The following is a 57,671-nucleotide window of genomic DNA, read 5'->3' on the forward strand; positions in this document are numbered from 1 at the left end:
TATGTTTCAAGCTTTGGGGCAGCAATAGGAGCAAGCATTATACTATCGATACTTAACATGGTGGTCAGGCCGATTCTGATCTTTTTTACTCTGCCGGTCACGATTCTTACATTGGGGCTTTTCATCCTTGTGATTAATGCGATTACGCTTATGATTACGGATGGACTGATGGGAGCTTCTTTCGAAATCGAAGGATTTGGAACAGCCTTTGTGGCGGCCCTGATCATGGCGCTGCTGAATATCGTCATCAATAAGATTGTCTACAGAGAAGATAAATAAGACCAGGAGGCCGATTCGATGAATCAGCCTCTGGTCTTAGAATTGATACGTTTGACGCAGTGCTTTGATGATTGCGCTGCTGCAGGCAGATTTAAAATGATCCGAGCGCAGCTCGATGATATCTTTTCTGCTCGTCATAAAGCCGCACTCGACCAGGATGGCGGTCATTTTTGTTTCACGGAGCACATGGAAATCTGCCGTCTTCACGCCGCGGTTTTTCAGCTTGGTGGCAGAGATTAAATTTTTCTGGACTGATTCTGCCAGCCGAAGTGCCTCTTTCGGCCGGGAAAGATAGACATACGTTTCGATGCCTTCAGCTTCCACCCACTCCTTCCCGTTTCCTGCTGCGTTCGCATGTATGGAAATGAAAACGTCTGCATGTATCGAATTGGCAAAATCGGTCCGCTGTTTTAGAGCGGCATCGTATAAATCTGAATGAGTCTCATAAACGCTTACAGAACGAAAATTGGAAAGGCTCTCCTTCATACAGCGGGCAACTGCTGAATTGAATTCATACTCCCTTAATCCACAGGGGCTTCTTTTACCCGGCGTTTGGAAGCCGTGCCCTGCATCCAGTACAATCTTCACGATTATCCCTCCTTATGGCTTTATCATTATTTATATAAAGTGTTTTGGGAAAAAAGAGGTGCTCAAACAAGTAAAAAGTTAGTTTCCTGATAAAAGATAGTTATAAAATAAGACCGCAGGCTATGCCTGCGGTCCTGGAAACGTTATAGACGGACGAGCTGCAGCGCATCCTGATCCGCTATCAATGTGACTTTTTGATGGTTTTTTAATGCTGAGGCAGGGAAGTCTTCGGATACGGATCCTTCCAGCAGCTCTTTAATTGCCTGCGCTTTTGTGTGGCCGGAAGCGAGAAGCAGAATTTCCCTGCTCTTCAGAATGCTTGCGATGCCCATGGTCAGGGCTTTTTCTGGAACTTCATCCATGCTCGGGAAATATCTCGCATTTGCTTCCCTTGTGTTCTGTGATAATTCGACAATATGGACATGAGAGCTGAAGGATGTACCAGGCTCATTAAAGCCGATATGGCCGTTCCGTCCGATTCCCAAAACCTGGAGGTCAGCACCATTAAAGCTTTCGATGAGCGCATCATATCTTTTGCATTCATCTTCCAGGTTTTCGGCGCTTCCATTCGGGATATTCGTATTTTCTGGTTTTATATTTATATGACTAAAGAGATTTTCCTTCATAAAGGATGCATAGCTATTGGAATTCTCTGCTGTCATGCCCACATATTCATCGAGGTTAATCGTGTGTATGCCCTCATAGCTTGTACCGTTTGCGCGGAAATCTTCTATTAATTCCCTGTAAAGTCCAATAGGTGTGCCTCCTGTCGCAAGCCCGAGTACAGCATCAGGCTTTGCCTTCACAAGCTGAATGACCTGTGCGGCAGCCAGCCTGCTCATTTCTTCATAATGATCTGCTTGGATTATTTTGATTTCCAGCTTCATCACCCTCAATCCATGGAATTAGTACGATAGTATTCCCTTTTTTCTCCTTATTTAACTGCGGAGCTGGAATCGTATGCGAGAGTCCCGCGGCAGAATGTCCTGAGAATCTGTAAATCGGATGTAACCAGGACAAAATCGGCATCCTTGCCCGGAGCTATGCTGCCTTTACGGTCAAATATTCCCAGCTGTTTTGCTGGATTGACAGAGGCAAGGTGGATAACATCCTCAAGGTTCATTGTTGTAAAATGGATCATGTTCCTGACGGAATCAGCCATCTTTAGTATGCTTCCGGCCAATGTTCCATCCTCCAGGAGGGCCTGCCCATTTTCAACCTTCACTTCCTGGCCACCAAGATCGTAGGTTCCAGGTTTTATGCACTTTGCCCGCATAGAATCCGTTATTAGAATCATACCCTCTCTGCCTTTGGAATTAACCGCAAGCTGGATCATTTCCGGCCTTACATGGATGCCGTCCGCAATAATTTCCGCCTTCAGTTCCTTGAATAATAGAGCGGCGCCGGCTGTTCCCGGTTCCCGGTGATGCAGGCCCCTCATGCCATTGAACAAATGGGTCACCTGCCTGGCGCCGGCAAGAACAGCCTTTTCCATCTGTTCGTATGTGGCATCTGTATGGCCCATGGAAGCTACTACGCCATTTTCGGCCAGGTATTGAATAAATTCATAGCCATTCGGCTGCTCTGGTGCCACGGTGACTAATTTGATGCAGTTTCCGGAGTCTTCCTGCCATTTCTTGAATTGTTCAATGTCAGGTTCAAGAATATGCTGCTCTGGCTGAGCCCCCTTCTTTGAGGGATTGATAAACGGACCCTCCAGGTGGATGCCGAGTATTTCAGCCCTTCCAGGTTGTGCAGGCTGAATTCTATATTGTTTGACATTCCGGACGGCCCTGTCAATCTGGCTTACAGATTGGGTGATGGTGGTTGCCAGAAAGCTGGTGGTTCCCTCTTCTGGAAGGATGGATGCCATGGCGGCCAGTGCTTCCTGAGTGGCGTCCATCGTATCAGCACCGGCTGCCCCGTGGATATGGACATCAATAAAGCCTGGGATGATTTTGGAGCCTGGTTCGGCTTCTATCACCTGAACACCGGAGGGGAGCTCAGCTGGTGATCCTTCCCCAATTTCGGTAAAGACTCCGTTCTCAACGAAAATATATCCATGAGACAGAATGGCTTTCTCTGTATAAATCTTGGCACCTTTTATGATAAATCGGCTGGACGGCATATAGTAACCTCCTAAACGCTTTTCCATTATTGTACATGAAAGAGGTCCCTGCAGGAAAACACGGCTCTGTAGTCTATCCGCTTATTTCGTACAAGAAATCTGGAGTTTACATTCAATCCCACGCAGTTTGATTCACACATAGGTTTTCAAAAGAAAAAATGCTACAATATAGTACAGTATTAAATTGTCTCCAAAAGGGAGGAATCATATTGGCAAAAGTGCGTACAAAAGACATCATAGAGAAATTCAATTTAGAGCTTATCAGCGGAGAAGAAGGCGTAAACAGACCGATTGTGACGAGTGATTTGTCCAGGCCGGGATTAGAGATGGCCGGTTTTTTTGATTACTATCCTGCAGAGCGGGTCCAGCTTCTTGGAATGACCGAAATGGACTTTTATAATAAGCTGAGCAGTGCCGAGCAGAGGCTGCGGATGGAGGCGTTATGCAGCGATCTTACTCCCTGCATCATCATTACAAGGGGCGAGGAAGTTCCGGTATACTTAATCGAGGCGTCTGAACGGGAGTCTGTGCCGGTTCTGCGGTCAGGTTCCAAGACTACCCGCCTTTTCAGCAGACTGACGAATTACCTGGAATTCAAGCTTGCTCCCACTACAGCTGTTCATGGAGTGCTTGTAGACATTTACGGAGTCGGCGTTCTCATTACCGGCAGCAGCGGAGTTGGTAAGAGTGAAACCGCACTGGAACTAGTGAAGCGCGGACACCGGCTTGTGGCGGATGACTGCGTGGAAATCCGCCAGGAAGACGAAGAGACGCTGGTGGGGAATTCACCTGAACTGCTGCAGAATTTATTAGAAATCCGCGGTCTTGGCATTATTAATGTTATGACTCTGTTTGGGGCAGGAGCTGTAAGGAACTATAAGCGGATCTCCCTGGTCATCAATCTGGAGACCTGGGAAAAGACCAAGCAGTATGACCGTCTGGGCCTTGACGAAGAAAAAATCAGAATATTGGATACAAATATCACAAAGCTTATTGTGCCTGTCCGTCCGGGACGTAACCTGGCCGTCATCATTGAGGTTGCTGCGATGAACTTCAGATTGAAAAAAATGGGATATAATGCTGCCCAGTCCTTCACAAGCAAATTGGCTGAAGTGATCATGGAAGGCGACCACAGCGACGAGGTATAAGACTGGAAACGAGGGTCTCTTCAGGGACCCTAAAGAGAGTTAGAAAAGAGAGGGAAATTGAGAATGGAGAATTCAATAGAGCCAATCAGCAAAGTGGCCTTTCATCTTGGCCCGATTGCGGTCCACTGGTATGGGATCATCATCGGGACCGGGCTTTTATTAGGTTTATTGATTGCAATGAGAGAGTCTGAGAAGCGCGGGCTTTCCAAGGACACGTTTCTCGATATGATTCTGTTTGCGGTTCCGGTGGCCATCATCTGTGCCCGCATCTATTATGTCCTTTTTGAATGGGGCTATTATTCCAAGCATCCCAATGAAATCATTCAAGTGTGGCAGGGTGGAATTGCGATACATGGAGCCCTCATCGGGTCCATTTTGACTGCCTATATTTTTACAAAGGTCAAAGGAATTTCGTTCTGGAAAATCTGTGACATCGCCGCTCCAAGCCTGATACTCGGCCAGGCGATCGGCCGGTGGGGAAACTTTATCAACCAGGAGGCGCACGGACGCGAAGTGGGCCGGAGCTTCCTGGAATCCCTGCATCTGCCTGATTTTATTGTGAATCAGATGTACATCAACGGTGCGTATTATCATCCTACTTTTTTATATGAATCTTTATGGGACTTTGTGGGCTTCATCATCCTGCTCTCTCTGAGAAGAGCAAATCTGCGGCGCGGGGAGCTGTTCCTGACCTATGTGATCTGGTATTCCATCGGACGTTACTTTATTGAAGGAATGCGGACCGACAGCCTGATGCTCACCCACAGTCTGCGGATGGCCCAGGTGCTGTCCCTTTCGCTGATTGTGATTGCCCTTGCCATCATTCTTTACAGACGCTTTACCAAGCAATCCGTCAAACGGTATTTAGACGCATAAATAAATTCGAACCTGGGGAGGAGAAGGATTTGTTTTTCGGTATGATCAAAAGGGGGCTGCTGTCAGGGCTTGGTACAGTTTGGACACTGGGGAAAGTTATTTTCCCTGTGACCTTGATCGTCTCCATTCTGCAGTATACTCCTGTACTTAACTGGATTGTTAAAGGAATTTCTCCTGCCATGAAAGTCCTTGGTCTTCCGGGAGAGGCGGCCATTCCGCTGGTTCTGGGAAACTTCCTCAATCTATATGCCGCCATCGGAGGGGTCCTGACGCTGCATTTGACTGTGAAAGAGGTCTTGATTTTAGCAGTGATGCTAAGCTTCTGCCATAATCTTTTAATCGAAACGAGTGTTGCTTTAAAAGTGGGCGTGAAGCTCTGGGTCATCCTGACCGTCCGGATCAGCCTGGCGCTGATCTCTGCAATTGTCATCAACCTCGTCTGGCATGGAGGAGGACAGTACGCCCAGTATGGGTCCTTCGATGGAAAGGATGGAGAAATTTCCGGTGCTGCCTCCATTGTTCTTCATGGGATTGAAAATGCCCTCCACGGAATCTGGAAGCTGGCCATTATCGTAATCCCGCTGATGGTCGTTATCCAAATCATGAAGGAATTAAAATGGATGGATAAGATCTCTTCAGGACTTGCTCCGTTAATGAAGATTCTGGGCATGCAGAAGAATGCCTCTATGACGATGGCAACAGGTCTTGTGCTTGGCCTTGCCTACGGTGCGGGGGTGATGATCCAGGCAGTCCAGGAGGATGGAGTGAGCAAAAAGGATGCGACTCTTGCCTTCATTTTTCTTGTGGCCTGTCATGCGGTCGTAGAGGATACTCTCATTTTTGTGCCGCTGGGAGTTCCGGTCTGGGCACTCTTTTTGATCCGTATTATCACAGCCTTTATTTTAACGATGGCAGTCTCATATTTTTGGAAGAGGGCTGAAACAGCAAAGCTGAGAAAGGAAACTATATATGAACACATCTAAGATTACTACCGTCCTGTTTGATTTGGATGGTACCCTGATTAATACCAATCATTTAATCATAGAATCTTTCATTCATACGCTTAATCTGTATTTTCCTGATAAGTATGGAAGGGAGGAAGTGCTCCCGTTTATGGGGCCGCCTCTCTACGACTCTTTCTATTCAGTCGACCCGGAAAGGGCATCTGAAATGGTCTCTGCATATAGAACATATAATATTGCGAACCATGACCGCCTGGTAGAGGAATTTGAAGGAGTTTATGAAGCGGTTGAGTCTTTACATGAAGCTGGCTATAAGCTCGCGATCGTTTCCACCAAGCTGCATGATACGATTTTGATGGGCTTGAAGCTTGCGAGGCTTGAGAAGTTTTTTGATGTAGTTATCGGCCTGGATGATGTAGAAAGAGCCAAGCCAGATCCAGAGCCTCTCAATAAGGCGCTTGGAATTCTGGGATCAAAGCCTGAAGAGGCGATTATGGTAGGCGATAACCACCATGATATCCTGGGAGGGAAAAATGCCGGTACCCTGACTGCTGGAGTGGCATGGACAGCAAAAGGAAGGGATCATCTAGTGCAGTATGAGCCTGATGTTATTCTCGAGCATATGGATGATCTATTGGAGATTTTAAAGGTACAGAAAAAGGAGAAGCAATGAGGCGCACCACCCGTTATCCCGTACAGGGGGCCAATTCTTTATGGCATGTTTACAAAACCGTGCCTTTTTGGAAGGTAGTGAAAAACTTCGTTGTGATCCAGACAGCCAGATATACACCTTTTTTAGCCATAAAGAACTGGCTGTATCGTGTATTTTTGCGGATGGATATCGGCGAACAGACTTCGTTTGCGCTGATGGTCATGCTCGATGTGATGTTCCCAGAGAAAATCTCGGTAGGACGCAATACGGTGATCGGCTATAATACCACTATCCTGGCCCATGAGTATCTCATTAAGGAATACCGCCTTGGGAAGGTTGAAATCGGAAGTGAAGTCATGATCGGAGCCAATACGACGATACTTCCGGGAGTCCGGATCGGGGACGGAGCCATCGTTTCTGCCGGCACCCTGGTCAATAAAGACGTGCCGGAGGGCTGTTTTGCCGGAGGAAATCCCGTGCGTATCATTTATACAAAGGAAGAGCTTCAAAAACGTATGCAAGCAGACGATCTATAAGGGACCTTCGGCAGGACTTCTGCCGGGTCCTTTTTTTATTTTGTTACTGCCTGCTTGCCCATAAGCGCGGCCAAATCCCCCTCAAGCCTCTTCATCATCTCCTGAAGAGTCATCTCCTCACTTGCTGAATCCTCATAAACATTTTTCAAAATAGAAGCAAAGTGCTCCTGCATCTGTTCAATACTCATTATCCAAATCTCCATAAAAATTTTTTTATACCCATTAGACGCCTAATACCCACAAAAAGTTACATATAAACCTGGGGAATTTTCGGGGAAAGTGGAATGACCCCATTTCCCCGGATAATAATCCTTGACTGTACCCCATGCTAAGAGTAAACTACATATAACTTTAATTTATTAGCACATTAGCATACTAAAGTATTTTGAAAATTTCTAATGTGTTTACAAGAGGATGTGTAAAGGTTGCAAAAGCTGTTCATGTTTGAAAAGCCTGTAGGGATGAGGGATACCCTCCCGTTATTATATGAACGAAAGAAAAGTGTCCGGAACCGCATTTCCGAGGAGTTTGAGGCATGGGGATATCAGTTTTTGGAAACCCCGGCACTGGAATACTTCGATACGATTGGAGAGGCGTCATCGATCCAAAATCAGCAGATGTTTAAACTGCTGGATCAGCAGGGACATACAGCGGTATTGAGGCCGGATATGACGGCACCGATTGCCAGGGTGGCAGCTTCACAATTGCTGAAGCAGCAGATGCCTGTCAGGATCGCCTATTCAGCCAGTGTCTACCGCGCCCAGCAGAAGGAGGGCGGCCGGGCGGCTGAATTCGAACAGATCGGGGTCGAATTGATCGGTGACTCTACCATCAGCGCGGATTCTGAATTGATCGCTCTGTTAATTTCTTCGCTGCAAAAAGCAGGTTTTCAAGAGTTCCAGATTGCCATCGGACATATCGGCTTTATTCAAACATTGATGCTGGATATTCTCGGCAGGGAGGAGCGGGTCCATGCGCTGCTTCGTTTCCTGAATGAACGGAATTATGTGGGATATATTGAACATGTGAATTCTTTGCAGCTTGCCAATATGGACAAGAAGCGGCTGCTTGATATTCTGGAGCTGAAAGGATCAGGAGAGGTTCTGGAAAAAGCCGCAGGGCTTTTGGAGAATGATCAGGGAACGGAAAAACTGAATGAGCTGGATGAACTGCTGCAGCAGTTAGCGGAATATGGCTCTGATCAATATGTGAGTCTCGATTTAACGTTAATGAATGATCTAAGCTATTATTCAGGGCTGTTATTTGAGGTCTACACTGCCGGGATCAACTTCCCTGTAGGAAATGGCGGCAGATACAATTCGCTTTTGAAAAAGTTCGGCAGCGACTCTCCTGCCACCGGGTTTGCTCTCAGACTCGACCGGCTGATCGAGGCGATGGGACCGGTACAGGAAAAGCTGCAGCTGGAATGCGCGCTCTTCACCCCGGAACGGAAGCAGGAGGCACTGGAATTTGTAAGAAACCGCCGGGCTGGCGGCAGACGGATTGCACTTCAGGACATCACTGGAGTTTCGGGTCTGGATGCGTATACGAAAAATTATACAGAAGTTCATTATTTTATTGGTGCTTCCGGAAAGGATGGAGGCCATGAATGATTTTTTAACGATGGCGATGCCGAAGGGAAGAATTTTTGAAGAAGCGCTGGAGCTGCTGCGAATGGCAGGATATTCGCTGCCTTCAGAGTTTGAAGAATCCAGAAAGCTGATCATTGACCTCGAGGAAGAGAAACTTCGCTTTATTTTGGCTAAGCCTATGGATGTGGCTGTATATGTAGAGCAGGGCGTTGCGGATATAGGGATCGCGGGCAAGGATGTGCTGCTTGAAGAAGAGCCGGATGTGTATGAGCTTCTGGACTTGAGGATCAGCCGCTGCCATCTTGCTGTCGCAGGGCTGCCTAATACGTCTGTTAATGAAGCTGCCCCAAAAATTGCATCGAAATATCCGACCGTCGCTTCCCATTATTTCAGGGAACAGGGCGAGCAGGTGGAAATTATCAAGCTGAACGGGTCGATCGAGCTGGCTCCGCTGATCGGACTGGCAGAACGGATTGTCGATATTGTATCGACAGGACAGACTCTCCATGAAAATGGGCTTGTAGAATATGAACGCATTTCGGAAATTACGTCAAGGCTGATTGCCAACCGCGCAAGCTATCGACTAAAGGAAGGCCGCATCACAGAGATGGTCCGCAGGCTCGCCTCGGTCATTCCGGCGCAGGCGTAGTCTCTAGATCATACATTTGGCAGGGGGGTACACAGTGAGAATTGAACGCTTAACAAAAGGCCTGTCTCTTAAACGTTCCGTAGACAGCGGTACAGACGAACAGAGGCAGATTGTAAAAGAGATCATTGCTGCTGTCAAAAGAGAGGGCGATTCCAAGCTGTTTGAGCTTACCAAAAAGTTTGACGGCGCCGGACTCAAGCAGTTGAAGGTAACGGAAGATGAGATAGAAGAGGCGATGAATTCTGTAACGCCCGAGCTGATTGATATTATAAGAGAAGCCGCAGCAAACATCCGGGATTTTCACAGCCGTCAGTTAAGGAATTCCTGGATGACAGTCGATGGTTCAGGAAGCATGCTGGGGCAGAAAGTCACTGCGCTGGATTCTGTCGGAGTCTATGTGCCGGGCGGTAAAGCTGCCTATCCATCATCAGTTCTCATGAACGTGATTCCTGCCGCGGTGGCTGGCGTCTCCCGCATCGTAATGGTTTCTCCTCCAGACAGGAGTGGAAAGCTTCCGGATGGCGTACTGGCAGCTGCAAAAATTGCAGGAGTCAGCGAGATTTATAAGGTCGGCGGCGCGCAGGCCGTGGCGGCTCTTGCCTATGGAACCGAAACGATCCAGGGAGTCGATAAGATCACGGGACCGGGGAATATCTTCGTCGCGCTGGCAAAGCGGGAAGTGTTCGGGGATGTGGATATCGATATGATTGCGGGGCCGAGCGAGATAGCGGTCCTCGCTGATCATACCGCCAGTGCGGAAGAAGTGGCTGCAGACCTGCTGTCACAGGCAGAGCATGACGAGCGGGCAAGCAGCGTGCTGATCACGACCTCGGGAGAACTTGCTGAGGACACTGCCCGGGAAGTAGAGCTTCAGCTTAAAGGCCTCCCGAAAGAAGCGATCGCAAGGGCTTCTGTCAGTGAATATGGGCGGATCTATGTGGCCGATACGTTAGAAGAGGCGATACAGGCAGTGAATGAAATCGCTCCTGAGCATCTTGAGATTATGACAGAGAATCCTATGGAGCTTCTTGGGAAGATCCGCCATGCAGGAGCGATCTTCCTTGGGCGCTGCAGCTCAGAGCCTGTGGGTGATTATTTTGCCGGGCCGAATCATGTGCTTCCTACCAATGGAACAGCAAGATTCTCAAGCCCGCTTAACGTAGAGGACTTTCAAAAAAAATCAAGCATCATCATGTACAGCCGTGAAGCCATAGAGAAAAATGGAGCTAAAATTGCTGCTTTTGCAAGGCTCGAGGGTCTCGAAGCCCACGCGAGAGCCGTGGAGACAAGGCTCGGGAAATAGGGGGCTGACTCCGCACGAACCCGCGCTGTAACTGCATTTCAATTTCAGGAAATGGGGTTAGACCCCGTAGAATAGGAGGTTTTTTAAATGGATAGAGAGCGTTCTGCACGTATTGAGCGGAAGACGGGTGAGACGGATATTAAGCTGGAGTTCGGTATGGATGGGGAGGGGCTTTCGTCGCTTGAGACGGGAGTTCCGTTTCTGACTCATATGCTGGATCTGTTTACGAAGCACGGGCAGTTTAATCTGATTGTGGATGCTAAGGGTGATATTGAAGTGGATGATCACCATACGACAGAGGATATCGCGATCTGTCTTGGACAGGCCATCGTGGAGGCACTTGGCGATAAGAAGGGAATCAAGCGCTATGGAAATGCGTTTGTGCCGATGGATGATGCGCTGGCCCAGGTGGTCATAGATTTAAGCAACCGCCCTCACCTTGAGCTGCGTGCAGAGCTTCCTTCCCAGAAGGTGGGCACATTCGATACAGAGCTCGTCCATGAATTTTTATGGAAGCTTGCACTTGAAACAAGAATGAATCTGCACGTGATTGTGCACTACGGGCAGAATACCCACCATATCATCGAAGCGATTTTCAAAGCTCTTGCACGGGCCCTGGATGAAGCGACTACTATTGACCCGAGAATCAAGGGTGTGCCTTCCACGAAAGGGATGTTATAACATGATCGGCATCGTCGACTATGGGATGGGCAATTTATTCAGTGTCAGCAAGGCCTTTGAAAGGCTCGGCGCTGAATACTTTATTTCCTCGGATCCTAAAAGGCTCGGAGAAGCAGCAGGGATCATCCTTCCGGGAGTCGGGGCGTTCAAGGATGCGATGGCCCAATTGAATGAGCTGGAGCTTACGGATTTTCTCAGTGCATACGCAGTAAGCGGCAAGCCGCTGCTCGGCATCTGCCTCGGCATGCAGCTTCTCTTTGAAGACAGCGAGGAATTTGGCCTGACAGAGGGATTGTCCTTGCTGCCGGGCTGCATCAGGAGATTCCCCGGAACAGACAGTGAAGGTGTTTCGTATAAAGTGCCTCATATGGGCTGGAATAAGCTGAATTATAATGTTCCTTCTCCACTTCTTGAAGGCATTGAGGAAAGCTATGTTTATTTTGTTCATTCTTTCTATGCAAAGACCCCAGTGGAAGTGGTCAATGCCTCCGCCAGCTACGGGGAAGAAGTGCCAGCTGTCGTTTCACGGAATAATATCATGGGCATGCAGTTCCACCCGGAAAAAAGCGGGGAGACGGGCATGGCCCTGCTGCAGAATTTCATTAAAATTACAGAAAGCAGGGTGTCAGTATGAACGGATTTACCATTTACCCGGCAATCGATATCCGCGGCGGAAAATGTGTGAGACTCCTACAGGGAGATTATGATAAAGAAACCGTGTACGGCGATTCACCGGCCGATATGGCAGAAAGCTTTGCCAGCCAAGGAGCTTCATGGATTCATATGGTCGATCTGGATGGAGCAAAGGCAGGCAGCCCTGTAAATGATTCTCTCGTTATTAAGGCCGCTTCCTCGCTTTCTGCCAATATCCAGGTGGGCGGCGGAATCCGTTCCGAACGGGATATTGTGTATTATCTTGAAAAAGGGATCAAGCGCGTCATCTTGGGGAGCATTGCCGTTTCAGATCCAGCTTTTACGAAGGAAATGCTAAAAAAATACGCAGCTTCCATCGCCATCGGAATCGATGCCAAGGACGGCATGGCGGCCACGCATGGCTGGCTGGAGACCTCACAGGTTAAAGCGGTTGAACTTGGGAAGGCACTTGCTGACGCCGGGGCAGAAACGTTCATTTTCACCGATATTGCAACAGACGGCATGCTTTCCGGTCCGAATGTAGACGCGGTTTCCGCCATGGCAGAAGAAACAGGGAAGAGCGTGATTGCTTCAGGAGGCATCAGCAGCCTGGAGGACCTGGTACAGCTTTCAAAGCTGTCAGGTCTTGGCGTAGCCGGAGCGATTGTGGGCAAGGCGATTTATACGGGGAGATTCTCCGTAAGGGATGCGCTGAATGAGGTGGATTCATGATTACCAAACGGATTATTCCCTGCCTGGATGTCAAAGAAGGCAGAGTGGTAAAGGGAATCCAGTTCCTGGGCTTAAGAGATGCCGGGGACCCGGTCGAGCTTGCCGCATTCTATGACCGTGAGGGAGCGGACGAACTGGTATTCCTTGATATTTCTGCGTCCCATGAAGGAAGAAAGACCATGGTGGAGGTTGTCAAAAGTGTGGCGGCCTCGCTTGCGATCCCTTTTACAGTCGGGGGAGGGATTAATTCTCTCGAGGACATGAAGAGAATTCTCCGCGCAGGAGCCGATAAGGTCTCCTTGAATACGGCAGCCGTCCTCCGCCCGGAGCTGATTGCTGAAGGCTCCCGCTTTTTTGGCGCCCAGTGTATCGTGGTGGCGATCGATGCACGGTATGATGAAGAGCAGGGAACCTGGATGGTCTACACACATGGAGGCAGAAAGCGCACAGACAAAACCGCCGTGGACTGGGCAATGGAAGCGGTGAGCCTCGGTGCTGGGGAAATCCTTTTGACAAGCATGGACAGCGATGGCGAGAAGAACGGCTTCAATCTTGAGCTGACGTCCGCTGTCAGTGAAGCGGTAAGTGTTCCTGTCATTGCCTCTGGTGGAGCGGGGAATGCAGAGCATTTTTATGAAGCGTTTGAAGAAGGAAAGGCAGATGCAGCTCTGGCCGCTTCTATTTTCCACTATAAAGAAACGTCTGTTACAGAAGTAAAAAGTTTTCTAAAAAGCCGGGGAGTGAATATTCGATGAACCTACAAAAGATAAAATTCGACAGCCAGGGATTGATTCCGGCCATCGTTCAGGATGCCAACACAAAAGAGGTTCTGACTCTTGCTTATATGAACGAGGAATCTCTCGAGCTATCATTAGAGAGCAAAGAAACCTGGTTCTTCAGCCGCTCAAGGGAAAAGCTGTGGCATAAAGGGGAAACGAGCGGGAACACCCAGACCATCGTCGATATCAAATTCGACTGTGATCAAGATGCCCTTGTCGTCCTGGTGGAGCCCAAGGGTCCGGCCTGCCATACCGGCTCAGTCAGCTGCTTCACAGAAAGCCTTCTGTCAGGCGGGGAGGAAAAAGCGGAAGCTGCTGTGACAGCCGATTTCCTGTATGAATTGGAAAATCTGATTGCAGAACGAGAAAGACTCCGTCCGGAAGGCTCTTATTCAACGTATCTATTTGAAAAAGGCGTGGACAAGATTCTTAAAAAAGTCGGCGAAGAATCCGCGGAGGTTATTATAGCCGCGAAAAACCGCGATAAAGAAGAACTCAAATGGGAAACCGCGGACCTCTTCTACCACGTCTTCATCCTGCTGAGAGAACAGGGACTTCCATTCAAGGAAGTACTGAATGTTTTAAAACAAAGACACACGGAAAAAGAGTCTGGGAAATAATTGGGAAATGGGGACTGTCCCCATTTCCCAATTTTGTGTTATAATTCATTAGTTAATTACTTACTAATGGAGGATTCCATGTCAAAAGATTCAAAGGCAAGGCGCAAGGCGCAGGTTTTTTCGTTTTTTCCCACTGGGGAGTATTATTTCGCGAGAGGTTTGAGATATTTTAACCGCCGTGATTTACATAAGGCGAAAAAATATATTGAACGTGCACATGAGCTGGAAGCAGGCGAGCCGATGATTGTCTGCCAGCTGGCTATTATTTATACAGAACTTGGGGATTACGAGTACTCGAATGAACTGCTTCAGTCCATTCTTGGCGGTTTGGATCCATATATGACAGAATGCCATTATTTCATGGCTAATAACTATGCTCATCTTGGCATGTTTAAGGAAGCTTATCTGCATGCCGGCATGTATCTGGATAAAGAGGAAGACGGTGAATTCAGCGAGGATGCTGAGGAACTGATAGATTTAATTGAGCTTGAGATGGATGAATTGGGAGAAACGCTCGATCTTCTGGAGGATGAGGACGGTCTGTTATCCAGGCAGGAAAAGGCCCGCGAACAGCTGGAAACAGGGAACTTCGCCCAGGCCATTATTTCCTTGAACGAGATTGTGGAGGAATACCCTGATTCCTGGTCCACTTATAATAATCTGGCACTGGCTCATTTCTATCTAGGAAAAACCGACGAAGCTTTCAAGGTCCTGGATGAGCTTCTCGCCAAAAATCCAGGCAATATGCATGCCCTTTGCAATATGCTGGTATTCCATTTCTATCAGCGTGATGCTAAAAAGGTTGCCGAGTACACAAGCATCCTTGAAAAAATCCAGCCCATGGCCCATGAGCACCGCTTTAAGCTTGCGGCGACTTTTGCCATGACCGGACAGTATGAGCTGGCATACAAAGGACTCAGGCTTTTACAGAAAAAAGGCTTCGAGCCGGACAGCACCTTCTATTATTGGCTGGCGGACAGCGCCTATCATCTCGGATATGACGAGATCGCCAGGCAGGCTTGGAAGAAGCTGATTGCTTTTAATCCGGAAAAAGAAGGAATGGAGCCCTGGAATGATAAAAAAGAAATTTCTGGGTTTGAAGACCACTTTCCATCTATTATTAAAAGGCTTAAAAGCGATCTTCCTGAAGAGAGGTTATTCGGGATTTTTCTTACCATGCAATCCAAGCATAAAAAGAAGATTCTGTCCCATGACTCATTTAAAAAGATTGGAAGTTTTTCAGAAATGGATGGCAGCTATGCGGCATGGGCGGAAGCACCGAAGAAGAACCAGCCTGCTGAAAATATCCTTTTTACGCACAAGGTTGCTGACCTCCTTTTCCGCCAATACCGGCCGATCAACTTAACAGAAGCCGGACTGTTCCTTCTATGGTTCTCGGTATCTTTGGAGGCAGCCAAAAGCGGTGCTGTCATGAAAAATCCTGAAGCCATGGCGGCTTCCATTTCCTACACCTGGCATAAGCTGAGGAACGAGGAAGTCACTCAAAAGGAAACGGCAGAAAAATACGGCGTGTCTGCGGCAACACTGAGGAAATATCTCGGGATCATGGACGAATGGCTGAGCTGAATCCGCAAATGAGCAGATTCTTGGACTGTTTTATTTAACTTATATACGATAAGGTTTAGGCTATACTAGAAGTATCTAAGCACGCCTTTCGGATGCCTATTTTTATGAGGGGTGAAACACTATGTCAGAAGAAAAAATTTATGATGTTATTATCATCGGCGCAGGTCCTGCCGGGATGACTGCTGCTGTTTATACATCGCGAGGAAATCTGTCTACCTTGATGATCGAACGCGGGGTACCCGGCGGACAGATGGCCAATACAGAAGAAGTGGAAAACTATCCAGGCTTTGAAACCATCCTTGGACCTGAGCTTTCAACCAAAATGTTTGACCATGCGAAGAAATTCGGGGCCGAATATGCGTATGGTGATGTGAAAAGTGTTGTGGACGGAAAAGAATATAAAACTGTAAAAGTCAGCAATAAAGAATATAAAGGCCGTGCTGTGATTATTTCCTCCGGTGCGGAATACAAAAAAATCGGCGTGCCAGGCGAAAAGGAATTAGGCGGCCGCGGGGTTTCTTACTGTGCCGTATGTGATGGTGCATTCTTTAGAAATAGAGAACTTTTTGTCATCGGAGGCGGCGACTCAGCCGTTGAAGAAGGAGTGTATCTGACCCGCTTTGCTTCCAAAGTGACCATCGTTCACAGGCGCGATGAGCTGCGGGCACAAAAGATTCTTCAGCAGCGCGCATTCGATAATGAAAAAGTGGATTTTATCTGGAATCATACCATCAAGGGAATCAACGAAAAGGATGGCAAGGTGGGAAGCGTCACACTTGTCTCCACAATCAATGGCGAGGAGCAGGAGCTGAACGCGGACGGAGTGTTCATTTATATTGGCATGCTGCCTCTGTCAAAGCCGTTTGAGGACCTCGGCATTACCAACGTGAATGGCTATATTGAAACAAATGACCGGATGGAAACCAGGGTTCCTGGTATTTTTGCCGCAGGCGATATCCGTGAAAAGTCCCTGCGCCAGATTGTCACTGCAACCGGGGATGGCAGTATTGCGGCACAAAATGCCCAGCACTACATTGAAGAACTGATGGAAAGCCTGAAGGCTGAATAATTCTTGGTAATATTTACAAAGCGTCATACTGTTTTAATTCTGCTGTAACAGAAATGAAATATAAAATGGGTATCATTAAAGTAGAAATTGACCCCCTTTTATACAAATTTATTTTGTAATAGCACAGGCAGATGCCTGTGCTAATTTTTTTGGCATACCTTCCTTACAAAAGGGGACTAAAAAAGACACATTGCGTTCATTGTAGTGAGTTTTTAAAAATAGTATAATGGAATGAAATATATTTTTTATTTAAACATGCCCAGGCGGCAATTCATATAAGAAGGTCTTTTAGGTTATGAGGTGATAGTGTGCAGCGTGTAACAAATTGTGTACTGATTAACAATGATCAAGCCTTACTGCTCAAAAAACCGCGCAGGGGCTGGTATGTTGCCCCCGGAGGGAAAATGGAACCTGGCGAGTCCATCAGGGATGCGTGCATACGGGAATATCGTGAAGAAACGGGTATCTTCCTGCGCAACCCATCTATAAAGGGGATTTTTACCTTTATCATTAAAGATGGAGACAAGGTATTATCTGAGTGGATGATGTTTACGTTCTTTGCCACAGAGTTCGACGGAGTCAATGTAGAGGAATGCGAAGAGGGGGAGCTGTCATGGCAGCCTCTTGAGAACATCAGCAGTCTTCCGATGGCGCCTGGAGATCATCATATTCTCGAATATATGGTCCATGGAAATAACATTATATACGGGACGTTTACCTATACGCAGGACTTTGAACTAATTTCATATCGTCTGGATCCAGGCTGAATATGGGAAGGAAACAGGGGGAATTCAAATGAGTACGGGAGCTGCAAATGATATCCAGCTGGTAATCATTACAGGAATGTCAGGGGCGGGGAAAACCGTAGCTATACAAAGCTTTGAGGATCTAGGCTTCTTTTGCGTGGACAATCTGCCCCCGACTCTTCTTCCTAAATTCCTGGAGCTGATGAAGGAATCGGGAAGCAAGATGAATAAAGTGGCGCTGGGAATGGACCTTCGCGGAAGGGAGTTTTTCGAGCATCTGTTCCGCGCATTGGATGAAATGAGTGAAAGCTCCTGGATCACACCGCAGATTTTATTTCTTGATGCGGAAGATTCTGTCCTTGTTAGAAGGTATAAAGAGACCAGGAGAACCCATCCTCTTGCTCCTTTCGGCCTTCCTATGGAGGGGATCCAGCTTGAAAGAAGCATGCTTGAGGAATTAAAGGGAAGGGCAAGGCTCATTTATAATACCTCGGAACTAAAACCCCGCGAGCTGCGTGAAAAAATCCTCAGCGAGTTTTCAACAAATAAGCTCAGCACCTTCACGGTCAATGTCATGTCTTTTGGTTTTAAGCATGGGCTTCCTATCGATGCGGATCTGGTTTTCGATGTGCGTTTCCTGCCGAATCCTTTTTATATTGAAGCCATGCGGCCGCAGACTGGCCTTGATGAAGATGTAAACAAGTATGTAATGAAATGGACTGAAACCCAGAAGTTCCTTGAGAAGGTCACTGATCTGCTTACCTTCATGCTGCCCCATTATAAACGAGAGGGCAAGGCCCAGCTCGTCATCGCGATTGGCTGTACCGGAGGCCAGCATCGGTCTGTTGCTCTGGCAGAGTATATTGGCCATTATTTTAAGAAGGAATACTTTACCCAGATCACACACCGGGATATTGACAAAAGAAAGGATCATCCTCATGCCAAATAATCACAGGCTCCCCAGAATTGTCGTCATAGGCGGCGGGACAGGTCTTCCCGTCCTCATCAGGGGGCTGAAAAGCTATCCAATCGACATCAGTGCCATAGTTACCGTCGCAGATGATGGGGGAAGTTCAGGACGTCTGAGGGATGATATGGATATACCGCCTCCAGGTGATGTGAGGAATGTCCTGGCTGCCCTTTCGGATGTGGAGCCTCTGGTCGAGCAGATGTTCCAGCACCGATTCAGCCATTCTGTTGAACTGACAGGCCATTCACTTGGCAATCTGATCATCGCAGCCATGACATCCATAACCGGAGATTTCGTCCATGCCATCCAGGAAATGGCCAAAGTCCTGAATGTACGGGGAAAAGTTCTCCCTGCCGCCAACCAGAGTGTGATTCTGCATGCGGAAATGGAAGACGGGACCATTGTGACCGGAGAATCCAAGATTCCCGAATATGGCAAGAAAATCAAACGGGTCTTTCTGACGCCGGAGGATGTTAAACCGCTTTCAGAAACACTTGATGCTATCCAAAGTGCAGATCTAATCGTCATTGGTCCGGGAAGTCTGTATACCAGCATCCTCCCTAATCTGCTTGTTCCGGAACTCGGACGTGCAGTATGCGAGGCACCGGCAAAAAAAATCTATATCTGCAATTTGATGACCCAGGCAGGGGAAACCCTCAATTTTACGGCGAGCGACCATGTAGAAGCGATTTACAATCATATGAACTGCTCCTTTATGGATTATATCCTTGTAAACAATGAGGAGATTTCCCAAACCGCCAGACTTAAATATAAAGAAGAATACGCGAAGCCCGTCGTCTATGATTTTGACAGGCTGAGTGAATTTGGAATCACCGTGCTTCAGGAGCCGATTGTCAGCTATGATGGCAACGTTGTCCGCCATAATACGAAAAAGGTTGCTGAAATTTTATATAAACTTCTTCTAGAAGAATCGAAACTGCCGAAACGGCCGTAATAATGCCAATGCGGCCCAGACAGGAGGTGAGAAGGAATTGTCCTTCGCATCTGAAACAAAAAAAGAATTAACAACACTTGAGATTAAAGACTGCTGTGCCGAAGCGGAGCTTTCTGCCCTTATTCGAATGAACGGCTCGCTATCCTTTTCCAACCGCAAGCTCGTAGTGGATGTGCAGACAGAAAACGCGGCTATTGCAAGAAGAATTTATACATTGTTGAAAAAAAGCTTTGATGTCCAGGTGGAGCTTCTCGTCAGGAAAAAAATGAAGCTTAAGAAAAATAATGTGTACATAGTAAGGCTTTCGGAAAAAGCCAAGGAAATTCTTGCGTCCTTGAAAATCATAGGAGATGGTTTCAGCATCCATCATGATATATCAAAGGAATTGATTGCCAAGAAATGCTGTAAGCGTTCGTATCTTAGGGGGGCTTTCCTGGCAGGGGGTTCGGTAAATAACCCGGAAACGTCCTCGTATCATTTGGAAATCTTTTCTCTTTATAAAGAGCATAATGATGAGCTGTGCGAGCTGATGAACATCTTTGATCTGAAAGCGAAGACCCTGGAAAGGAAAAAGGGGTATATCACCTATTTAAAAGAAGCTGAAAAGATTGCTGAATTCTTGAATATCATCGGAGCCCATACAGCCCTGTTGAAATTTGAGGATGTCAGGATCGTCCGGGACATGCGCAATTCAGTGAACCGCCTGGTTAACTGCGAAACCGCCAATCTGAACAAAACCATCGGAGCTTCATTGAGACAGGTCGAAAATATTAAATTGATTGAGCAGACTGTTGGGCTCAGTATCCTGCCGGACAAGCTGAGGGAAATTGCAGAGCTCAGGGTTGCCTATCAGGATGTGACACTTAAAGAACTGGGAGAAATGGTCTCCGGCAGCAACATCAGCAAATCAGGCATTAACCATAGACTCAGAAAGATTGATGAGATTGCCGAAAAGCTTCGTTCTGGAGAACCGATTTCATAAGCATTCTGTTAGGATTCCCCTGATTACAACATTAGATTGTGCAAACGGGTTTCAAACAGGTTGGTAAATGGATAAATAAGTATAATACTCAAAGATTAAAAACATACATTATAAAAAGGGAATGGGGAGGTAAGGTAATGGTAGTAAAAGTTGTCCAGGTCCAGCTGAAAACGGGCCTGCAGGCAAGGCCCGCAGCACTTTTCGTCCAGGAGGCAAACCGTTTCACAGCGGATGTCTTCCTTGAGAAGGATGGCAAAAAAGTGAACGCGAAAAGCATCATGGGCTTAATGAGCCTGGCTGTAAGCTCAGGTTCTGAGGTAAAGCTCGTTGCTGAGGGAAAAGACGAAGACGAGGCGATTGAAGCCCTGGAAGCGTTTGTCCAAAACCAGGAATAAACCAAAAAAAAAGAGGCTGAGCAATCAGCCTCTTTTATGCATTTTATTTATTGTTTTCAAGATCGTTGCGGCTCATAAGCTTATCAACCAATCCATATTCCACAGCTCTTTCAGCTGTCATGAAGTTGTCACGCTCTGTGTCGCGTTCAATCACTTCAAGCGGCTGGCCGGTCCGCTCAGAAAGAACCTTGTTCAAGCGGTCGCGGAGGAAGAGGATGCGTTTCGCTGCAATTTCAATTTCAGTAGCCTGACCTTGAGCTCCGCCAAGCGGCTGATGGATCATAACCTCTGAGTTTGGAAGAACATAGCGCATCCCTTTTTCACCAGCAGCAAGAAGGAATGCACCCATGGAAGCCGCCATCCCGATACAGATGGTTGAAACCTTCGGCTTGATGAACTGCATGGTGTCATAGATGGCCATACCAGCTGTAATGCTGCCGCCAGGGCTGTTAATGTAAATATGGATATCCTTCTCAGGATTTTCCGCTTCAAGGAAAAGAAGCTGTGCTACAATGGAGTTCGCAACATTATCATCAATGGCACTTCCGAGCATAATGATGCGGTCCTTCAATAGGCGTGAATAGATATCATACGCACGCTCACCGCGGTTTGTCTGTTCAATGACTGTAGGAATTAAATTCATACATTTCTCCTCCTTTAAAAAAGACGCTGTTATACCTTCAATTAATTTGTATTTCACGGCAGCTTTTCACAAATACTATGTATACAGGCTGTGCGAAAAGTGCTTAAGAAATAAAACGGATGGATGTTTATTCCTCATGATGTTATCATACACCGATTGGTCAATTTAGGTCAAACAAAAGACATTGGTCAGCGAAAAAAATCATTCGACAATCTCATTCATTATGTATAAAATAGACCTTGTGTTTGACTATATGTTTTGAAGGCCGTTTTTAAAGAGTTTGTTGCTTTTAAGATAAAGAATCAAAAAACAACATTACTTTAAAACAATGCCTTAATAAATATGTGACTTTATCCATGATACCCAATGTTGTTCAATTTAAACATAATTTGGCCTTGCAAAACGAAGTAAATTATATTATAATAGTTTTCTGAGCGAGTTAATCGCCGTTTATATTCTGCCCTCGTGGTGCAACGGATAGCACGTGAGATTCCGGTTCTTAAGATGTGGGTTCGATTCCTGCCGAGGGCGTCATAAAAAAAGTTCCTATTCCTGTATGATTTTATACGAGCATAGGAGCTTTTTTGTTTTCCGTCAGTCTACTCTTGGCATGTTCGCATGGCTGTTGCCAGACCTGTTCTATATTAATATATTGAATTATAGGATGTATTTGTTGGAAACGGTTACATCATGCTTTTTCATATTCCTATTTTGTATTAAAATAAAAGCAGGAGGGATATGTATGCAATTAAGAAACGGTCAGTTTCAACAGCAGACTTTGAAGGCTGCCATGACTCAGGAGCTGAGCCAGGCGATCGCTCTGCTTCAGTATACATCCCAGGAGCTGTCTGCATTTCTGGAGGCCCGGGCTGTAGAAAACCCCTTGGTGGTCCTGGAATCGGAGGACAGGGGTGCGGTCTTGGATCTTTATAAAGGGATAAGAAGCCGCAGGGTCCAGCGGGAAAATGCAGCAGAGAATTGGCTTGAACAAATCGGGGACCGGACAGTGACCCTTGACCGCTATCTTCAAATTCAATTATCTATATACAAGTTTACAGAGAAAGAAAGGCGGGTTTTAAATTATTTGAGCATGAGCCTGGATTCCAATGGCTATTTCCGCTCCTCCATTGATGAGGCTGCCAGAATCACCGGGGCGGATCCCGAACTGGTTGAATCCTGTTTTCAAACGCTTCAAAAGCTGGAGCCTGCCGGTGTGGGTGCGAGAAACCTCCAGGAGTGTCTGCTCCTCCAGATTGAGCGGGAAGGGCAAGATGCTCTTTCGGCAAAAATCGTAAAGGATGAGTTCCTGCTGTTTGCCGAGAAAAAGTGGAAGGAGCTGTCCCGGAGGCTGAATGTTCCTTTGAAGAAAATCCAGGAGGTACAGGATTATATCCAAACATTAAATCCCCGTCCCGGTGCATCCTTTCATAGTGAGCTGCCTGCCTATGCAGTACCCGATGTAATCGTGGATGAAGAACTGAGAGTGAGCCTGGCCCACAATCATTCGTCCAGCTGGAGGCTGAATGAGCCCTATTATTCCAGCCTAAAAGGATACGGCGACCGCAGTTTGGACCATTATATTAAGGAGAAATGGCAGGAATTCCAATGGATCTCCCGCAGCCTTAAACAGAGAAGGGAAACCATCCTGAAGGTGACGGAACTGATTGTGGAAAAGCAGCCTCAATGCTTCAGGAAAGGGCTTGCCTCCTTAAAGCCGATGACCATGAAAGAGGTCAGCGAGGAATTGGGTATCCATGAATCGACAGTCAGCAGGACGGTAAGGGATAAGTATGTGCAGGCTCCTTTCGGGACAATCGAGCTGAGGGCGTTCTTTACATCGAATCTTCAATCCGAAACGAGTGAAGAAGTTTCCGCTGCGGCAGTAAAAAAAGAAATTCAAATGCTGGTCCAAAAAGAAGATAAGACAAAGCCTTTATCGGATCAGGAAATTTCTGATATATTAAAAATGGAAAGCGGGATCATACTGTCCAGGAGGACCGTAGCCAAGTACCGGGACCAGCTGGACATCCCATCTTCTTCGAAAAGGAAACGATATATCTAGCGGCGGGGAGTATGGAAATGACAGTTATCCAGTTTTATACAAGAGAAAAATGCCCGCTCTGTGTCAAGGCAAAGGGCATATTAAACGATCTTCAGCCCGAACTGGGCTTTGAAATTGATGAAATTGATATTTATTCAGATGATGGGCTTATTGAACGATTTGGACTGATGATTCCGGTCATCGAGCATGATGGAAAAATCGTTCAATATGGCCAGGTAAATAAAGAGGAAATTAGGAAACGGTTTCAGAAAAAAAGCTGAACATATTGGTTGAAGTCTGCATATACTCCTGTTAGAATGAAAATTGAAATAGGGGTATTTTTTTTGGAGTGTGCGGGACATAATATGTCTCAGCGGGACTAAAAACGACCATCCTAATTCACAGAAGGAGTTACACATGCGCTCATTAATCGAGGTCCAGAGAAAATTATTGCCTGATTTAATGGATGTTATGCAAAAGCGCTACCAGATTCTCCGCTACATAAAATTTATGCAGCCTGTTGGCAGAAGAAATCTAAGCACGAGTTTGAACCTCACGGAAAGAACGCTGAGGGGAGAGGTGGAGTTTCTTAAGGCGCAGAACCTGATCGATATTTTCCCTTCCGGCATGCATATCTCGAGCACGGGCGAGGAAGTATTGGAGAAATTAGAGGGTGTAATGCGTGAACTAACGGGTATAGACACAATGGAAGAACTGTTAGCCAGGCAATACTCTGTTAAAGAAGTGATCATTGTGAGCGGCAACAGTGATACATCTCCCTGGGTCAAAAACGAACTGGGAAAAGAGTGTGCAGCTTGCATAAAAAGGAATCTCTCAGGGGAAAATATCATCGCTGTCACAGGCGGTTCAACACTGGCTGCAGTGGCTGATATGCTGACCCCCGATTCACGTAAAACTCTTTTTGTTCCAGCGAGGGGCGGCCTTGGCGAGGATGTGCACAACCAGGCTAATACGATTGCAGCGAATATGGCTGCCAGCATGGAGTCAGACTGCCGTGTTCTGTATGTCCCGGAGCAAGTGAGCAGGGAAGCGTATCGCTCCTTTATGAAAGAGCCGGGGATAAAAGACGTGATTTCTTTAATCAACAAAGCGAACATCGTGGTGCATGGCATCGGGGATGCGCTTGCCATGGCTGAAAGAAGGAAATCACCGCCTGAGATAATGGAGAAGATCAAAAAGGGAAATGCTGTTGGAGAAGCCTTTGGTTATTATTTTGATGAAAAGCCGGAAATTATCCACAAGGTCCACACAATAGGCATCCAGAAGGAAGATCTTGAACATTCGGACCATGTAATTGCAGTAGCGGGGGGCATTTCGAAGGCGAAGGCCATAAGGGCTTACCTGAAAATGGCGCCGGCCACTACGATACTGATTACAGATGAAGCGGTAGCAAATGAGTTATTAAAGGGCTAGTCCTTTTAAATATTAAATTTTAACCTTACAATTCCCTAATTTTAAAGGAGGATTTTTAAAATGACAGTAAAAGTTGGTATTAACGGATTTGGCCGTATTGGACGTAACGTTTTCCGTGCAGCATTAAAGAATCCTAATGTTGAAATCGTTGCAATCAACGACCTTACAGATGCAAACATGCTTGCACACCTGCTGCAATATGATACAGTACATGGAACTCTTCCAGAAAAAGTATCTGTGGATGGAGACTCTTTAGTAGTGGACGGCCACAAAGTAAAAGTTTTAGCTGAACGCGATCCTGCACAGCTTGGATGGGGAGACCTGGGTGTAGAAGTGGTTGTTGAATCAACTGGCCGTTTCACTAAGCGCGATGATGCTGCGAAGCACTTAGAAGCAGGCGCTAAAAAGGTTATTATCTCTGCTCCAGCCAACAACGAAGATATCACAATCGTTATGGGTGTCAATCAGGACAAATATGAGCCTGAAAACCACCATGTTATCTCTAACGCTTCTTGTACTACAAACTGCCTTGCTCCATTTGCGAAGGTTCTTCACGAGCAATTCGGTATCAAGCGCGGTATGATGACTACTGTTCACTCATACACGAATGACCAGCAGATCCTTGATCTTCCGCACAAAGACTACCGTCGTGCCCGTGCAGCTGCTGAAAACATCATTCCAACTACAACTGGTGCTGCGAAGGCTGTTGCACTTGTACTGCCTGAGCTGAAAGGAAAACTAAATGGTATGGCAATGCGTGTTCCTACACCAAACGTATCTGTTGTTGACCTTGTAGCTGAGCTTGAAAAAGACACAACTGTAGACGAAGTTAATGCGGCTATCAAAGCAGCTGCAGAAGGCGAACTTAAGGGAATCCTTGAGTACACTGAACTTCCATTAGTATCTACTGACTATAACGGAAGCCCTGCCTCTTCAACTGTTGATGCCCTTTCTACAATGGTTATGGAAGGCAACATGGTAAAAGTTCTTTCTTGGTACGATAATGAAACTGGCTACTCAAACCGCGTAGTTGACTTGATTGACTACATTGCTGGCAAAGGCCTTTAATTCATAAACCTCGTCCACTGCTTGTTTTTGGCTTTCGCGGCTAAATACAGCTATAATAGTAAATAAATAAAGGGGAGCGGGGATGTATGCCCTTCTTCCCCTTTTTTTGGGTAAGCTCTAAGAAGCTGGCTGAAGCTTATGTACGATGCCGCTTTTCACCTATAAGAGCTTCAGGTACATAAGGTTAGGCCGGGCTTCATTTTTATAAGGAGGTCTACGGGATTATATGAATAAAAAATCCATTAAAGACATTGATGTTAAGGGGAAACGGGTATTCTGCCGTGTGGACTTTAACGTGCCGATGCAAAAAGGCGAAGTAACGGATGAAACAAGGATCAAGGCTGCACTTCCTACTATTCAATATCTAATCGAACAGGGAGCCAAGGTCATTCTTGCCAGCCACCTCGGACGTCCAAAAGGACAGGTTGTGGAGGAATTAAGACTGAACCCGGTTGCCAATCGTCTTAGTGGGCTTCTTGCGAAGAACGTCGTTAAAACCGATGAGGCTTATGGCGAGAGTGTAAAGGCGGAAATTGAAAAAATGAATGAAGGCGATGTTCTTCTTCTTGAAAATGTCCGCTTCTATCCTGGAGAAGAAAAAAATGACCCTGAGCTTGCTAAAGCATTCGCAGAGCTTGCTGATGTATATGTAAATGATGCATTCGGTGCGGCTCACCGTGCACATGCTTCAACAGAGGGAATCGCAAAATACCTGCCAGCTGTATCAGGCCTCTTGATGCAAAAGGAACTGGATGTGCTGGGGAAAGCATTATCCGATCCTGACCGTCCGTTCACAGCTATTATCGGCGGAGCAAAGGTTAAAGATAAAATCGGCGTCATCGATAATCTGCTTGAAAAGGTGGACAACCTGATCATCGGCGGAGGACTTGCTTATACCTTTGTTAAGGCACAGGGCCATGAGGTAGGGAAGTCACTGCTTGAAGAGGATAAATTGGATCTTGCCAACAGCTTTGTAGCTAAGGCAAAAGAGAAAAAAGTAAACTTTTATATGCCGGTGGATGTTATTGTCGCTGACGACTTCTCGGAGGATGCTGAAACAAAAGTAGTAGACATTGATTCTATTCCATCTGACTGGGAAGCGCTGGATATTGGCCCTAAAACCCGAGAGAAATATGCTGAGGTCATCAAAGGCTCCAGATTAGTAATCTGGAACGGACCTATGGGCGTGTTTGAAATAGACAAATTCGCGGGAGGAACCAAGGCGGTAGCTGAAGCTCTGGCAGATTCAGATCATACGTATTCCGTAATTGGCGGTGGAGACTCCGCAGCAGCAGTAGAAAAATTCAACTTAGCAGATAAAATGTCTCATATTTCAACAGGAGGCGGAGCTTCCCTCGAGTTTATGGAGGGAAAAGAGCTTCCAGGTGTTGTCGCTTTAAACGATAAAGAGTAGAGAAATCACCATACGTTGGAGAGGATGATATGATGCGTAAGCCAATTATTGCTGCAAACTGGAAAATGCATAAGAAACTAGGGGAAGCAAAAAGCTTTATAGAAGAAGTGAATGGCCTTGTACCATCTGCGGAGGCTGTAGAAGCAGTAGTATGTGCTCCTGCAATATTTCTAGATCAATTGGTACAGCAGTCTCAAGGATCAAGCCTGAAGATCGGCGCACAAAACATGCACTATGAGGAATTCGGCGCCTTCACCGGCGAAGTCAGCCCTGCTGCACTGGAGGATCTTGGTGTGCAGTATGTAATCCTGGGGCACTCAGAACGCAGGGAAATGTTTAATGAAACTTGTGATTCTGTAAATAAAAAGACTCTTTCTGCATTTAAATATAATCTTTTTCCAATCGTATGCTGTGGTGAAACTCTTGAACAACGAGAAAGCGGAAAAACAAAAGAATTAGTTGGGGAACAGGTAAGGAAGGCCCTGACAGGTCTCACTCCAGAACAGGTAAAACAAACCGTCATTGCTTATGAGCCAATCTGGGCCATCGGAACCGGCAAATCCTCGACAGCAGAGGATGCAAACGAGGTCTGCGCACATATCCGTTCGGTCGTGGCTGAACAGTTTTCCAGGGAGGCAGCCGATGAGCTGCGAATCCTGTACGGCGGAAGTGTAAAGCCTGGCAATATCAAGGAATACATGACCCAGCCGGATATCGACGGTGCACTGGTCGGAGGAGCCAGTTTAGAGTCTTCTTCCTTCCTTCAGCTTTTAGAGGGTGGAAAAAATGAGTAAATCTCCAATCGCTTTAATCATCCTGGATGGTTTTGCCTGCCGGGATGAAGAAAAAGGGAATGCGGTTGCCCAGTCTAAGAAGCCGAACTTCGACCGATATTGGAGCAAATTCCCCCATTCACATCTAACCGCATCTGGTGAAGCGGTGGGTCTTCCAGAAGGCCAGATGGGGAATTCGGAAGTCGGACATTTAAATATTGGTGCCGGCCGCATTGTCTACCAAAGTCTTACACGTGTGAACCTAGCGATTAAAAAAGGTGAGTTCGAAAATAACGAAACCTTTATTTCAGCTATGGATCATGTGAAGAAAAACGGTACAGCCCTTCATCTGTTCGGGCTTTTGTCAGATGGCGGCGTACACAGCCATATTGACCATATGTTCGCCTTGTTAAGACTTGCAGCTGAACAGGGTGTTGAAAAAGTATATATACACGGCTTCCTGGATGGCCGCGATGTTCCGCCGAAATCGGCTGAGGATTTCATCCGCCAGACGGAAGAAGTGATCAAAGAGGTTGGAGTGGGCAAGATTGCCACAATTTCCGGCCGCTATTATTCCATGGACCGTGACAAGCGCTGGGAGCGGGTGGAGAAGTCCTACCGCGCCATGGTGTATGGCGAAGGTCCTGTCTACAGCTCAGCCATGGAATGTCTGGAGGACTCCTACCGCAATGGAATCTTTGACGAATTCGTCCTTCCATCTGTCATCACAGATGAATCAGGAAAGCCGGTTGCGACCATCGAGGACAACGATGCTGTTATTTTCTATAATTTCAGGCCTGACCGTGCGATCCAGATTTCCAATACGTTTACTAACGAAGACTTCCGTTCATTTGATAGAGGGCCAAAAGCGCCGAAGGATCTATTCTTTGTCTGCTTAACCCACTTCTCAGAGTCTGTGAAGGGATATGTCGCGTTTAAACCAATTAACCTGGATAACACAATTGGCGAAGTCATTTCCCAGGCGGGGCTTAAACAGCTGAGAATTGCAGAGACCGAAAAATATCCGCATGTGACCTTCTTTATGAGCGGAGGCCGGGAAGCTGAATTCCCAGGAGAAAAGCGGATCCTGATCAATTCTCCAAAAGTGGCGACCTATGACTTGAAGCCCGAAATGAGCGCTTATGAAGTCACAGACGCCCTGCTGAATGAGATTCAGTCTGATTCTGTGGATGCAATCATCCTGAACTTTGCCAATCCTGATATGGTTGGACACTCAGGGATGCTTGAACCGACGATCAAAGCCATCGAAACGGTGGACGAGTGCCTTGGTAAAATCGTGGATCTGATTCTGTCCAAAGGCGGTGCAGCCATCATCACAGCTGACCATGGAAATGCCGATGAGGTTGTTACCATGGAAGGACAGCCGATGACTGCCCATACAACCAACCCAGTTCCAGTCATTGTTACAAAAGAAGGGCTGACCCTTCGCGAAGACGGCATCCTGGGCGATCTTGCTCCGACGATGCTCGAGCTTTTGAACCTTGAACAGCCATCGCAGATGACAGGGAAATCTATTATCAAAAAATGAGGAACCAATAAAAAGGAGAGTTTTTAAAATGCCATTTATTACACATGTATATGCTCGTGAAGTTCTTGATTCCCGCGGAAATCCAACAGTTGAAGTAGAAGTAATGACAGAATCCGGCTTCTTTGGCCGCGCTATGGTGCCATCAGGTGCTTCTACAGGTGAATACGAAGCTGTTGAACTTCGTGACGGCGACAAATCCCGCTACCTTGGCAAAGGTGTTCAGCAGGCTGTTGCAAACGTTAATGACGTTATTGCAGATGAAATCATTGGTATGGATGTAACTGATCAGGTTGGCATCGACCGTGCCATGATCGCACTTGACGGAACAGAAAACAAAGGCAAGCTTGGAGCTAACGCGATCCTTGGTGTATCCATGGCTGTAGCACATGCTGGTGCAGATTCTGTAGGTCTTCCTTTGTACCGTTACTTCGGAGGCGTGAATGCAAAAATTCTTCCAACTCCAATGATGAATATCATCAATGGCGGTTCTCATGCTGACAACAACGTAGACTTCCAGGAATTCATGATCCTCCCTGTAGGTGCTCCAACTTTCAAAGAAGCACTTCGCATGGGTGCGGAAGTATTCCACAGCCTTAAAAAGGTACTTAGCGGAAAAGGACTTAACACTGCAGTAGGTGACGAAGGCGGATTTGCTCCAAACCTTGGCTCTAACCGTGAAGCGCTTGAAGTAATCATCGAAGCAATCAAAAATGCTGGCTATGAGCCTGGCAAAGATGTTCTTCTTGGTATGGACGTGGCTTCTTCTGAATTCTTTAACAAAGAAACAGGCAAATATGATCTTGCAGGCGAAGGGCGTACAGGCCTTACTTCTGAAGAAATGGTTGCCTTCTACGAAGAGCTTGTTAATGAATTCCCTATTGTTTCTATCGAAGACGGACTTGACGAAAACGACTGGGAAGGCCACAAGCTATTGACTGACCGTCTTGGCAAAAAAGTGCAGCTTGTTGGGGATGACCTTTTCGTAACAAACACAAAGAAGCTTGCCCAAGGAATTGAGCAGGGTGTAGGCAACTCTATCCTGATCAAAGTAAACCAAATCGGTACATTGACTGAAACATTCGATGCAATCGAAATGGCGAAGCGCGCTGGCTACACGGCTGTTGTCTCCCACCGTTCAGGTGAAACAGAAGATGCAACAATCGCTGACATCGCGGTTGCAACAAATGCTGGCCAAATCAAAACTGGATCTCTATCCCGTACAGACCGTATCGCAAAATACAACCAGCTTCTTCGCATCGAAGACGAGCTTGGCGAATTTGCGATTTATGAAGGATTAAAGAGCTTTTACAATTTAAAACGATAATCATATCAGCAAAAAATACGCCTGAATTTAGTCGTACAAACCAATTCAAGGACGCTTGAATTGTGGAGTACACCGTACTGAATTTAGCCGTACAAATGTTATCAATTAAACCTTCCGTTTATGTGTGTAATAACACTGACGGGAGGTTTTTTTGTGCTTATATCGGACTTATTGAAAGAATTTACTTTCGACCTGAAAATTAAGAATTACGCTGAACGCGCGACTGAAACTTATAACTACAACACCAACCAGCTTATTTACTATCTGGGGCAGTTCCACGAGATAACCGACATTGAAGATGTTTCAGGAGTGCATATAAAGAAATTCGTTCAGCACCAATTGGATTCAGGTAAAAAACCAACTTACATTAATACGCTCATTAAATCCTTAAGAGCTTTGTATCTATATAGTGAAATTCAAAAGGGGATTATATAATGTACGGAATCATTAAAAGACGGAAAACTGCCGACTATGCCCAAATATGGTATACGACAATCCTATGCAGGATGTTGGAGAAGTGCTGTCGCTTAAAGAAGACCGACTGGGCATAGCAAAGTGAGGTTCCGTCAGATTATGAAAGCGCATTAATTTAATACTTCGTTTCCCGGGAGGCCAGACAGACGGATTGACAGCCTGTCCGGTTTTTTTTTATGTACATCAGCAGCCGCATCGCTTCATCAGGTTTGGATTAAAAAACGCCGGGAATATATTCATTAATCAGCATTGGCAAAAAGGGGAGGTGCAAGCGGACAGCAATGAAAAGTATATATGGTGCAGTAATCGCAGCCGTCCTGCTTACAGGATGCCAGGGTGCACAAGAGACCGGGAATAAGGCAGAAGAAGCAGGCAATAAGGTGAAGGAAGAATCTAAAAAAGCGGTGGATGAACTTGATAAAAAAACACAGCCCGCTCAGGATAAAGTGAAAAAAGAAGTTGAAAATGCCAACTTGGGCGAGAAAAGCAAAAAGGCAGTCGATTCTGTCAAAACGACAATGAATGACACCAAGAAAAAGGCCGAGAAAAAAATATTGGAAAAGGGCGAAAAGGCAACGGTCGACCAGGACGCTTTCCTTGCGTTATCTGAGGGAGAATACGACAAGCTTTATCAGTTCATTAAAATCAATGATTATGATGGAGTGTCTGATCAAATCAACAAGAATAAAGTAGTTGAATTGAAAAAAGGCAGTGAGGTAACCGTGCTCAGCAGAATGGCAGTCAGAATAGAGGTAGTGGATGAAAGCAGCAAGAAGAAAGGATATATTCCCTCCACGTTGCTTACACCAAAGAAGTAACCACAACATGATTCAGGAGGAAACAGAATGCGGGAACTTCTATTGACTCTCTGTATTGGTGGAATTATTGGCTGGATTGCCCAGCTTGCTATTGGAAGAGAAGTGCGGGCAGGGACATGATAGCGTTCCTTTGAACCTGGAAAGCTGTTCAAAAAAATTGAAGAAGCTTGTAAGAAAGCCGAATTAAATTATATTCGTGACTTTATAACATATTTGATGATGAATTTAAACCTCATCCATTATCCAGAAAAGAATATGAAGAAAAGCCATACAAGACTTTACTATATAAAAGAAAGTTTTTTGAATTTCAGAAGGAGTATCGTGTTGTAATTAAGAAGCCATGTTCTAATGATTTGATTTTACATCTAGGTAGAGATATAGGATATATTTGGGCACCATTGAAAAAGGAAGCTTACCGCTGGATATTCAATATAATACTGTAGAAAAAACCAAAGAATAATCACAGCAAAAAGAGCTTACCTAATCGGTAGGCTCTTCTTTTATGTATGTATATCCTGTTAGCTCCGCAAGATCACGTTCAAGCTCCTCAGTGTGTCTAAAAACATAAACAACATATTGAGGATTTCTTTCATTTGGCTTAGTTCGCAAGAATCTGTGTCCACGAGCAACCAACTTCTGAAACAAGCTGTATTTATAAATATTAACTTTGCTCATCAGACATTCCCTGAGGTCCGTATTCTTCCTTAACAGCACTATACGAATTGGACGCTTTGGAGCGTTTTGCGTTAAAACTAGCAAACAACACTGGGAAAGCATTTAACGGGAGACTCGAGAAAAATGATTTTTCTAAAGTAGATGAAGATCATAATGCTATCTGGAGACTGCAGGATAGCAGTGTGGGGGAAGCCACCGACATCATGTCACCGGAACAAGAAAAAGCGTTCATCGAGGAGCATTATGAAATTGAAGAATAAGCATCCTAACCTGCAAGGTTAAGGCTATTTATCCGTTTATTTTTCAGATGGGGTACTTAACCGATAAGGATCCTGGAAAAGAGAAATGAATAAAGAAAAGACGTATGCCTATTCATACGTCCGTTCTAGTGTCTACATCCAGCTTATTTATTTGCCAGATAATCCAGCACCATCGCCTTTTGGAATTTTTCAAGATAGATGCCGATAAAAATGACAGCGATGAGGACTGGATAAAATTGATGGATGGTATCTGACATCTGTGCGCCGGTCCAATAGTTAGAAAGAAAAGATCCAGGGCTGCTAAGCAAGGCTTCAGCTGCTGCCAGCAGGTACAAGACCAGCCAAATGAATGTCAATGTGCTGGTGCCAAACAGAAAGGCTGCCGCAATCAGTCCAATTAAAAGGGCAATCCCAAGCACACACAAAGGCTGGTAAGGCAGACTCCTGACATGGATGGTTTCCAGAAGCAGCGGGGAAGTCAAAAGGCTTGCCAGGTACCAGGAGCTGATAAAATAAGCAAGGAATAATAGGGTCCTGCGGTTATCGTACTTTGTCTTCCATAGAAGTGCGGCAGATAGGATAATTGCGATGCTGTCGATCCAAATGCTGTGAAAGGCAATCAATAGAACGGCAGTCAACAGGCCAAAAAAGATATTCACTGAGTCCAGTATCCGTAATAGTTTTAAGAACAAGCTCGCTCCTCCCTTCAAGGCGGAAATCCTCTACTTAAAAATTATCCTATTTCGTGCGGATGTAACCACATATTGAAAAAAATATCCTAAAGGGTCACTAGGAACAAAAAACATAATTGCGTCTTTTCATAAAGTAATTGAAAATTTCGCTTAAGAATTCCTGCTTGCCCTAATGGATACCATTGTGATGTTGACATTTTTATGGTACATTTAAAATATTGTTATTGTACTCAGGAGGGGAACTTGTGCACACGTTATTGGTTACTCTATTGGTTATTGTTAGTATTGCACTTATTATCGTTGTCCTGCTTCAATCCGGTAAAAGCGCGGGGCTTTCAGGTGCGATCTCTGGCGGGGCTGAGCAGCTGTTCGGCAAGCAGAAGGCTAGAGGGATGGACTTGATTCTTCAGCGTATCACAATCGTACTGGCTGTATTATTCTTTGTACTTGCGATTTTGGTAAGTTACGTTGAGATTTAATTGAATCCGTTTATGATAACCCGGCATAACGCCGGGTTTTTGCGTTGATAGGAATATCCGCCGGTCAATTCTTTGAAACAGATTTGAGCGTCCAAATCCATTATAATGGTGAGGAGCACAGCCTGGTTCAGGGGCTAAGCGGATTCATGATTCTTCACATTCATGAAACAATAACATTGATGTCAGCAAAGAAGGAGTCGTATCTATGAGAATAAAGATGCCGCAGCCTTTCACCTTTGAAGGAGGAAAGAGGGCTGTCCTGCTTTTACACGGTTTTACAGGGAATTCAGCGGATGTAAGAATGCTGGGGAGGTACCTTGAGAAGAGGGGCTATACCTGCCATGCTCCTCAATATAAAGGACATGGTGTGCCGCCTGAGGAATTGGTCCATACAGGTCCCAGGGACTGGTGGAAGGATGTCCTGATGGCCTATGATTATTTGAAAAATAAAGGACATGAAGAAATAGCAGTTGTTGGTTTATCTCTTGGCGGGGTATTTTCTCTGAAATTAGGTTACACTGTACCTATAAAGGGTATCGTACCAATGTGTGCACCCATGTATATAAAAAGTGAAGATGTCATGTACAAGGGCGTCCTGGAGTATGCCAGAGAGTTTAAACGGAGAGAAGGAAAACCTGCTGAAGAAGTGGAAAAAGAAATGGAAGCGTTCAGCAGGACTCCGATGGATACTTTACAAGCGCTTCAGGAGCTGATTGGGGATGTCCGCAATCATGTGGATATGATCTATGCGCCTCTGTTCGTAGTGCAGGCCCGCCATGATCATATGATCAATACAGACAGTGCGAATATCATCTATAATGAAGCGGAATCTACTGATAAACGAATAAAGTGGTATGAAGAATCCGGGCATGTGATTACGCTGGATAAAGAAAAGGAACAGCTGCACGAGGATGTTCTGTCCTTTTTGGAAAGCCTGGATTGGAATGACTAAACGTTACCCGGCATAGGAGGGGTTTTAATGGACGAAAATATCCAGCAGCACGTAGACCGGCTGCTAGAATATATGAAAGAGAGCAGCTATAAGCCGCTGACCGTCCAAGAGCTTGAAGAGGCTTTTGGCATTCATGATTCTTCGGAATTCAAGGACTTTGTAAAAGCTCTGGTTCACATGGAGGAAAAGGGCCTGGTGGTCAGGACCCGCAATAATCGGTACGGCCTGCCGGAGAAAATGAATCTTGTGCGCGGGAAATTGACCGGTCATGCAAAGGGATTCGCCTTTGTGGTGCCGGATGAGCCGGGCATGGATGATATCTTTATTCCCCCAAGCGAAACGAAGAACGCTATGCACGGGGATATTGTACTTGCCCGTGTTTCAGAGGAAAAGTCAGGAGCGCGCCGGGAAGGCACAATTGAAAAGATTATTGAACGCGGAATTCACCATACGGTGGGTACATATACGGAGAGTAAAAATTTTGGGTTTGTCATTGCGGATGATAAGAAGATCGCAAATGATATTTTTATTCCAAAAGGTGCTTCAAAGGGTGCGGTGGAAGGCCATAAGGTAGTGGTCAAGCTTACATCCTATCCTGAAGGAGGAATGAGCGCCGAAGGAGAAGTCATTGAAATTCTCGGTCATAAAAATGACCCGGGTGTGGATATTTTATCTGTCATCCATAAGCATGGAATCATTGTTCCGTTCCCTGAAGAGGTCATCCAGCAGGCCAACGCTGTACCGGACGAAATCGATGAAAGTGAAATCAGCGGCCGCCGGGATCTCCGCGGCGAGATGATCGTCACAATCGATGGCGCGGATGCAAAGGATCTGGATGATGCGGTTACAGTTACCAAGTTGGAAAACGGCAACTACAAGCTGGGCGTCCATATTGCGGATGTTAGCCACTATGTAAAGGAAGGCTCCCCAATTGATGTGGAAGCGGCTGACCGAGCGACGAGCGTATATCTCGTGGACCGGGTTATTCCGATGATTCCACATAGACTCTCAAACGGCATCTGCTCACTGAATCCGAAGGTCAACCGCTTTACACTTTCCTGTGATATGGAGATCAATGAGAACGGGGAAGTCGTGAAGCATGAAATTTTTCAGAGCGTGATTAAGACGACTGAACGAATGACTTATTCAGATGTTAACAAAATCCTTGTGGATAAGGATGAGGAGCTTCGTTCCCGGTATGAGCCGCTCGTTCCTATGTTTGAAAACATGGAGGACCTGGCCCAGATTCTCCGTACAAAACGAATGACGCGCGGAGCCATCGACTTTGATTTTAAAGAAGCGAAGGTTTTGGTGGATGAAGAAGGCCAGCCGACCGAAGTGGTGCTGCGAGAACGGTCCGTCGCTGAAAAGCTGATTGAAGAATTCATGCTTGCGGCCAATGAAACAGTCGCCGAGCATTTTCACTGGATGGATGTACCTTTTATCTACCGGATCCACGAAGATCCTAAAGAAGACAAGCTGAGAAGATTCTTTGATTTTATCACCAATTTTGGCTATATCGTTAAGGGAAGCGCCAACTCCGTCCATCCACGCGCTCTGCAGGAGATCATTGAGGCAGTGGAAGGCAAGCCGGAGGAAATGGTTATATCCACGGTGATGCTGAGATCCATGCAGCAGGCCAAGTACGATCCGGAAAGCCTTGGACACTTTGGGTTATCTACAGAGTTTTATACACATTTCACTTCTCCAATCCGCCGATATCCAGACTTAATTGTCCACAGATTGATCAGGACGTATTTGATCGAAGGAAAATTAGATGGAGAAACCAGGGCGAAATGGGGAGCCCTTCTGCCGGATATTGCAAAGCATTCTTCTGAGCGGGAGCGGCGCGCGGTTGACGCTGAGCGCGAAACGGATGATCTTAAAAAGGCAGAGTATATGCTTGATAAGATTGGCGAGGAATACGACGGGATCATCAGTTCGGTTACAAGCTTCGGAATGTTTGTTGAGCTTTCGAATACCATTGAAGGACTTGTTCATGTCAGCGTGATGAACGATGATTATTACCGCTACGATGAAAGGCATCTTGCCATGATCGGGGAACGTACAGGCAAGGTCTTCAGAATCGGGGATGAAATCACCATAAAGGTCTCCAATGTGAATAAAGATGAGCGGGCGATCGATTTCGAAATCGTCGGGATGAAAAATAACCGCCAGAATGAATCAGGGGAAAAAAGAGTATTCAAAACCGGCGGAGGCCGCGGCGGTAGGAATGGTTCTGTCTCAGAGGGCAGGGGACAGTCAAGAGCAAGGAGAGGCGGAAGCAGCAGCTCTGGCAATGCCAGCTCAGGAACCTCTGAGCGGAAACCGCGCCGCAAGAAGAAGTTTTTTGAAAATGCACCTGCCAACAAGAGGAAAAAGAAGAAGCGGAGATAATCCAAAACCGGAAAAAGAGCCTCCACACAGGCTCTTTTTCCTTCCTGCCCTCCATTTGAACTAGGACAGGTATTTTGGTACAATATTTGGACAGTTAGAGAGAATGTTTTACAGAGGAGAGCGGAAACTATGCCTAAGGGATCTGGAAAAGTCATCACCAATAATAAAAAGGCGTATCATGATTTTTTTATAGAAGAGACGTATGAATCGGGCATTGTCCTGCAGGGAACAGAAATCAAAGCAATCAGGGCCGGCAGGGTCAATCTTAAGGATTCCTATGCGAGGATCCAAAACGGGGAAATGTACTTATACAGTATGCATATCAGCCCCTATGAACAGGGAAACCGGTACAATCATGACCCGGAGCGTCCGCGGAAGCTTCTTCTTCATAAAAAGGAAATCAATAAACTGATCGGCGACACAAAAGAACAGGGCTATACCCTCGTGCCATTGAAGGTCTATTTGAAGAATGGATATGCCAAGGTTTTAATTGGACTCGGCAAGGGTAAAAAGAATTATGACAAGCGCGAGGACCTTAAAAAGAAAGAAGCTAAGCGTGAAATCGAGCGTGCATTCCGCGAACGCCAAAAGATGTAAGGGGCGGGAAGGTAGCATCTTTATCGCAAGTATGCTATAATCTATATGTAGCTTGAATAACAATTGAATAAGCAATGAAGCTTAATTATTCTCGTACGTCATCTTCTTATAATGGGGACGCTACGGATTCGACAGGGGTAGTTTGAGCTTAAGTTGCGAGTCGAGGGGATCGGCCTCGTTAAAACGTCAAAGCCTATAACTGGCAAACAACAAAACTCTTTCGCTTTAGCTGCTTAATAACAGTTTAGAGCGGTTCGCCCCTCCATCGCCTGTGTGGTAGGACAGCGGACTCAACTTTAGCAGGCTACGCCGGATTCCACCGTCTGAGGATGAAGGAAGAGAACAACCAGACTAGCTGCCCGGACGCGTGTCGATACGCATAAGGAGCAGCGAAACGCTAATATGTCGACTACACTCGTAGATGCTTAAGTGGCGATATCTTTGGACGTGGGTTCGACTCCCACCGTCTCCACCATACATATTGTAGGGTGGATTTTTTAATTTCATAACACGTAAAGCATAAATTTTCCGTTGATTTATGCTTTTTTATTTTTAAATTCCAAAGTAAGAGGCGGCGAAAATAAGGGTTCTTACCCAACGCAGCCGGAATCCCTCCTTCAATATCACGTTAATAATATACATAAAAAAGACACATACTAGTTGTATTAAATACTGGTAGAGGTGCTTGTATTGCTGCGAATCGTTTATCAGATGCTCCTTGTTGTCCTCTGTTCTGCGCTGTTTGGTTTCTCCAATAACAATTTTTTGATTCCGCATCAGCTGGCATCCGGCGGTGTCACCGGAATAGCATTTATCATCCACCACCTTTTGCAGGTGAACACTGGATTGATTGTTTTGCTTATTAATATCCCGCTGTTTGTGCTGGGCATTGTCTATATCGGAAAAAGATTCATTCTTTTTACTATCATATCGGTTGTCGTTTTATCTTATAGTCTTAAAGTAATCCCCATTCATGCCGTAAGCGATGATCTTCTTCTTTCATCCATAATCGGCGGTGCCCTTAACGGCATAGCGATCGGGCTGGTCATCCGGACTGGAGGATCGACAGGGGGAGTGGATATCATCAGTTTGATTCTGTCCCAAAAGAGAAATATGCAGGTAGGATTTTTGGGAGGGGTGATAAATTTAATCATAGTCGGGACTTCTGGATTTATATTTGGCTGGAATATTACTTTGTATACAGTGATCGCCATTTATGTATCAGGCCGTGCGGTTGATATGGTATACACAACTCAAAATAAGCTCACACTGAGAATAGTCTCAGATAAAGGGGATGAATTAATCAAAGCCCTCATTCTGCTTCATTCTAGGGGGATTACCGTCCATGATGCCGAAGGGGCTTACGAGCATAAACCGAAAAAAGTCCTTACGACAGTCATTACTAGATTTGAGCTGAATGAAACAAAGCATGCCATCCGGAAGACGGATCCGCATGCCTTCGTGAATATCACACAGACCCTTGAAGTGATGGGAAGGTTTCGAAAATGAAAAAAATTGGGGTTTTTTAAGTTTTACATAAGGAAACATCCGGGTAATTAGTTGGTGAAGCAATTAATTTGACAGACTATGCCATGATTTTTATATAATAGGAAGAATTGAAAAAAACAGGGTTTCAGAGTTATTTCTAGTTTAGTTTTTGTACCTGCGTAATGATCCTGATTATAAAGGAACCATCTAGTAAGGTTTACTATTGCTACAAATAATCATCAAGACCTGGTACAGGAGGGAAATCGTTTGAATACAGCAGCTGGTTCAACACAGAAGACCGGCGTCATCTTTGCAGTTTTGCTTGCAGGGGCGTTCATAGCATTTCTGAATCAAACTGTCATAAATATTGCGCTGCCAAAGATCATGGATACATTCCAGATCACAGCCGTAACAGCCAACTGGCTGAGTACAATTTTTATGCTGACTAACGGGATCGTCATCCCGATTACAGCATTTTTAATGGAGAGGTATTCGACCAGGCAGCTTTTCCTATTCTCCATGGCCGTTTTCGCCATCGGAACGTTTATTTGTGCCTGGGCACCTTCCTTTTCCGTCATCCTGGTCGGCAGGGTCGTGCAGGCCATAGGTGCCGGTATACTTTTCCCGCTGATCACCAACGTAATTTTTACGATTTTCCCGCGTGAACGGCGCGGTTTTGCCATGGGAATCTTCGGTGTAGCGATGAACTTCGCTCCAGCTGTCGGACCAACTTGGGCCGGCTGGGTGATTGAGTCCCATTCCTGGCACACGATTTTTTATATTATCGGACCGATTGCTCTTATTGATTTGATTCTGGCTATTTTCCTCGTGAAAAATGTTACAGAGACCAGCAGGCCGAAGCTGGATGTACTGGGTGTTATTTTATCTACGATTGGATTTGGAGGCATCCTTTACGCATTTTCCACTGGCGGGACCAAAGGATGGACGGATGCAGAGGTCATCACCCTGTTTGTCGTCGGCGGCATCAGCTTAATTCTGTTTGTATGGCGCCAGCTGACAGTGGGGCATCCTCTGCTTGAATTCCGGATCTTTAAGTACCGAATGTTTACACTGACGACCATCATCAATGTCATTGTCACTATGGCGATGTTCTCCGGAATGATTCTCATGCCGATTTACATGCAGAACGTAAGGGGATTTACTCCTCTTGAGGCAGGATTTATGCTTCTCCCGGGCGGCATAGTAATGGGGATCATGTCTCCGATTACTGGAAAACTGTTTGACAAATTTGGGGCCAAGTGGCTTGCTGTCGTAGGTTTAGCGATTACAATCCTGACCTCCTATGCGCTGACCAATCTGCATACAAATACGCCATTTTCATATGTGCTTTGGGTTTATACAGCGAGGATGTTCGGAATGTCCATTCTTATGATGCCGATCTTCACAGCAGGATTGAATGATTTAGGACTCAGCCTGAACCGATACGGAACCGCTATGGTCAACACATTTAGAATGGTTGCCGGAGCTGTGGGAATGGCATTCTTTGTCTCCATCATGAACTCCCAGGGGAAAGCTCATGTGAAAGATATCATCATCCATCAGCATATCCTGCCGACGGATAAAGCCCATATGGCGCTTGCCATCAATCAGGGTACCGTAATGGGGATTAATGATGCCTTTATGATTGCAACTTATCTATCGGCCGCAGCCTTTGTTTTAGCCTTTTTCATTAGAAATAAACCACGCAAGGAAGAAACCGCTCCATCACCTCAGAGAAAAGCGGAAACTGCAGCGGAATAAGATATTTATCGGAAAACCAAGTCTGGAAAAGGGCTTGGTTTTTTGTTTAACTACATTTTTCACACAAAAGGATTTTCAAACGGGATTCTAGAATATGTTAGATAAATTCAAGGAGGGATCAAATGAAATATTTATGTTTAGGTTATTTCAGCCCAGGCAGGATGAACTCACGTCCAAAGGAAGAGATTGAGGTTATTATGGGCATGTGCCAGAGACTGCTTGATCCATTTTATAAGAGCGGCCAGGTATTGATGGATGCAGGACTTGAAGCAGGTTCTAAAATCCTTAAGAGGATGGAGGGGAACGTAATCGCAGCTGACGGCCCCGCTGAAACCGGTGAGATCATCGGGAGTGCCTTCCTTATCGAGGCAGAGAATATGGACGAAGCGGTCCGGACGGCCTCCCTTCATCCTTCTGTGCAGGTGGACGAAGGCAGTGAACTGGGCTGGAGAATTGAAATCCGTCCTATTCACTATTTTAAGAGTGGATTATCGTAAAGAGGAATGTTGGAGGAGGATGGTTAATAAGGATATAGAGAGCCGAATGAGGTCTTTATTTCCCTTCTCACCAATGAATAATTTTAGCTGGCTGCCATGATAGGATGGCAGCTTTCTTTTTTCCTTTTTTTCTATAGCGTATTAATAAAAATTAATGAATTCCAGATAAATAAGAGATACCGCATTTTTACCAAATTCAGTGGAAACGGTGCACAAATTAATTAACATAGAGGAAGTATGTTTGAATGAGCAAGCTCAGCAGTAAAATAGCCTTGTTATTATCACTAAGTATGATTATTGTATTAGCAGGCGCTACGGGAATGGAATGATTTATTGGAGCACCAAACAGTCAGTGGCATATTCTTTGGTCTTAGAAGAACATACAGGCTTATCGAAAGAGTCTGCTGCTATTTCCGAAGAAGCTGAGGCAACTGCTGAAGGGCAGGAATCTGTCATGAAAAGTATAGAAGAGTTAACAGCGTCTCTTCATGAACTTTCACAAAAGCTGGGGAAAGCTGTGAAATCGTTTGAAATATAGCTCTTGGAAACTGCAGGAGGCTTCTGCTTGACGGGGTGTCTATTTCAAAAAAGGGGAGATTGACTGGTGTTTCTTGTATATTGATAAGGAAGATAAGTACATTTAAAATAAGAGGTGTCTCTTAAGAAAAGCGCTTCGTGAAATACATCCCGGACAGTAAACAGGAATTCCCCGACCCCGCTATAAGGCCGATTCGTTTCGTGAATACAGAAGAAAGTTGTAAAAAATTGCTGAAGAAGAAGGAATTTGCTTTTGTGTACAGAATATAACACTCTGTAATTTACTAGATTAAGAGAGGAGCATTCGCGATGAATTACATTCACCAGCCAGAGAAGATTACAGCGTTTATTGGGGAAAACAGAGAGAACTTTGAAGGAATGCTGCTAAAAGAGGCTGTAAATGTAGCGGAAAAAATAAGAGATATCCTGGATAAGGGAAATATCGACCTTCTAAAAAATGCAGGTGAGCTTGTCATATACATTGTAGAAGAGCAGGAAGAAAATCTGGTTGCTTTCGCCAAAAAGGAAGGAATCGCCTGGGCAGAGCACTCCCTGACCCTCGCCTTCAAATTGGAATGGGTGCAGGCGATCAGACGGACTCTGTGGAAATTCTTGGAGAAATTCAATGCTCTCTCTAATGACGGTGAGCTGACAACTGAAGACTTTTTTAAGCTGGAAAAAAAGATTAACGATCAAATTGACCAATTTTTAAATACCTTTGTCATCAGTTATTCCAATTACAAGGATGAATTGATTCAATCACAAAGAAAGCTGGTGGAGCACCTGTCCGTCCCAATCATTCCTGTAAGCGGTTCTGTTGCAGTACTCCCCTTGATTGGAATGATGGATTCCTACCGGATGCATACAATTGAAGAAAAGGTATTTAACGAGATTTCGAAGATAAAAATACAAACATTGATCATGGATTTATCGGGAATAGCTAATATGGACTTTGAGGTGATCGTGCATTATCAGAAGATATTGAATGGAATCTCAATGATGGGATGCAAGGCTGTCATAACAGGGCTGCGGGCAGAACTGGTAAGGAAAATGATCCATGCCGGCATTTCGTTTGAAAATATGGCAGAGACAAAAGGTACCTTGCAGCACACATTACGGGAACATCTTGCCCTGGCAAGTCCTTCAGAACATCAATAAGGTAAAAAGAGCAGGAGACCTTTCGAAGCTTGAAAGGTCTCCTGCTCTTTTCTCGTTATTTGGTTCATTAAAATCCTAAAATAGGAAAAAGTAAGGGGGGATCCTGTTTCAATTGGGGTAAAGAAGGAGAAAAAGCATGGACTATTCAGAAGCATCCCTACGCGTCATCTGCTCTTTTACGGCGTTATTGATCCTAACGAAATTTATGGGAAAGAAAGTCATCAGCCAAATGAATGTTTTTACCTTTGTAACTGCGATTACCATTGGAAACATTGCTGCCTCCCTTTCGACAAATATTCATCTTGGGCTGGATAAAGGCATATTTATACTGGCAGGATGGGCGGTCCTGACTGTCTTTTCCGGCTATCTAAGTCTGAAATTTCCGGGGGCGAGAAGGGTTATGGGAGGAGAATCAACCATTGTCATCCAGCAGGGAAAAATATTGGAGGGAGCTCTTAAACAAAATGGCTTGGATATAGAAAGCTTAAAAGGCATGCTTCGGGAGCAGAATATTTTTTCTCTCAAAGATGTAGAGTTTGCCATTTTTGAGATAAGCGGCAATCTTTCCGTTTTAAAAAAGAGCGATCCTTATTCGAGGAAGAGGACTATACAAAAGGTACTCTTATTTCCTACCTCTGCGGGAGTTATTTCAAACGGAGAAATAAACCACAAGAAGCTTTCCGATTTGAATCTCAGTGCAGAATGGCTGCGGGAAAGGCTTAAGGAGGCAGGTGTTCCCTACATAAAAGATGTATTTTATGGGGAAATACAGCCGGATGGCACCTTATATATTGATTTTAAGGATGACCTATTATAAAAGAAAGATGGTATAGAAAGTGGTAATTGAAGATCTATTTGAAAAATTCTGTATTGAAATTTTGTTCATTTCCTTATAAACTCTGTTAAAATAGAAACATATATACAGAAGAAGAGAGGGGGAACATCGGTTGGAAAATGAAAAGATCGGCAAGATCATTGAAGCAGCAAAGCTCTATTATCTCTTAGATTATAATCAGAGTGATATTGCGAAAAAACTGGGAGTTTCAAGGCCGACCGTTTCCAGGCTCCTGCAGAATGCGAAGGAAAAGGGAATTGTCCAGATCAAAATCGTAGATTCAACCCTCGATTGTGAAAAAATGTCAGATCAACTTAAACAAAAGTACAATCTCAAAAAAGCCATCGTTGTATCTGTCCCCCAGTACGAAAATCATATCATTAAAAATTATCTCGGAGAGGCTGCCGCAGCCTATCTGGATGAAATAGTCTCTGACGGTGATATCGTGGGCGTGACCTGGGGAACGACTCTTTATCATGTGGGGATGGAGCTGAGGCAGAAGCCTGTAAAGGATGTAAAAGTAGTCCAGTTAAAGGGCGGTGTAAGCCATTCGGAGACGAATACCTATGCGTCTGAAATTTTATACTTATTTGGAAAGGCTTTCAACACTCCCCCGCTGCATCTCCCTCTCCCTGCCATCGTCGACCATGTAGTAGTCAAAAGGGCAATGGAAGCAGACAGGCATATAAAAAAAATATTGGATATAGGAAAAACAGCCAATATAGCTGTATTTACAAATGGAGGAATAAAGCCGGAATCACTGCTGTTTCAGCTGGATTACTTTTCGAAGGAGGAGTATGAAAGAATCCGTGAGCGGGCAGCCGGGGATATATGCTCGCGTTTTTATGACAGCAGCGGCTGTATTTGCGATGAAGCCCTGAATGAACGGACACTTGGCATCGATCTTGACGAGCTTAAAAGGAAGGAATATTCCATCCTGGTTTCTGGCGGCTCACACAAAATCGATGGGATTTTTGGCGCCCTAAAAGGACAGTTTGCTAATGTTCTTGTCACAGACCAGATAACCGCTCAATTCCTGCTGGATAAGCAGAATTGAAGAACGTGCATCTGCAATATGCCGTCTCCAGACCATCTGGGGACGTTTTTTTTTGGAAAATTAAACATTTGTTCATTACTGTATTTACAAATGTTCAATTCTCCTTTATAGTATTCATGTAAGTTAGTGAAAGCGTTTTATGATACCTTTGAAAAAGATTGTTGGAAAGGGAGAATAAACAAAGTGAAAATTACTAGTTTAATAGATCATACTCTTTTAAAAGCCAATGCGACTGAAGCGGAAATCGTGAAGCTTGCTGAGGAAGCAAAGGAATACAAGTTTGCTTCTGTATGTGTGAACCCGGTTTGGGTGAAAAAAGCGGCAGAACTGCTAAAGGAAGCTGAAGAAGTAAAGGTTTGCACGGTTATCGGATTTCCTCTTGGAGCCACTACATCAGAGGTGAAGGCGTTTGAAACAACAAACGCGATTGAAAACGGCGCTGATGAAGTAGATATGGTCATCAATATTGCTGCATTAAAAGACAAGCAATACGACCTTGTTCAAAAAGATATTGAAGCGGTAGTAAATGCAGCAAAGGGAAAAGCCCTTGTAAAAGTCATTATTGAAACGGCTCTTCTGACAGATGAAGAAAAAACAAAAGCATGTGAGCTTGCTGTAGCAGCAGGGACTGACTTTGTGAAGACTTCAACTGGATTTTCAACAGGCGGAGCAACTGCTGAAGATATCGCCTTGATGAGAGCGGCTGTCGGCCCTGAAATCGGTGTAAAAGCATCCGGCGGTGTCAGAGGACCCGAGGATGCAGCGAAAATGGTAGAAGCAGGAGCGACAAGAATCGGAGCAAGTTCTGGTGTTTCCATTGCGAAGGGTCAAACTGGAAGCTCGAGCTACTAAGAATTGATCCGGGATGCCTCATGAGGAGCAGGCTGCTCCTTATGAGGATCTCATTTAACTATCTTTTCGGGAGGCAGGACCATGGAAAACAAACAGCTGGTTAATCATGCCATAGAGGCAAGGACACGGGCATATGTAAAATATTCAGGCTTTCAGGTAGGAGCTGCTATTCTTACAAGCACTGGTAAAGTTTACTCGGGGTGCAACATTGAAAACGCTTCCTACGGCCTGGCGAATTGCGCTGAAAGAACAGCCGTATTTAAAGCAGTTTCTGAAGGGGAGACAAGCTTTGAAGCAGTGGCAATCGCCGGGGATACTGATGGGCCGATTTCACCGTGCGGAGCCTGCAGGCAGGTTTTGGCGGAGTTCTGCAGTGAAAACACTCAGATTATCCTTGCTAATCTTAAAGGGGATTATACAGTCACAAACATCCAGGAATTGCTGCCAGGTTTCTTCTCGGCCAGCGATATGGAGAAATAATTGATTAACAGCTAAGGAGGCAGCAACATGAAATATCTTGTGGCGATTTTGGGTCTGCTTGTTGTATTCGGACTGGCTTTTGCAGCGAGCAACAACAAAAAGCAGATTAAATATAAACCTATAGCAATCATGGTTGTTATACAGCTGGCACTATCTGCCCTGCTGCTTAACACAAAGTTCGGCTTTTATGTGATTAAAGGAATTGCAGATGTTTTTGAGAAACTTCTGGCTTATGCCGGCGAAGGAATTTCCTTCGTATTCGGAGGAATTGCGAATGACGGACAGAGTCCATTCTTCTTGGGCGTCCTTCTTCCAATCGTCTTTATCTCTGTTCTGATCGGAATTTTCCAGCACTTTGGCGTACTTCAGTTTATGATGAAGTGGATCGGCTTCTTGCTCAGTAAAGTCAATGGAATGGGAAAACTGGAATCCTACAATGCGGTTGCTTCTGCCATAGTTGGGCAATCAGAAGTCTTTATCACAGTAAAGAAGCAGCTTCATAAGCTGCCTGCGAACAGATTGTACACTCTTTGTGCATCTGCCATGTCCACTGTTTCCATGTCGATCGTAGGTGCATATATGACCATGATCGAGCCGAAATATGTGGTGACTGCCATTGTCATTAACTTATTCGGCGGATTTATTATCTCTTCCATCATCAACCCTTATACGGTTGATGAAAACGAAGATATCCTTGAAGTTGTAGAAGAAAAGCAATCCTTCTTTGAAATGCTTGGCGAGTATATCATGGACGGCTTCAAAGTAGCCATCATTGTCGGTGCCATGCTGATCGGCTTCGTAGCCTTAATGGCAGCCATCAATAGTGTGTTTGATATGATCTTCGGAATCTCGTTCCAGCAAATCATCGGCTATGTGTTTGCACCGTTCGCCATCCTGATGGGTGTTCCTTTTTCTGAATCTGTTTCGGCCGGCGGAATCATGGCAACCAAGCTGGTAACAAACGAATTTGTTGCCATGATGGACTTAGCCAAGGCAGCCCCTCACTTCAGTGAGAGAACACTTGGAATTGTTTCGGTATTCCTTGTATCCTTCGCTAACTTCTCTTCTATCGGTATCGTTGCGGGAGCCGTGAAGGGACTTCATGAAAAACAGGGGAATGCTGTAGCACGCTTTGGACTAAAATTACTTTACGGAGCGACACTTGTCAGCGTCCTGTCTGCGATTATCGTAAGTGTGATCATATAAGGAGGAGAGGCTGCGAAGGACAAAAACATTGCTGTAAAGCTGGGGAATGTCCTTCATAGCCTGCCTTGAAAACATATTAGGCCGCTACAGATCGGCCATAATGAAAAAGCTTCTCTTTTTAAAAGGGATTGCTTTTTTATTTTTTTCATCGAAAAACAAACTGTTAGGAGGAAAGGAAACGATATGTTAAGTGTAGGTTTACTTCTTTCAGGGGCAGCACTGTTTCTCAATGCTTTAATGCTTCTTGGAAAGGCGGAAGAAAAGAGTGCAGGAGTGTTTAATTTATTTGTCGGGGTGTTTCAGGTTGCAGCCCCTTTTTATACCATCATGATTTCCGATCAGAGCAGCTGGTCTGTCTTCCAGAATGGTGCGGTATTTTTATTCGGGTTAACTTATTTGTATGTAGGAGTAACAGTCCTTAAAGGGATGAACGGAACAGGCCTTGGATATTTCTCTTTATGGGTGTCCATCATCTGCCTAGTGTATACCGGGGCTTCGGTGGTCCATTTCCATGATTATCTTAACGCCGTCACTTGGCTTTCATGGGCCATCCTCTGGTTCTTGTTCTTCCTGCTGAATGCATTAAACAAGAAAGCTGAAGCGTATGTAGGAAAGGTGGCCATGATCCAGTCCTGGACGACCCTAACCATTCCGGCGTTAATGACCATGATGGATGGATGGGGAGGAAAAATCATTACCTCCGTATGGACGGCTGTGCTGATCGTCTCTATCCTTTATTTTATCCTATCGGGGTATAAGATGCTTCATTCAAATGAACCGTCACTTGAGAGTGCTTCTCCAGAAATATAAGCACATTAGAAGGGGACTGGGATTTTTATTCCGGCCCCTTTTGGTTTTTAATGAAATGCCGGCACAATCCTTAAAAGGCTTATTGAAACGATCTAGAAGGGAAAGGGGATTAACTGGATGAACGGATCATTTCGGCCGTAGTACGGTCCATTACCGGTTTGAACGGACCATATCGGCAGAAGTACGATCATTACCCGGTTCAAGGGAACGGTTTCAGTAGTGTTCGAATCATTCCTCCTAACACGAGATCATTTTTAATACAGCCATTTTTCCATAAAAGCTGTTTAGGATCATTAATTGTGCGTATTAAAGCAGTTATGGTGCCTGAAGCCAGAAAGAAGTTTTATGCCATGTACCGGCATTATATCCAGGAAGAGAATGAGAAGTTCATCTATCTGGACCCGAAAATAAAGTGTCGTGTTAAATTCAGAAACTATACAAAGGCTGGGCACTTACGGATCCCATCATTTGTTGAATATATATCTCTAAATGATCATCCTTTGAGGTGAATTTGTTTTCATGCAGCAAGTAGCATCGATATCTCTTAAAGGACTCATACTTTCTACCGATATAAAAAGGTGGAGGGGTTACATGAATCAAATTTATTTCTCGCTATTAAGGAATACAATGGATCACATGGCATTTCAATTAGCCATAATATTGATTGTTTCGTTAATGGTTGGTTTATTAGTAAAATTTGTTTTAAGGAGTTTAAGAGTACCATTTGCAATATCTAACTTTATTTCTGTTTTGGTCCTACTACTTTCCTTTTACAAAAGTATATTAATTGTTTCAGGTTAAGCATCCAGCAATGGGTGCTTTTTATTATGCCCAAAAGAGGTGATTGAGGTGAAGATCAGTGATCGTATAACAGCTAATGACAAGCAGAAGCTGCAGCAGATGACAGGCCAGGTGAAGAAGAGGAATGGTAAGCGTAAGCATAGGGCCAAGAAGAAACCAGATATTGTTGACTACATTCCAAAGGAAAAGAAGGAGAAGCCAGAGCGTATGGATTGGATCGATATCATGGGGATGAATCGTGATGCCTATAAACGCGTGAATGGGGCTATAAGAAAAAAGTAATCCTAGAAATACTCAATCATAAATACAGAAAGTCTTTGCAAAACTTCAATTATACAAAAACAAGCCGATAAATCACTTGTAGTATGTTTCTTGTAGCTAGTTAAAAGGGGAATAAGTATGAATTTAGAAGAACTTACAAATAGGATTAACGAAAGTATAGACGAAATGGATTTAGTGACTACCAGGAAGTATATTGAGCAAAATCTAGATATTTTAAAAGAGAATAAAAGATATCTGAAAAAGAATGCAAGAGAGTTATTAGAATTTATAATTTCTAGATTAGAAGAAGGAATCAAGCCTCTTTCTCGCCATGAGTTGGCAGCCATTAAAGCAATAAATTTATATGCTTCAAATTTTGATATTAGAGGATTAAAGTTAACAATCAAAGATAAAACACAATTATTGATAAGAGAGGATGTCTTAACTTATTTAAATTCAGATGCCAAAATTCTGTTAAAAGATATGGGGGCAATATCCGCAATTTCGTAAGGTTAAGAAATATTCTTTTGAGTTCAAACAGTAGTCACTCTTCATTGAGTGGCTTTTTTATTTGGAGGTGGTGATAATGTGATGACTGAATACAAGACCAAGCAGCAGAAGCGCAAGTTTATGACAGTCCAGCCTGGAAGGAACTGCGTGAGCTGATCAAGCAGCGTAACCACTATGAATGCCAGGAGTGTAAACGTCAGGGCAGAGTGTCCATCGATACCAATGAATACAGTGAGAGCGCCAAGCGTAAGAAGATCCAGCTGGTTGTCCATCACATCAAGGAGCTCGAGCGGCATCCACACTTAGCACTCGATGTGGATAACCTGGAGACTATCTGTGTGGACTGCCATAACAAGGAGCACGGCAGGGACTTTGGTAAGAAGGAAAAGAGATGGGATGATGAGAGGTGGTAAAGTTACAATAAGGGGTAGTGTTATATAACTTTTTATTCTGTTATATTATCTAAAATCTTTAGATATAAGGATTGTATCTCTTCCGTATCATTTGGAATATTGAAGGAACGTTTGATTTCACGTAGCAGTGCCCGTAACTTAAGAGCTTTTACTCTTGGAGACATGTTCGAGTTTATTATCTTGTGAAATACCGCATTGATTTGTCTGGGTGTCCTCATCGTGCTATCACTCCCAAAAGATAATATATATATATGCATACAATCTTTTTATACCCGAGAACTCAATATGTACTCAAGAAGATATAAATGATAAAAAAGTTAAAACATTTTCTTGACTTTAAAATATGATTGCAGTTTAACAAAGCTTTATATTAATCTCCCCCCGGTCAAAACTTTTGGCCTTTTTTTTTCGTTCGGGGCACCGGGGAGGGGGGTCGATTTTTCAGATTTATAACCAAATTTTTTTTCACGTAAGGGGGGTGGGTGCATGGCAGTCAACATTACGGACCTAAAAAAGCAGTTAATGACAAGGATTGATACTTCCGATTTTGTCCAGGTGGATTAAGTGGATCGCTATATTGATTTGGTCAAGTCGTTTAGATGGATCAGTAAGATCATTAGTAAAGAAGGCGAAACCATAGTTACTGAAAATGGAAAACAAAAATTTTTGAAAGCCCATCCCCTTATCGGGGAACGCAATAAAATTAACGCCTCTTTATTGAGTATTGAGAAATCATTTGGCCAGAAATTGGGCGATGATGACCCGGATGATAAGAGAAAAACCAAATATAATGCCAGTGATCTTATATGATATCTCAGCAGTATGTGGAAGAATATATAGCCTTATATGAATCTGGAAAAATCAAACTCAATAAAGAGCGCGTTAATTTAATTCGATTTTTAAAGGTGCATGTACTAAGGGGGTGGTAATTATTGGGATGGATAGCAGATGTATTAAGAAAGGAATAGCGAACTAGAATTCATGTTTGATCTGAATTTGATTCAAGACACATCCAGCAGGATTTACATGAAGAAACTTGCTATTGATACATATGTCGCATTCTTGGGGCGAACAATCAGCCAATCCGAATTCAGGGTTCGGAATGGTACAGATTTCATTAAGGATGAACTTTATTACCGTTTAAATGTAAGGCCAAGTAAAAATATGACCGCAAGTACCTTTTGGCAAACGTTCATCCGAGAGCATTAACATGCATGGAAAAAAATGTAAGGCATGCTGGTTACATGAACCCGCCGCAGGCAGGAAATATTACTCCTTGTAAGTAAAATACAAGGAGTGATTTTATGCCATTTGGTGCTCACGAAACCATGGAAGTCCATGAAATTCTCATGGAAAAAGTAAATATGCTGAATCAATTCAATTTTTACCTTCAGATTGCCAAGGAACAGCGGCTGATTGATATAATAATCCGGCATCAGCAGGAGGAAATTAAATCCTATAATGAGCTGCTTTCTTATACACATGATTACACTACCTTTGCACCGATTGCAGCGAACACTTACATTCAGGGAATGACTCCGCAGCAAATCCATTACGGAGTAAATAACCCGCCGCAGATTCAGCCGGAGTCTTCAACCAATCAGCTGCGCGATAAGGAAGCGGCTATGGGAATGCTGCTCTGCCACAAAAATGCTGCGAAGAATGGCATGTCTGCAGCACTTGAGACGGCCGATCCGACTCTGCGCAGGATTCTGATGAATAGTGCAGTAAACTGTGCTGATCAGGCCTATGAGGTTTTCTTATATCTAAACGGACAGGGAATTTACCAGGTTCCTGAACTTGATCCGAATACAGCAAAATCCTTTCTTCACAGCTATGTACCAACAGGAAAAGAAATAGAATCCATGTATTTTGGACAATCAAGTCAAGGATCTGCAGACAAACAGGGAAGCTATATGGCTGGCCAGAATCCTGCATTCAACAGACCTCCTTACCCGAACACCTATGGAACGGGTGCAGGGACGTCATCTTATCAGCAGCAGGGCGGCATAAATCCGAACCAAAGACCTTATGGAACACAAATCCGTTAAGGAAGAACGAAACGAAACCACTTGCTGTTATCCGCAGGTGGTTTTTTCCTTTCTGAAATGGCTCTATAGAAGTTCTAACTTCCTTCTTTTTGGGTAAACAGAAGGAAAAGAGTAGAAGGGAGAGGTTCTTTATGAAAATCATCCTTAAGCCTGAAGCGCTGGAGAAGCTGAAGAGGTATTCTTTTAAGGAAAACGAGGGTGTACGGGTGGAAGCTGCCTATATCGCAAGCTGCTCCTTATATATTGAATATAGCCTGAAGGTAGAGGAAAAAGGAGAACATGATGATCTGTTTATGATAGAAGGAATCCCGGTTGTCGTTTCCAAGGAAAGCCAGAGGCTGCTTGAGGATACCGTCATCCTGGATTATAATGATAACCTAGGATATAAGCTTTCATCCGATGAGGAGACGTATCGGTACAATTTGATGCTTGAGACGTAAAGGGAGCCTGTATTCAGGTTCTTTTTTTATGTATCTGAGGCCCCATGAATAAGGAGTGGCAGGAGTTTTCGATGAAATGATCTAATTAAGAAGACAGGGATTAAAAGAAGCTTTCATGTATTGGGAATTTTTTGTAAATTATTGGGCTGATGTTCGTATTAGAATAGGACGGCATGCGGTTGAACCCGGAATTTAGGAGACCGCTGTATAGGAGCTTCAAAAAAGAATACATAATCAGAAAGAAGGGATTTACTTGCCACAAACCACACTTGAGGTGAAATCGCTTACTAAGGCCATTCACGGTAAGAAAATAGTGGATGATGTGAGCTTCGGCGTTCAAAAAGGAGAAATATTTGGCCTTTTAGGACCGAATGGAGCCGGAAAGACGACCATTATCCGGATGATCGTCAGCCTGATCAATAGGACCCAGGGAGAGGTCATCGTTAATGGCAGCAGCCTTGACGGACAGTATAAAGAAATGATGAGCGAGATCGGGGCGATAGTGGAAAATCCGGAATTCTATAAGTATATGAGCGGTTATAAAAATCTGCTCCATTATGCGAGAATGTCTGTGAAGAAAATACCAAGAGAACGGATTGATGAAGTAGCAAGGTTGGTCAAACTTGAGGGAGCCATGAACCAAAAGGTGAAAACGTATTCCCTTGGAATGCGGCAGAGACTCGGTGTTGCGCAGGCTCTTTTGCACAGTCCTTCCCTGTTAATCCTGGATGAACCGACGAATGGACTCGATCCGCAGGGGATCAGGGAGCTTAGGGATTATCTGCGCCAGCTGGCAGACGGGGGAGTTTCCGTCCTTGTATCCTCCCACTTATTATCCGAAATGCAGCTCATGTGTGACCGCTTTGCCATCATTGAAAAAGGAAAGCTGATTCATATCTCTTCCATGAAAGAATCTCTTGCCGAGGAGGATTTGATGAATGTGGCATTTGAAGTCAGCGATGCAAAGGCAGCGGCAGAAGTCATTGAATCCAGCCGTCCTGGAACAGAGATGGAAATCCTGGATGACACGCATTTCACCATCCGGATTGAACGTGAGGGAATCAATCTGGTAAATAGGCTGCTGATTCAGAATGATATGGACGTATATGGCATCGGAAGGGTAGCTGCTACCCTGGAAGACCGCTTCCTTGAAATTACAAGCAGGTCAGAGGAGGGAAAGAAGATTGATCTCATTAATCTGTAATGAACTCATGAAAATATTCCAAAAAAAATCAAGCTGGATTTATATGATCATCATAGTCCTGGCGGTCGCTGCCAGTGCCATCATCTATCAGAAGGTGACACCTGACGATAAGAATTGGAAAGAAAACCTTACAGCTGAAAATGCTGGGTTAAAGCAGGATTTGGAAAACCAAAATGGAAAAACGAAAGAGCTGACTGAAACCCAGATTAAACAAAATGAAATGTACATAAAGGATGATATCAATCCCAATGCTGTCACCAACTGGACTTATATGAATACCGTTCTGACGGGAGTACTGGCATTGGTTACCCTGCTATCCGTAATTGTGAGCAGCGCAAGTGTATCTGCAGAATTTTCGGATGGCACGATTAAGCAGCTCTTGATCAGGCCACATCCAAGATGGGCAGTCCTGTTGTCGAAATACATAGCCCTTTTAATTTATTATGTTCTTCTTCTGGCTGTATTGATTGCAGCAGGATTCATTATGGGTACCCTTTTATTCGGATATGGAGATTTTGGAGCGAAGATTTTTGACCTAGGACTAAATGGTGTAAAGGAAACCACAGTTGGAGCCCAGTTCTTCCTGAAAATCCTATATTATATCCCGGGTTTAATTGTCATAACAGCTATCGCTTTCATGCTTTCCACACTGTTTAAAAGTCAGGCGCTTGCTGTCGGGATCGGCATCTTCGTTCTGTTTTTATCATCTACGCTTGGCGGACTGATTGTCATGCTGGCAGACAAATATGCATGGGCAAAGTATATCCTTTTCCCGCATCTGGATTTAACGATTTATGCCGTACAGGATAAGATTCTTGGGAATATTACGCTTCCCATCTCGCTGGGTGTTCTTTTAGTTTACTATCTGATCTTTATGGCCATCACCTTTGTATTTTTCCAAAAAAGAGATATCAGCATCTAATAAAATTATTTGAAAATCGGGGTTCCTCTTCCTTAAAATGTGTAAGGCTATGGGTATGACGTATTCAGTGGCTGACTTGCCAAGGCAAGTCAGCCAAATATGTAAATAGACTGAGACATGATATAATAGTCTAAAATAATATTCAGAAATGGAGTCCTTAAAATGTCACAGACAAAATTTATCGGATATGTTGGAACTTACACCAAGGGAGACAGCAAAGGAATCTACCGCTTTTCACTTGATACAGAAACAAAACAGCTTTCAGAGCCGGTACTTGCCGCTGAAATTGGAAGCCCTACATACGTGAATCTGAGCAGCGACAATAAGACCCTTTATTCTGTAGCAAAAGCAGACAGCCAGGGCGGTGTTGCCGTTTATTCTGTAAACACGGAGACAGGTGAGCTTGAAACAATCGCGACGGACATCACAGACGCAGGATCTCCCTGCCATGTATCTGTAAATTCTGCTAACACTGCGGTGGTTACTGCTAACTACCATACTGGAGTTATCGCAGCGTATACTGTTGCTGAGGATGGTTCCTTAACACTTGCATCCTCCCAGAAGCATGAGGGAACAGGACCACATGAACGCCAGGATAAAGCCCATGCCCATTACTCTGGATTTACACCTGATGAGAAGTATGTTGTGGCCGTTGATCTAGGCGTTGATAAAGTAGTTTCTTATAAACTGAATGAGCAGAATGAACTGGTGGAAGCTGCAAGCCTGAGTGTGAAGCCGGGCAGCGGTCCCCGTCATATTGAATTCCATCCAAATGGGAAGACAGCTTATGTGATGACAGAACTCAGCAATGAAGTGATCGTACTAAGCTATAATGCTGAAACAGGAGAATTTAAGGATCTGCAGTATCTCAAGGCCATTCCGGAAGATTTCACTGAAAACAGCCAGGGCAGCGCCATCCACGTATCCAAAGACGGAAAATTTGTCTATGCAGGAAATCGCGGCCATAACAGCATTGCCATTTTCAGGGTGAATGAAGAAAATGATGAATTGACTTTTGTGGAGCATGCATCCACGGAAGGAGCATGGCCGAGGGACTTTGAATTTGATCCGACAGGAACATTCATTGTAGGATCCAACGAAGAATCAGGAAATCTTGTTCTTTTCGAGCGGGATGAAACTACTGGAAAGCTGACCGTTCTCCAAAGCGATGTTAAGGTTCCATACCCGGTATGTGTTAAATTCATGAATGTATAATACAGAGAAAGCGGATCCCAATTTGGGACCGCTTCTTTTTTTGTTTCCACGAATGCCGTTTGGAAAGTGCTTTTAAAGAGCAAAACTGCGGCGGCTCCTCCGGAAAATGGTTCAGAGAGGGCTTCTCAAGACCAACTACAAAACCAAGCCCCTTTTTTATTCCCCCTGAAACCATTTTCCCTGCAGCTACATAGTATGTATGGACTAAACAATAACCCAAACTGGGTTATATGAAAATACACAAGGAGGAATTTCTATATGTCTGGTGCTGTTGCTGGAGGTTACGGGTTTGGTTCAGGTTTTGCTTTATTGATTGTGTTGTTTATTCTTTTAATTATTATTGGTGCTAGCTTCTGCGGCGGCTTCTGTTAATTATTAGAGTTTATTAATGAAAATGGAAAGAGGCTGGCCATGTGGCCAGCCTCTGGCTATTTTCATGAGATGTAACTGCCGGCTGCTCATGGTTTGACGCTTTCCGGCCCGGCCAGAAAGCATATGTTTTGAGTATCGCAGTAATAGCCGGTACCAGAAACGGTCTAACGATGAAGGTATCCATCAGGACACCCGCAGCCGTAATGATTCCAAAGTTTACAAGCACCTGCAGCGGGAAGGGATGCAAGCACCGCGAAGGTCGCAGCAAGAATAACCCCAGCAGAGGTGATGACTCCGCTTGTTTCTGTAACTCCTTAGCTTTTACTTCCGTAACGATGGTAAGAAACCG

General features: G+C 44.8%; 62 protein-coding genes, 1 tRNA gene, 1 other RNA gene and 4 pseudogenes (1 of these 68 cut by a window edge). 61 read left to right on the forward strand and 7 right to left on the reverse strand.

Features of this window, described 5'->3' with window-relative positions; all coding sequences use genetic code 11:
- Positions 1 to 279 carry the 3' portion of a phage holin family protein gene (locus H539_RS0116820; protein WP_026694478.1) on the forward strand. The gene continues 72 nt to the left of window position 1, outside the view, so 279 of the gene's 351 nt are visible here — the last part of the coding sequence; the start codon falls outside the window, past its left edge; its stop codon occupies positions 277 to 279.
- Between the two features lie 36 nt (positions 280 to 315).
- Here the strand turns inward: H539_RS0116820 and H539_RS28895 are convergent, their stop codons facing one another.
- From H539_RS28895 to nagA, 3 genes are all read right to left on the reverse strand, one after another.
- Positions 316 to 867: an N-acetylmuramoyl-L-alanine amidase gene (locus H539_RS28895; RefSeq protein WP_035322978.1), complete on the reverse strand. Its 552-nt coding sequence runs from the start codon at positions 865 to 867 to the stop codon at positions 316 to 318.
- A 143-nt stretch (positions 868 to 1,010) separates the two neighbouring features.
- Positions 1,011 to 1,754: a glucosamine-6-phosphate deaminase gene (gene nagB / locus H539_RS0116830; protein WP_245602208.1), complete on the reverse strand. Its 744-nt coding sequence runs from the start codon at positions 1,752 to 1,754 to the stop codon at positions 1,011 to 1,013.
- 47 nt (positions 1,755 to 1,801) lie between these two features.
- Complete coding sequence (gene nagA / locus H539_RS0116835; RefSeq protein ID WP_026694480.1) at positions 1,802 to 2,995, reverse strand: N-acetylglucosamine-6-phosphate deacetylase; 1,194 nt, start codon at positions 2,993 to 2,995, stop codon at positions 1,802 to 1,804.
- A gap of 209 nt (positions 2,996 to 3,204) precedes the next feature.
- Here nagA and hprK point away from each other — a divergent pair, with 209 nt between their 5' ends.
- The 5 genes from hprK to H539_RS0116860 all read left to right on the forward strand — a co-directional run bounded on the left by hprK (position 3,205) and on the right by H539_RS0116860 (position 7,169).
- On the forward strand, positions 3,205 to 4,143 hold the full coding sequence (gene hprK / locus H539_RS0116840) for an HPr(Ser) kinase/phosphatase (protein ID WP_026694481.1): 939 nt from the start codon (positions 3,205 to 3,207) through the stop codon (positions 4,141 to 4,143).
- A gap of 63 nt (positions 4,144 to 4,206) precedes the next feature.
- Positions 4,207 to 5,019: a prolipoprotein diacylglyceryl transferase gene (gene lgt, locus H539_RS0116845; protein WP_026694482.1), complete on the forward strand. Its 813-nt coding sequence runs from the start codon at positions 4,207 to 4,209 to the stop codon at positions 5,017 to 5,019.
- Between the two features lie 41 nt (positions 5,020 to 5,060).
- Positions 5,061 to 6,002, forward strand: coding sequence for a nucleoside recognition domain-containing protein (locus tag H539_RS0116850; protein ID WP_035323172.1), 942 nt, complete (start codon positions 5,061 to 5,063; stop codon positions 6,000 to 6,002).
- Positions 5,989 to 6,654 carry a pyrophosphatase PpaX gene (ppaX, locus tag H539_RS0116855; protein WP_026694484.1) on the forward strand — a complete coding sequence of 222 codons (666 nt, stop codon included), beginning with the start codon at positions 5,989 to 5,991 and terminating at the stop codon, positions 6,652 to 6,654. Before H539_RS0116850 ends, ppaX begins: the two co-directional genes overlap by 14 nt.
- Positions 6,651 to 7,169 carry an acyltransferase gene (locus H539_RS0116860; protein WP_026694485.1) on the forward strand — a complete coding sequence of 173 codons (519 nt, stop codon included), beginning with the start codon at positions 6,651 to 6,653 and terminating at the stop codon, positions 7,167 to 7,169. Before ppaX ends, H539_RS0116860 begins: the two co-directional genes overlap by 4 nt.
- A gap of 35 nt (positions 7,170 to 7,204) precedes the next feature.
- Here H539_RS0116860 and H539_RS31640 read toward each other — a convergent pair whose 3' ends face one another.
- A complete protein-coding gene (locus H539_RS31640; RefSeq protein WP_155890103.1) occupies positions 7,205 to 7,357 on the reverse strand; it encodes a YwzD family small protein in 153 nt (50 codons plus the stop codon).
- Between the two features lie 237 nt (positions 7,358 to 7,594).
- Here H539_RS31640 and H539_RS0116870 point away from each other — a divergent pair, with 237 nt between their 5' ends.
- The 15 genes from H539_RS0116870 to H539_RS0116940 all read left to right on the forward strand — a co-directional run bounded on the left by H539_RS0116870 (position 7,595) and on the right by H539_RS0116940 (position 20,862).
- Positions 7,595 to 8,782 (forward strand): ATP phosphoribosyltransferase regulatory subunit, encoded by a 1,188-nt coding sequence (locus tag H539_RS0116870; RefSeq protein WP_026694486.1) that lies wholly within the window; start codon positions 7,595 to 7,597, stop codon positions 8,780 to 8,782.
- Positions 8,775 to 9,410 (forward strand): ATP phosphoribosyltransferase, encoded by a 636-nt coding sequence (hisG, locus tag H539_RS0116875; RefSeq protein WP_026694487.1) that lies wholly within the window; start codon positions 8,775 to 8,777, stop codon positions 9,408 to 9,410. The genes H539_RS0116870 and hisG overlap by 8 nt, the downstream gene beginning before the upstream one ends.
- 34 nt (positions 9,411 to 9,444) lie before the next feature.
- Positions 9,445 to 10,713, forward strand: coding sequence for a histidinol dehydrogenase (hisD, locus tag H539_RS0116880; protein WP_026694488.1), 1,269 nt, complete (start codon positions 9,445 to 9,447; stop codon positions 10,711 to 10,713).
- Positions 10,714 to 10,800: 87 nt separating this feature from the next.
- Entirely contained in the window at positions 10,801 to 11,394 is a 594-nt protein-coding gene (gene hisB, locus H539_RS0116885) for an imidazoleglycerol-phosphate dehydratase HisB (protein WP_026694489.1), read from the forward strand.
- A 1-nt stretch (position 11,395) separates the two neighbouring features.
- Positions 11,396 to 12,028: an imidazole glycerol phosphate synthase subunit HisH gene (gene hisH, locus H539_RS0116890; RefSeq protein WP_026694490.1), complete on the forward strand. Its 633-nt coding sequence runs from the start codon at positions 11,396 to 11,398 to the stop codon at positions 12,026 to 12,028.
- Positions 12,025 to 12,759: a 1-(5-phosphoribosyl)-5-[(5-phosphoribosylamino)methylideneamino]imidazole-4-carboxamide isomerase gene (gene hisA, locus H539_RS0116895; protein WP_026694491.1), complete on the forward strand. Its 735-nt coding sequence runs from the start codon at positions 12,025 to 12,027 to the stop codon at positions 12,757 to 12,759. Before hisH ends, hisA begins: the two co-directional genes overlap by 4 nt.
- Positions 12,756 to 13,514 carry an imidazole glycerol phosphate synthase subunit HisF gene (gene hisF, locus H539_RS0116900; protein ID WP_026694492.1) on the forward strand — a complete coding sequence of 253 codons (759 nt, stop codon included), beginning with the start codon at positions 12,756 to 12,758 and terminating at the stop codon, positions 13,512 to 13,514. The genes hisA and hisF overlap by 4 nt, the downstream gene beginning before the upstream one ends.
- The gene (gene hisIE / locus H539_RS0116905; RefSeq protein ID WP_026694493.1) at positions 13,511 to 14,158 is read left to right on the forward strand and encodes a bifunctional phosphoribosyl-AMP cyclohydrolase/phosphoribosyl-ATP diphosphatase HisIE; all 648 of its coding nucleotides are present in this window, start codon (positions 13,511 to 13,513) and stop codon (positions 14,156 to 14,158) included. Before hisF ends, hisIE begins: the two co-directional genes overlap by 4 nt.
- Positions 14,159 to 14,236: 78 nt before the next feature.
- The gene (locus H539_RS0116910) at positions 14,237 to 15,745 is read left to right on the forward strand and encodes a tetratricopeptide repeat protein (protein WP_026694494.1); all 1,509 of its coding nucleotides are present in this window, start codon (positions 14,237 to 14,239) and stop codon (positions 15,743 to 15,745) included.
- A gap of 121 nt (positions 15,746 to 15,866) precedes the next feature.
- Positions 15,867 to 16,814 (forward strand): thioredoxin-disulfide reductase, encoded by a 948-nt coding sequence (gene trxB / locus H539_RS0116915; RefSeq protein ID WP_026694495.1) that lies wholly within the window; start codon positions 15,867 to 15,869, stop codon positions 16,812 to 16,814.
- 308 nt (positions 16,815 to 17,122) lie between these two features.
- On the forward strand, positions 17,123 to 17,581 hold the full coding sequence (locus tag H539_RS0116920) for an NUDIX hydrolase (protein ID WP_026694496.1): 459 nt from the start codon (positions 17,123 to 17,125) through the stop codon (positions 17,579 to 17,581).
- A gap of 28 nt (positions 17,582 to 17,609) precedes the next feature.
- The gene (rapZ, locus tag H539_RS0116925) at positions 17,610 to 18,509 is read left to right on the forward strand and encodes an RNase adapter RapZ (protein WP_026694497.1); all 900 of its coding nucleotides are present in this window, start codon (positions 17,610 to 17,612) and stop codon (positions 18,507 to 18,509) included.
- Entirely contained in the window at positions 18,499 to 19,485 is a 987-nt protein-coding gene (locus tag H539_RS0116930; protein WP_026694498.1) for a gluconeogenesis factor YvcK family protein, read from the forward strand. The genes rapZ and H539_RS0116930 overlap by 11 nt, the downstream gene beginning before the upstream one ends.
- Before the next feature lie 37 nt (positions 19,486 to 19,522).
- Positions 19,523 to 20,467 (forward strand): DNA-binding protein WhiA, encoded by a 945-nt coding sequence (gene whiA / locus H539_RS0116935; protein ID WP_026694499.1) that lies wholly within the window; start codon positions 19,523 to 19,525, stop codon positions 20,465 to 20,467.
- A 137-nt stretch (positions 20,468 to 20,604) separates the two neighbouring features.
- Complete coding sequence (locus H539_RS0116940) at positions 20,605 to 20,862, forward strand: HPr family phosphocarrier protein (protein WP_026694500.1); 258 nt, start codon at positions 20,605 to 20,607, stop codon at positions 20,860 to 20,862.
- 43 nt (positions 20,863 to 20,905) lie between these two features.
- Here the strand turns inward: H539_RS0116940 and clpP are convergent, their stop codons facing one another.
- Positions 20,906 to 21,505 (reverse strand): ATP-dependent Clp endopeptidase proteolytic subunit ClpP, encoded by a 600-nt coding sequence (gene clpP, locus H539_RS0116945; RefSeq protein ID WP_026694501.1) that lies wholly within the window; start codon positions 21,503 to 21,505, stop codon positions 20,906 to 20,908.
- Between the two features lie 459 nt (positions 21,506 to 21,964).
- On the opposite strand from clpP, the gene H539_RS0116950 reads away from it, so the two are divergent.
- The 12 genes from H539_RS0116950 (at position 21,965) to H539_RS28910 (ending at position 33,335) form a co-directional block, all read left to right on the forward strand.
- Positions 21,965 to 22,036, forward strand: a tRNA-Arg gene (locus H539_RS0116950).
- Between the two features lie 211 nt (positions 22,037 to 22,247).
- A complete protein-coding gene (rpoN, locus tag H539_RS0116955) occupies positions 22,248 to 23,567 on the forward strand; it encodes an RNA polymerase factor sigma-54 (protein WP_026694502.1) in 1,320 nt (439 codons plus the stop codon).
- A gap of 17 nt (positions 23,568 to 23,584) precedes the next feature.
- Entirely contained in the window at positions 23,585 to 23,827 is a 243-nt protein-coding gene (locus H539_RS0116960) for a glutaredoxin family protein (protein ID WP_026694503.1), read from the forward strand.
- A gap of 136 nt (positions 23,828 to 23,963) precedes the next feature.
- Complete coding sequence (locus H539_RS0116965; RefSeq protein ID WP_026694504.1) at positions 23,964 to 24,980, forward strand: sugar-binding transcriptional regulator; 1,017 nt, start codon at positions 23,964 to 23,966, stop codon at positions 24,978 to 24,980.
- Between the two features lie 60 nt (positions 24,981 to 25,040).
- Entirely contained in the window at positions 25,041 to 26,048 is a 1,008-nt protein-coding gene (gap, locus tag H539_RS0116970) for a type I glyceraldehyde-3-phosphate dehydrogenase (protein ID WP_026694505.1), read from the forward strand.
- 226 nt (positions 26,049 to 26,274) lie between these two features.
- Positions 26,275 to 27,462: a phosphoglycerate kinase gene (locus tag H539_RS0116975; RefSeq protein ID WP_026694506.1), complete on the forward strand. Its 1,188-nt coding sequence runs from the start codon at positions 26,275 to 26,277 to the stop codon at positions 27,460 to 27,462.
- Between the two features lie 32 nt (positions 27,463 to 27,494).
- On the forward strand, positions 27,495 to 28,256 hold the full coding sequence (gene tpiA / locus H539_RS0116980) for a triose-phosphate isomerase (protein WP_026694507.1): 762 nt from the start codon (positions 27,495 to 27,497) through the stop codon (positions 28,254 to 28,256).
- Positions 28,249 to 29,784 carry a 2,3-bisphosphoglycerate-independent phosphoglycerate mutase gene (gene gpmI, locus H539_RS0116985; protein ID WP_026694508.1) on the forward strand — a complete coding sequence of 512 codons (1,536 nt, stop codon included), beginning with the start codon at positions 28,249 to 28,251 and terminating at the stop codon, positions 29,782 to 29,784. The genes tpiA and gpmI overlap by 8 nt, the downstream gene beginning before the upstream one ends.
- 28 nt (positions 29,785 to 29,812) lie before the next feature.
- Positions 29,813 to 31,108, forward strand: coding sequence for a phosphopyruvate hydratase (gene eno / locus H539_RS0116990; protein ID WP_026694509.1), 1,296 nt, complete (start codon positions 29,813 to 29,815; stop codon positions 31,106 to 31,108).
- Between the two features lie 153 nt (positions 31,109 to 31,261).
- Complete coding sequence (locus H539_RS30915; protein WP_155890105.1) at positions 31,262 to 31,543, forward strand: phage integrase N-terminal SAM-like domain-containing protein; 282 nt, start codon at positions 31,262 to 31,264, stop codon at positions 31,541 to 31,543.
- Between the two features lie 320 nt (positions 31,544 to 31,863).
- Positions 31,864 to 32,400: a hypothetical protein gene (locus tag H539_RS0117005; protein ID WP_026694510.1), complete on the forward strand. Its 537-nt coding sequence runs from the start codon at positions 31,864 to 31,866 to the stop codon at positions 32,398 to 32,400.
- 731 nt (positions 32,401 to 33,131) lie between these two features.
- Positions 33,132 to 33,335, forward strand: coding sequence for a DUF6241 domain-containing protein (locus H539_RS28910; protein WP_155890107.1), 204 nt, complete (start codon positions 33,132 to 33,134; stop codon positions 33,333 to 33,335).
- Between the two features lie 143 nt (positions 33,336 to 33,478).
- On the opposite strand, the gene H539_RS0117025 is transcribed toward H539_RS28910, so the two are convergent.
- Positions 33,479 to 34,027: a hypothetical protein gene (locus H539_RS0117025; RefSeq protein ID WP_026694511.1), complete on the reverse strand. Its 549-nt coding sequence runs from the start codon at positions 34,025 to 34,027 to the stop codon at positions 33,479 to 33,481.
- A 245-nt stretch (positions 34,028 to 34,272) separates the two neighbouring features.
- On the opposite strand from H539_RS0117025, the gene secG reads away from it, so the two are divergent.
- The 28 genes and pseudogenes from secG to H539_RS30925 all read left to right on the forward strand — a co-directional run bounded on the left by secG (position 34,273) and on the right by H539_RS30925 (position 57,322).
- Positions 34,273 to 34,506: a preprotein translocase subunit SecG gene (secG, locus tag H539_RS0117030; RefSeq protein WP_026694512.1), complete on the forward strand. Its 234-nt coding sequence runs from the start codon at positions 34,273 to 34,275 to the stop codon at positions 34,504 to 34,506.
- 205 nt (positions 34,507 to 34,711) lie between these two features.
- Positions 34,712 to 35,458 carry an alpha/beta hydrolase gene (locus H539_RS0117035; RefSeq protein WP_026694513.1) on the forward strand — a complete coding sequence of 249 codons (747 nt, stop codon included), beginning with the start codon at positions 34,712 to 34,714 and terminating at the stop codon, positions 35,456 to 35,458.
- 27 nt (positions 35,459 to 35,485) lie between these two features.
- Entirely contained in the window at positions 35,486 to 37,855 is a 2,370-nt protein-coding gene (gene rnr, locus H539_RS0117040; protein ID WP_026694514.1) for a ribonuclease R, read from the forward strand.
- Between the two features lie 129 nt (positions 37,856 to 37,984).
- Entirely contained in the window at positions 37,985 to 38,452 is a 468-nt protein-coding gene (gene smpB, locus H539_RS0117045) for an SsrA-binding protein SmpB (protein WP_026694515.1), read from the forward strand.
- Positions 38,453 to 38,565: 113 nt separating this feature from the next.
- Positions 38,566 to 38,927, forward strand: a transfer-messenger RNA (tmRNA) gene (gene ssrA / locus H539_RS30920).
- Between the two features lie 206 nt (positions 38,928 to 39,133).
- Complete coding sequence (locus tag H539_RS0117050) at positions 39,134 to 39,961, forward strand: YitT family protein (RefSeq protein ID WP_026694516.1); 828 nt, start codon at positions 39,134 to 39,136, stop codon at positions 39,959 to 39,961.
- Between the two features lie 246 nt (positions 39,962 to 40,207).
- Entirely contained in the window at positions 40,208 to 41,701 is a 1,494-nt protein-coding gene (locus H539_RS28915; protein ID WP_035323003.1) for a DHA2 family efflux MFS transporter permease subunit, read from the forward strand.
- Between the two features lie 122 nt (positions 41,702 to 41,823).
- Positions 41,824 to 42,198 (forward strand): YciI family protein, encoded by a 375-nt coding sequence (locus tag H539_RS0117060; protein ID WP_026694517.1) that lies wholly within the window; start codon positions 41,824 to 41,826, stop codon positions 42,196 to 42,198.
- A 352-nt stretch (positions 42,199 to 42,550) separates the two neighbouring features.
- Positions 42,551 to 42,736 carry a hypothetical protein gene (locus tag H539_RS0117070; RefSeq protein ID WP_155890109.1) on the forward strand — a complete coding sequence of 62 codons (186 nt, stop codon included), beginning with the start codon at positions 42,551 to 42,553 and terminating at the stop codon, positions 42,734 to 42,736.
- Positions 42,737 to 43,044: 308 nt separating this feature from the next.
- Positions 43,045 to 43,893 (forward strand): STAS domain-containing protein, encoded by an 849-nt coding sequence (locus tag H539_RS0117075; protein WP_026694519.1) that lies wholly within the window; start codon positions 43,045 to 43,047, stop codon positions 43,891 to 43,893.
- A 136-nt stretch (positions 43,894 to 44,029) separates the two neighbouring features.
- Positions 44,030 to 44,710: a YetF domain-containing protein gene (locus H539_RS0117080; RefSeq protein ID WP_026694520.1), complete on the forward strand. Its 681-nt coding sequence runs from the start codon at positions 44,030 to 44,032 to the stop codon at positions 44,708 to 44,710.
- 130 nt (positions 44,711 to 44,840) lie between these two features.
- Positions 44,841 to 45,785, forward strand: coding sequence for a DNA-binding transcriptional repressor DeoR (locus H539_RS0117085; protein ID WP_026694521.1), 945 nt, complete (start codon positions 44,841 to 44,843; stop codon positions 45,783 to 45,785).
- Between the two features lie 183 nt (positions 45,786 to 45,968).
- Positions 45,969 to 46,637, forward strand: coding sequence for a deoxyribose-phosphate aldolase (gene deoC / locus H539_RS0117090; RefSeq protein ID WP_425414734.1), 669 nt, complete (start codon positions 45,969 to 45,971; stop codon positions 46,635 to 46,637).
- An 81-nt stretch (positions 46,638 to 46,718) separates the two neighbouring features.
- Entirely contained in the window at positions 46,719 to 47,117 is a 399-nt protein-coding gene (locus H539_RS0117095; RefSeq protein ID WP_026694523.1) for a cytidine deaminase, read from the forward strand.
- Between the two features lie 27 nt (positions 47,118 to 47,144).
- A complete protein-coding gene (locus H539_RS0117100; protein ID WP_026694524.1) occupies positions 47,145 to 48,323 on the forward strand; it encodes a NupC/NupG family nucleoside CNT transporter in 1,179 nt (392 codons plus the stop codon).
- Between the two features lie 183 nt (positions 48,324 to 48,506).
- On the forward strand, positions 48,507 to 49,133 hold the full coding sequence (locus tag H539_RS0117110; RefSeq protein WP_026694525.1) for an AmiS/UreI family transporter: 627 nt from the start codon (positions 48,507 to 48,509) through the stop codon (positions 49,131 to 49,133).
- A 299-nt stretch (positions 49,134 to 49,432) separates the two neighbouring features.
- A complete protein-coding gene (locus tag H539_RS0117115) occupies positions 49,433 to 49,642 on the forward strand; it encodes a hypothetical protein (RefSeq protein WP_026694526.1) in 210 nt (69 codons plus the stop codon).
- A gap of 340 nt (positions 49,643 to 49,982) precedes the next feature.
- Positions 49,983 to 50,216 carry a hypothetical protein gene (locus H539_RS28920; RefSeq protein WP_035323010.1) on the forward strand — a complete coding sequence of 78 codons (234 nt, stop codon included), beginning with the start codon at positions 49,983 to 49,985 and terminating at the stop codon, positions 50,214 to 50,216.
- Positions 50,217 to 50,333: 117 nt separating this feature from the next.
- Positions 50,334 to 50,705 (forward strand): hypothetical protein, encoded by a 372-nt coding sequence (locus tag H539_RS0117130; protein WP_051348654.1) that lies wholly within the window; start codon positions 50,334 to 50,336, stop codon positions 50,703 to 50,705.
- A gap of 81 nt (positions 50,706 to 50,786) precedes the next feature.
- Positions 50,787 to 51,118: pseudogene (locus tag H539_RS0117135) on the forward strand (HNH endonuclease).
- 486 nt (positions 51,119 to 51,604) lie between these two features.
- A pseudogene (locus H539_RS28925) lies at positions 51,605 to 51,928 on the forward strand (P27 family phage terminase small subunit).
- Positions 51,929 to 52,050: 122 nt separating this feature from the next.
- Positions 52,051 to 52,321, forward strand: a pseudogene (locus tag H539_RS0117150) (phage portal protein); the annotation flags it as partial.
- A 101-nt stretch (positions 52,322 to 52,422) separates the two neighbouring features.
- Positions 52,423 to 53,169, forward strand: a complete 747-nt coding sequence (locus H539_RS28930) for a spore coat protein (RefSeq protein ID WP_051348655.1) — start codon at positions 52,423 to 52,425, stop codon at positions 53,167 to 53,169.
- A 131-nt stretch (positions 53,170 to 53,300) separates the two neighbouring features.
- Entirely contained in the window at positions 53,301 to 53,609 is a 309-nt protein-coding gene (locus tag H539_RS0117160) for an iron-sulfur cluster biosynthesis family protein (RefSeq protein WP_026694532.1), read from the forward strand.
- Between the two features lie 253 nt (positions 53,610 to 53,862).
- Entirely contained in the window at positions 53,863 to 54,813 is a 951-nt protein-coding gene (locus tag H539_RS0117165; RefSeq protein ID WP_026694533.1) for an ABC transporter ATP-binding protein, read from the forward strand.
- On the forward strand, positions 54,794 to 55,735 hold the full coding sequence (locus H539_RS0117170; protein WP_026694534.1) for an ABC transporter permease: 942 nt from the start codon (positions 54,794 to 54,796) through the stop codon (positions 55,733 to 55,735). The genes H539_RS0117165 and H539_RS0117170 overlap by 20 nt, the downstream gene beginning before the upstream one ends.
- 162 nt (positions 55,736 to 55,897) lie before the next feature.
- On the forward strand, positions 55,898 to 56,950 hold the full coding sequence (locus H539_RS0117175) for a lactonase family protein (protein ID WP_026694535.1): 1,053 nt from the start codon (positions 55,898 to 55,900) through the stop codon (positions 56,948 to 56,950).
- A 258-nt stretch (positions 56,951 to 57,208) separates the two neighbouring features.
- A complete protein-coding gene (locus tag H539_RS30925; protein WP_081415925.1) occupies positions 57,209 to 57,322 on the forward strand; it encodes a YjcZ family sporulation protein in 114 nt (37 codons plus the stop codon).
- A gap of 13 nt (positions 57,323 to 57,335) precedes the next feature.
- Here the strand turns inward: H539_RS30925 and H539_RS30930 are convergent.
- Positions 57,336 to 57,636 (reverse strand): annotated as a pseudogene (locus tag H539_RS30930) (MMPL family transporter); the annotation flags it as partial.
- Positions 57,637 to 57,671 lie beyond the last annotated feature (35 nt).

It is taken from the genome of Peribacillus kribbensis DSM 17871, from assembly GCF_000430765.1.
Taxonomy (GTDB): domain Bacteria; phylum Bacillota; class Bacilli; order Bacillales; family DSM-1321; genus Paraperibacillus; species Paraperibacillus kribbensis.

Coding starts and splice junctions, on each gene's coding strand:
- nagB (WP_245602208.1), bottom strand. CDS start 1,754: ATGAAGCTGGAAATCAAAATAATCCAAGCAGATCATTATGAAGAAATG.
- nagA (WP_026694480.1), bottom strand. CDS start 2,995: ATGCCGTCCAGCCGATTTATCATAAAAGGTGCCAAGATTTATACAGAG.
- lgt (WP_026694482.1), top strand. CDS start 4,207: ATGGAGAATTCAATAGAGCCAATCAGCAAAGTGGCCTTTCATCTTGGC.
- H539_RS0116850 (WP_035323172.1), top strand. CDS start 5,061: ATGATCAAAAGGGGGCTGCTGTCAGGGCTTGGTACAGTTTGGACACTG.
- ppaX (WP_026694484.1), top strand. CDS start 5,989: ATGAACACATCTAAGATTACTACCGTCCTGTTTGATTTGGATGGTACC.
- H539_RS0116860 (WP_026694485.1), top strand. CDS start 6,651: ATGAGGCGCACCACCCGTTATCCCGTACAGGGGGCCAATTCTTTATGG.
- H539_RS31640 (WP_155890103.1), bottom strand. CDS start 7,357: ATGAGTATTGAACAGATGCAGGAGCACTTTGCTTCTATTTTGAAAAAT.
- hisG (WP_026694487.1), top strand. CDS start 8,775: ATGAATGATTTTTTAACGATGGCGATGCCGAAGGGAAGAATTTTTGAA.
- hisB (WP_026694489.1), top strand. CDS start 10,801: ATGGATAGAGAGCGTTCTGCACGTATTGAGCGGAAGACGGGTGAGACG.
- hisH (WP_026694490.1), top strand. CDS start 11,396: ATGATCGGCATCGTCGACTATGGGATGGGCAATTTATTCAGTGTCAGC.
- hisA (WP_026694491.1), top strand. CDS start 12,025: ATGAACGGATTTACCATTTACCCGGCAATCGATATCCGCGGCGGAAAA.
- hisF (WP_026694492.1), top strand. CDS start 12,756: ATGATTACCAAACGGATTATTCCCTGCCTGGATGTCAAAGAAGGCAGA.
- hisIE (WP_026694493.1), top strand. CDS start 13,511: ATGAACCTACAAAAGATAAAATTCGACAGCCAGGGATTGATTCCGGCC.
- H539_RS0116910 (WP_026694494.1), top strand. CDS start 14,237: ATGTCAAAAGATTCAAAGGCAAGGCGCAAGGCGCAGGTTTTTTCGTTT.
- trxB (WP_026694495.1), top strand. CDS start 15,867: ATGTCAGAAGAAAAAATTTATGATGTTATTATCATCGGCGCAGGTCCT.
- rapZ (WP_026694497.1), top strand. CDS start 17,610: ATGAGTACGGGAGCTGCAAATGATATCCAGCTGGTAATCATTACAGGA.
- H539_RS0116930 (WP_026694498.1), top strand. CDS start 18,499: ATGCCAAATAATCACAGGCTCCCCAGAATTGTCGTCATAGGCGGCGGG.
- H539_RS0116940 (WP_026694500.1), top strand. CDS start 20,605: ATGGTAGTAAAAGTTGTCCAGGTCCAGCTGAAAACGGGCCTGCAGGCA.
- clpP (WP_026694501.1), bottom strand. CDS start 21,505: ATGAATTTAATTCCTACAGTCATTGAACAGACAAACCGCGGTGAGCGT.
- rpoN (WP_026694502.1), top strand. CDS start 22,248: ATGCAATTAAGAAACGGTCAGTTTCAACAGCAGACTTTGAAGGCTGCC.
- H539_RS0116960 (WP_026694503.1), top strand. CDS start 23,585: ATGACAGTTATCCAGTTTTATACAAGAGAAAAATGCCCGCTCTGTGTC.
- H539_RS0116965 (WP_026694504.1), top strand. CDS start 23,964: ATGCGCTCATTAATCGAGGTCCAGAGAAAATTATTGCCTGATTTAATG.
- gap (WP_026694505.1), top strand. CDS start 25,041: ATGACAGTAAAAGTTGGTATTAACGGATTTGGCCGTATTGGACGTAAC.
- H539_RS0116975 (WP_026694506.1), top strand. CDS start 26,275: ATGAATAAAAAATCCATTAAAGACATTGATGTTAAGGGGAAACGGGTA.
- tpiA (WP_026694507.1), top strand. CDS start 27,495: ATGCGTAAGCCAATTATTGCTGCAAACTGGAAAATGCATAAGAAACTA.
- gpmI (WP_026694508.1), top strand. CDS start 28,249: ATGAGTAAATCTCCAATCGCTTTAATCATCCTGGATGGTTTTGCCTGC.
- eno (WP_026694509.1), top strand. CDS start 29,813: ATGCCATTTATTACACATGTATATGCTCGTGAAGTTCTTGATTCCCGC.
- H539_RS0117005 (WP_026694510.1), top strand. CDS start 31,864: ATGAAAAGTATATATGGTGCAGTAATCGCAGCCGTCCTGCTTACAGGA.
- H539_RS0117035 (WP_026694513.1), top strand. CDS start 34,712: ATGAGAATAAAGATGCCGCAGCCTTTCACCTTTGAAGGAGGAAAGAGG.
- rnr (WP_026694514.1), top strand. CDS start 35,486: ATGGACGAAAATATCCAGCAGCACGTAGACCGGCTGCTAGAATATATG.
- smpB (WP_026694515.1), top strand. CDS start 37,985: ATGCCTAAGGGATCTGGAAAAGTCATCACCAATAATAAAAAGGCGTAT.
- H539_RS0117060 (WP_026694517.1), top strand. CDS start 41,824: ATGAAATATTTATGTTTAGGTTATTTCAGCCCAGGCAGGATGAACTCA.
- H539_RS0117075 (WP_026694519.1), top strand. CDS start 43,045: ATGAATTACATTCACCAGCCAGAGAAGATTACAGCGTTTATTGGGGAA.
- H539_RS0117080 (WP_026694520.1), top strand. CDS start 44,030: ATGGACTATTCAGAAGCATCCCTACGCGTCATCTGCTCTTTTACGGCG.
- H539_RS0117095 (WP_026694523.1), top strand. CDS start 46,719: ATGGAAAACAAACAGCTGGTTAATCATGCCATAGAGGCAAGGACACGG.
- H539_RS0117100 (WP_026694524.1), top strand. CDS start 47,145: ATGAAATATCTTGTGGCGATTTTGGGTCTGCTTGTTGTATTCGGACTG.
- H539_RS0117110 (WP_026694525.1), top strand. CDS start 48,507: ATGTTAAGTGTAGGTTTACTTCTTTCAGGGGCAGCACTGTTTCTCAAT.
- H539_RS0117130 (WP_051348654.1), top strand. CDS start 50,334: ATGAATTTAGAAGAACTTACAAATAGGATTAACGAAAGTATAGACGAA.
- H539_RS28930 (WP_051348655.1), top strand. CDS start 52,423: ATGCCATTTGGTGCTCACGAAACCATGGAAGTCCATGAAATTCTCATG.
- H539_RS0117160 (WP_026694532.1), top strand. CDS start 53,301: ATGAAAATCATCCTTAAGCCTGAAGCGCTGGAGAAGCTGAAGAGGTAT.
- H539_RS0117175 (WP_026694535.1), top strand. CDS start 55,898: ATGTCACAGACAAAATTTATCGGATATGTTGGAACTTACACCAAGGGA.
- H539_RS30925 (WP_081415925.1), top strand. CDS start 57,209: ATGTCTGGTGCTGTTGCTGGAGGTTACGGGTTTGGTTCAGGTTTTGCT.